This window comes from Kitasatospora sp. MAP12-44 (genome assembly GCF_029892095.1).
Taxonomy (GTDB): Bacteria; Actinomycetota; Actinomycetes; order Streptomycetales; family Streptomycetaceae; genus Kitasatospora.
The window spans coordinates 7,820,225-7,877,895 of sequence record NZ_JARZAE010000004.1 but is presented as its reverse complement, the minus strand read 5'-3'; the positions used below and the strand labels follow the sequence as shown (position 1 = coordinate 7,877,895).

General features: G+C 73.8%; 7 protein-coding genes and 1 pseudogene (2 of these 8 running past the window's edge). 1 reads left to right on the top strand and 7 read right to left on the bottom strand.

The window, feature by feature from the left end; genetic code table 11:
- From P3T34_RS35675 to P3T34_RS35655, 5 genes and pseudogenes are all read right to left on the bottom strand, one after another.
- Window positions 1–96: the start of a type I polyketide synthase gene (locus tag P3T34_RS35675; RefSeq protein WP_280670364.1), read on the bottom strand. 16,269 nt of this gene lie to the left of the window's left edge; only the first 96 of its 16,365 coding nucleotides appear in the window; it begins with the start codon at window positions 94–96; the stop codon falls past the left edge of the window.
- A 229-nt stretch (window positions 97–325) separates the two neighbouring features.
- Window positions 326–15,850 (bottom strand): type I polyketide synthase, encoded by a 15,525-nt coding sequence (locus tag P3T34_RS35670; RefSeq protein WP_280670362.1) that lies wholly within the window; start codon window positions 15,848–15,850, stop codon window positions 326–328.
- A 36-nt stretch (window positions 15,851–15,886) separates the two neighbouring features.
- A complete protein-coding gene (locus P3T34_RS35665) occupies window positions 15,887–25,672 on the bottom strand; it encodes a type I polyketide synthase (protein WP_280670360.1) in 9,786 nt (3,261 codons plus the stop codon).
- A gap of 124 nt (window positions 25,673–25,796) precedes the next feature.
- Window positions 25,797–26,168, bottom strand: a pseudogene (locus P3T34_RS35660) (beta-ketoacyl synthase N-terminal-like domain-containing protein); the annotation flags it as partial.
- 19 nt (window positions 26,169–26,187) lie between these two features.
- Window positions 26,188–54,555 (bottom strand): type I polyketide synthase, encoded by a 28,368-nt coding sequence (locus P3T34_RS35655; RefSeq protein WP_280670358.1) that lies wholly within the window; start codon window positions 54,553–54,555, stop codon window positions 26,188–26,190.
- A 279-nt stretch (window positions 54,556–54,834) separates the two neighbouring features.
- On the opposite strand from P3T34_RS35655, the gene P3T34_RS35650 reads away from it, so the two are divergent.
- On the top strand, window positions 54,835–55,185 hold the full coding sequence (locus tag P3T34_RS35650) for a hypothetical protein (protein WP_280670356.1): 351 nt from the start codon (window positions 54,835–54,837) through the stop codon (window positions 55,183–55,185).
- An 84-nt stretch (window positions 55,186–55,269) separates the two neighbouring features.
- Here P3T34_RS35650 and P3T34_RS35645 read toward each other — a convergent pair whose 3' ends face one another.
- A complete protein-coding gene (locus P3T34_RS35645; RefSeq protein ID WP_280670354.1) occupies window positions 55,270–56,307 on the bottom strand; it encodes a GDP-mannose 4,6-dehydratase in 1,038 nt (345 codons plus the stop codon).
- 196 nt (window positions 56,308–56,503) lie between these two features.
- Window positions 56,504–57,671, bottom strand: partial view of a HAMP domain-containing sensor histidine kinase gene (locus P3T34_RS35640; RefSeq protein ID WP_280672588.1) — the 3' portion only. The gene runs 302 nt beyond the window's last position; 1,168 of the gene's 1,470 nt are visible here — the last part of the coding sequence; its start codon lies beyond the right edge, outside the window — the gene reads right to left on this strand; the stop codon is at window positions 56,504–56,506.

Here is a 57,671-nt window from a genome sequence, read left to right as displayed (position 1 = left end):
GCTCTGGTCGCTCACCTCTCGAAGCTGTTCGCGAGTCTCGTGGAGATCGGAGATCGCCCGCTTCAGGTAGTCGCGGAGCTTCGCCTCGTTCGACATCAGGATGTCAACCTCTCGGGGTGAGATGCCGGGAAATGCCGGTCGCGAAAGGTCCTGCGGCGCGGTCCGACCCGTGTCCGGCCCAGTCTGGTCATCCTGGACTGCGGTTTTCCCTAGAGAGCGCATCGGCAGGGTCGGATTCGGCACCGCGGTGGGCGGGCCGCTCTGTGTACGCAGAGTACGAGCGGCGGCGGCCGACCCCCCGGGGTGGGGTCGGCCGCCGGGTGGGTCAGAGTTGCTGGAGCCAGTCCTCGATGAGCTGTGCCGTGAGTGCCGAGTCCTCGCGGATGAGGGAGAGGTGGTCCGCGTCGACGGTGCGGATGTAGGCGCCCGGGACCAGGGGGGCTGCTTGGGGGGTCGGGTCGGTGGTGGGGAGGAGGGGCTTGGCGCAGGTGATCAGCAGGACGGGGGCGGTGGTGTGTTCGACCTCCAGTTGGTTGAGCAGGACCATCCAGCGGCCCATGGCCGAGAGGCGGGAGTTGGTCAGGCGGACCGGGGAGGCGTCCGCGCTCTTGGTGAAGTTGAGCTGCATCATGCCGGTGTAGTCGACGCCCTCGTCCGCGTTGTGCTGGAAACTCAGGGTGTCGAGCAGGACCACGCCGGCCGGGCGGATCCCCCAGGTGCTCTCCAGCAGGCCGGCGGCCGCGTAGGCGAACGATCCGCCCGAGGAGTGGCCGACCAGGACGAACGGGTTGCCGTCGGCCGCGCGCAGGGCGCTCTCGGCGATCGTCCGGGTGGCGACCTCCGGGTTGGCGGGCAGGCGCTCGCCGGAGGCGAAGCCGACCAGCGGCAGTGCGCAGACGTCGCGCTCGCCGCGGAAGTGGGCGGCGAGGCGGGCGTACTGGTGGATGCCGGCGTTGGCGGTCGGTGCGCTGACGCAGACCAGGCGCGGCTCGCTCGCCCCCTCGGCCAGGGTGGCCGCCCAGGGCAGGTCCTCCAGTTCGGCCGTGGCCGCGAAGGTCGGGCGCAGGGCCGCGACCGTGGCGAGCATCCGCTGTGCCTCGGCGACCTTGCCCGTGCCGAGCGCGTCCATGAACAGCCGCTCCAGCGAGTCGATCTCCGTCTCCCCGCCGGGCACGGCGACGGCGACGGCGCCCGAGGCGTCCAGGCTCGGCTGGGCGGAGAGTTCGCTGCGGATCCAGCCGGCCAGGTCGCCGGGGGTCCGGCTGTCGAAGACCACCGTGGCCGGCAGCCGCAGTCCGGTGACGGCGGCCAGCCGGTTGCGCAGCTCGACGGCGGTCAGTGAGTCGAAGCCCAGCTCGTAGAAGTCCCGGTCCTCGGCGATGTCGCTCGGCGAGGCGTGGCCGAGCACCACGGCGATCTCGGCGCGCACGCTGTCCACCAGGAAGCGCATCCGGTCCTGCTCGCCGAGCTGGACCAGCTGCCGGGTGAAGGAGAGCGCGCTCTCCGCCCCGACACCCGCGCCCGCACCGGCGGCTGAGCGACGGGCGGTGCGGACCAGGCCGCGGAAGAGCGGCGGCACGTCGTCCTGCGGCCGCATCGGGCCGCCGGCCAGCGCCAGCGGGATGACCAATGGCTCGTCGAAGCCGATGGCGGCCTCGAAGAGCGCCAGGCCCTGCTCGACGGAGAGCGGCGGGATCCCGCCGGACTGCATGCGCCGCATATCGGTGTCGCTCAACTCGCTGGTCATGCCGTCGTCCTGGGCCCAGGGGCCCCAGGCGAGCGAGATGCCGGCCAGTCCCAGCGACCTGCGGTGGTCGGCCAGGGTGTCCTGGAAGGAGTTGGCCGCCGCGTAGTTGCCCTGACCGGGGCTGCCCATCACGCCCGCGATGGAGGAGAAGGTGACAAAGGCGGCGAGATCGAGGTCGCGGGTCAACTCGTGCAGGTTCCAGGCCGCGTCGACCTTCGGGCGCAGCACGTCCGAGAGCCGCTGCGGCGTCAGGGAGGTGACGATGCCGTCGTCGAGCACACCGGCGGTGTGCACGACGGCGGTCAGCGGGCGGGTGGCCGGGACGGCCGCGAGCAGGGCCGCGGTCGCCTCCCGGTCGGCGGTGTCGCAGGCCGCGATCGTCACCTCGGCGCCCAATGTGCGCAGTTCGTCCGCCAGTTCGGCCGCGCCGGGTGCCTCCGGACCGCGCCTGCTGGTCAGCAGCAGGTGGCGCATGCCGCTGGTGACCAGGCGCCGGGCCAAGTGGCGGCCGAGGGCACCGGTGCCACCGGTGAGCAGCACGGTGCCTTCGCGGTTCCACTCCGGCGCGGTCGCCCGGCCGGCCAGTCGGGCCAGCCGGCCCACCCGCAGGACGCCCTCGCGGACCACGAACTGCGCCTCGCCGGCGGCCAGCGGGGCCCGCAGGGCGGGCAGCGCCGCGCTGACGTCCTCGTCCTTCTCGATGTCCAACAAGGCGAAACGGTCGGGGTGTTCGGAGTTGGCCGAGCGCACCAGGCCCCAGGCTGCGCCGCCCGCGAGGTCGTGCAGGATGTCGCCGTCGGCGCCGCGGATCGCGCCGCGGATCGCGCCGCGGGTCACGAAGAGCAGCCGGGAGGCGGCGAACCGGTCCTCGGCCAGCCACTCCTGGACCAGAGCGAGGACCCGGGCGGTCTGCGCGTGCACGGTCGCCGGGATGTCGTCGACGACGGCAGGCAGCGCCACCACGACCAACTCGGGTACGTCCGAAGGAAGTTCTGCCAGCGAGCCGACCGAGGAGCCGAGGTCGAACCCGTCGGTGCCCAGCGCCACGCAGCGCACCGGCTGGGACGACTCGGCCACAGCGGCCGGCACCCACTCGACCCGGAACAGCGGGTCCCGAGCGCCGCCGCCCGCCGCGAGCGCGGTGGCCGGGGCCCGCAGTTCGAGCGACTGCACCGACAGTACGGCCATGCCCTCGACGTCGACCGCGGTGAGCGAGACGGTGTCGTCGCCGAGCCGGGACAGCCGCACCCGCAGCAGCGCAGCGCCGCCCGCGTGCAGCGACACGCCCTGCCAGGCGTGCGGCAGCAGAGTGAGCCCCTCGTCGCCGACGCCGACCAGCGCGGCGGCGTGCAGGGCAGCGCCGAGCAGGGCCGGGTGGATGCCGAAGTACCGGGCGTCCTCGGCGGGTTCGCCGGCGAGTTCGACCTCGGCCACGACGTCCTCGCCGTGCAGCCAGGCCGCCCGCAGGCCTTGGAAGGCGGCGCCGGGGCCGCCGGCGCGGTAGAAGCCGTCCAGGTCGACGGCGAGTGCGCCGGCCGGCGGCCAGGCGGCAGTCACGGTCTGCGGCGCCGGGGCGTCCGGGCTCAGCGTGCCGGTGGCGCAACGCGTCCACGGCTCGTTCGGGGCGGCCTCGCCGGAGCGGGCGTAGCAGCTGACCGTCCGGTCGCCGCCGGCCTCGGGGGCGCCCACCCAGACCTGGATGACCGGGTCCTCGCCCTCGGTGAGCAGCAGCGGCTCGGCGAGCGTGAAGTCCTTCACCCGGCCGCAGCCGACCTGGTCACCGGCGGCGATCACCAGCTCCAGAAAGCCGGTGGCCGGGAAGAGCAGCGTGCCGGCCACCCGGTGGTCGAGCAGCCACGGGTGCACCCGGGTGGAGAGCCGGCTGGTGAAGAGCAGCCCGTCGGAGCCGGCCAGCGGGACGGCGGCGCCGAGCAGCGGGTGCTCGGCCGGGACCAGGCCCACCGAGCCGACGTCGCCCGAGAGCGCCGCCGGGCGCGGCCAGTAGCGCTCGTGCTGGAAGGCGTAGGTGGGCAGGTCCACCCGGCGGGCGCCGGTGCCGGCGAACGCCTGGGTCCAGTCGACCGGGACACCCGCGACGTGCAGGTGGGCGAGGGCGGTGAGCAGCGCGCTCTCCTCCGGGCGGTCCTTGCGCAGCAGCGGGGCGACCACGCAGTCCTGGTCGTCCCCCAGGGTCTGGCGGACCAGCGCGCTGAGCACTCCGTCCGGGCCCAACTCCAGGAACGCCATTGCTCCCTGGGAGCACAGCGCGGCCACGCCGTCGGCGAAGCGGACGGCCTCACGGACGTGGCGGACCCAGTACTCCGGGGTCGAGACCTCCGAAGTCGCCGTCTCGCCAGTGAGGTTGGAGATGAGCGGGATGCTCGGTGCGGCGAAGGAGAGGCCGCTCACGACCTCACGGAACTCCGCGAGCATCGGGTCCATCAGCGGCGAGTGGAAGGCGTGCGAGACCCGCAGGCGGGTGCTCTTGCGGTCCGCGAAGTGCGCCAGGACCCGCTGCACCGCCTCCTCGGCGCCGGATATCACCACCGAGGACGGCCCGTTGAGGGCGGCGATCGAGACGGCGGCGTCGAGCAGCGGCAGGACCTCGTCCTCGGTCGCCTCGACGGCCACCATCGCACCACCGGCGGGCAGCGCCTGCATCAGCCGGCCGCGCGCGGCCACCAGGGCGCAGGCGTCGGCCAGCGAGAGGACGCCCGCCACGTGCGCGGCCGCGACCTCGCCGATCGAGTGACCGGCCACGAAGTCCGGTCGCACGCCCCAGGACTGAGCGAGCCGGAAGAGTGCGACCTCGACCGCGAAGAGCCCGGCCTGGGCGAAGTCCGTCCGATTCAGCAGCTCTTCGGCCTCGCCCCACACCACCTCACGCACGGGCGTGTCGAACTCCGCGCACACCGCGTCGAAGGTCTCGGCGAAGACCGCGAAGCGGGCATACAACTCCCGTCCCATGCCAAGCCGTTGCGAGCCCTGTCCGGAGAACAGCACGGCCAGCGGACGGGTCGAGGCCACCCCGCGGGCGACCTCCACGCCGTCCAGCAGCACCGCACGGTGAGCAAAGCTTGTGCGGCCTGCGGCCAGTGCGAGGCCCACGTCCAGGGCGGAGATGTCGGCGAGTGCGGCGAGGCGGCCCAGCTGGGCGTCCAGGGCCGCCTCGGACTTACCGGAGACGACCTGCGGCACGGCAGACGGCGCGAGCACCGGCTGTGGCGGCTCCAACTCCTCGAGCGCCGGGGCCTGCTCGATGATCGTGTGAGCGTTGGTCCCGCTGATCCCGAAGGACGACACGCCCGCGCGCCAGGGCCGGTCCACCTCGGGCCAGGGCCTGGCCTCGGTAAGCAGGTCCACCGAACCGGCCGTCCAGTCCACGTGGGTGGACGGCCGGTCGATGTGCAGCGACTTGGGCAGCACGCCGTGCCGCATCGAGAGCACCGTCTTGATGATGCCGGCAACCCCGGCGGCGGCTTGGGTGTGGCCGATGTTGGACTTCAACGAGCCGAGCAGCAGCGGACGTTCGCGGTTCTGACCGTAGGTGGCCAGCAGCGCCTGGGCCTCGATCGGGTCGCCCAACGAGGTGCCGGTGCCGTGACCCTCCACGACGTCCACCTCTGCGGCCGTCAGGCCCGCGCCGGCCAGCGCCTGGCGGATCACCCGCTGCTGGGAAGGGCCGTTGGGGGCGGTGATGCCATTGGAGGCGCCGTCCTGGTTGACCGCGGAGCCGCGCACCACGGCCAGCACCTCGTGCCCGTTGCGGCGCGCGTCGCTCAGGCGCTCCAGCACCAGGACGCCCACGCCCTCGGACCAGTTCGTGCCGTCGGCGGCGTCCGAGTAGGCCTTGCAACGGCCGTCCGAAGCAAGGCCGTTCTGCACGGTGAAGCCGGCGAAGCTGACCGGTGTGGTCATCACGGTGACGCCGCCGGCCAGCGCGAGCGAGCACTCGCCGTTGCGCAGCGACTGGGTGGCCCAGTGCAGAGCGACCAAGGAGGAGGAGCAGGCGGTGTCGACCGTGACAGCCGGGCCCTCCAGGCCGAACGTGTAAGAGATCCGGCCGGAGAGCACGCTGGTGGCCAGGCCCGTACCGGCGTGGCCGCCGATGTCCTCGCGGGAGTTCATCATCAGCGTCGCGTAGTCCAGGCCGTTGGTGCCGACGAAGACGCCGGTCCGGCTGCCCTCCAGCTGCTCGGGCGCGATGCCGGCCTGCTCGAAGGCCTCCCAGGAGGTCTCGAGCAGCAGGCGCTGCTGCGGGTCCATCGCCAGCGCCTCGCGCGGCGAGATCCCGAAGAATGCGGCATCGAAGTCGGCAACGCCGGGGACGAAGCCGCCCTCCAGGGTGGCGCTGCGCCCGCGTCCGTCCCGGTCACCGGCCTGCAGGGTGCGCAGGTCCCAGCCACGGTCCTCGGGGAAGCCCGCGATACCGTCGCGGCCCTGGGCGACCAGCTCCCACAGCTCCTGCGGGGAGCGCACGCCGCCCGGCAGGCGGCAGGCCATGCCGACGATGGCGATCGGGTCGTCGGCGACCGGGGACAGGACGGACGGCGTGTCCGACTCGCCCTGCTCGTCGAGCAGTTCGGCGAGCAGATGCTCGGCCAGCACGGTGGAGGTCGGGTAGTCGAAGACGGTGGTGGCCGAGAGGCGCAGGCCGGTGGCCAGCTTCAGACGGCCGGGCAGCTCGATCGCGGTCAGCGAGTCGAAGCCGAGGTCACGGAACTTGCGATCCGGCGCGATGGCCGAGCGATCGGCGTAGCCGAGGACGGCTGCGACGTGCGTGCGCACCAGGTCGGTGAGCAGCACCAGGCGCTCGGCCTCGGGCAGTGCGCGCAGGCGCTGCCCGAGTTCCGAGGCCGCCGAGGCGACCTCGCGGCGAGCCGCTTCGGCGTGCGCGATCGCCTCGCGGGCGGCGGGCAGCTCCCGGAGCAGCGGGTTGCCGCGCAGGCCGACCAGGGTGTCCAGGAGCTGCGGCTGAAGCAGGTCGAGCAGCACCAGCGCCGGTGCGGGCCGGGCGACGGCCTGCCGCAGGGCGGCGACGGCCAGCTCCGGGTGGATCACCGGGATCGCGGTCCGGCGCGGCGCTTCGGCCGAGCCGGCAGCGGCGGCGGAGGCGGAGGCGGAAGCAGAAGCGTCGTCGCCGAGCCAGGCGCCCCAGGCCACCGAGGTGGCCGGTCGGCCCTGGGCCCGGCGGCGCTGGGCGAGGGCGTCCAGGACGGCGTTGGCGGCGGCGATGTTCGCCCGCCCCGGGCTGCCGACCGCGCCGGCCACCGAGGAGAACAGCACAAAGGCGTCCAGGTCCTGATGCCGCGTCAGCTCGTCCAGGTGCAGGACGGCCGTCACCTTGGCACGGTGGACGGCCTCGAAGCGCTCGGGCGTGAGGTCGTCCAGCACCCCGTCGTCGACCAGGCCCACCGCGTGCACGACGGCCGACAGCGGCTGAGTCGCCGGGACGGCGGCCAGCACGGCGGCCAGCTGCTCGCGGTCGGCCGCGTCGCAGGCGACGACAGTGACCTCGGTGCCCGAGGCGCGCAGCTCGTCGGCCAGCTCCATGGCACCGGGCGCCTGCGGGCCGCGCCGGCTCAGCAGCAGCAGGTGCCCGGCACCCGCGCCCGCCAACCAGCGGGCGAGGTGGGCACCGCGGCCGCCGGTGCCGCCGGTGATCAACACCGTGCCGCGGGGCTCCCACCCCGCGTCGGGCGAGCCGATCGGGGCGGGCAGCAGGCGGCGTCCGTAGAGGCCGGCGGGCCGCACCGCGACCTGGTCCTCACCGTCCAGACCCGCCAGCACGGCGGCCAGCCGCTGCACGGCGCGCTGGTCGAGCATCGGCGGCAGGTCGACCAGGCCGCCCCACTGCTGCGGATACTCCAGCGCCGCGACCCGGCCCAAGCCCCAGACCCCGGCCTGCGCCAGGGCCGTCAGCGGCTCGGTGCGGTTGACCGCCACCGCGTCGCGGGTGACGCACCAGAGCGGTGCGGTGATCTCGGCGTCGCGCAGCGCCTGGAGCAGGGCCGCGGTCGCCGTGACGGGAGCGACGGCGTCCTCGACGTCCTCGACTGCGAGGAGGGACAGGACGCCGGTGAACGGGGTTCCGGTAGAGGGAAGTTGACGCAGCAGCTCGGCGAGCGCGGTGCGCTCGGGTGCCTCGATGTTCAGGCAGAGAGCGTCGGGGCCGACCGCCTTGAGCACGGCCGCCGTCCACTCCTCGTCGGCGCAGCGAGCGGGGGCGACGACCAGCCACGTGCCGGTCGGCCGGGCCGCGGAGGCGCCGGACAGCAGCTTCCAGGACTCGTGGAAACGCAGCGCGTCCAGCTGGGACTGGTCGCGGCGGTGCCGGCGCCAGGACGACAGTGCGGGCAGCACCGCGCCCAGCGCGTCGGTGTCCACGTCCAGGTCGGCGGCCAGGCTGTCCAGGTCCTCGCCGTCCACGGCCGCCCAGAACTGTGCGTCGAGCGGGTCCTCGGCCGTGGCGCCGGCCCAGTCGGGGGCGGGGTTGGTCTCGGGCCAGTAGCGCTCGTGCTGGAAGGCGTAGGTGGGCAGGTCCACCCGGCGGGCGCCGGTGCCGGCGAACGCCTGGGTCCAGTCCACCCGGACGCCCGCCACGTGCAGGTGGGCGAGGCCGGTGAGCAGCGCGCTCTCCTCGGGACGGTCGGTGCGCAGCGTGGCGGCGACCACGCAGTCCTGCTCCCCCAGCGCCTGGCGGGTCAGCGCGGCCAACACACCGCCGGGGCCCACCTCCAGGAAGGCCGAGACGCCCTGGGAGCGCAGGGTGGCGATGCCGTCGGCGTACTGGACGGTCTCGCGGACGTGGCGCACCCAGTAGTCGGGGGTGCAGAGCAGCTCGGCGGTCGCCGGCTCGCCCGTCAGGTTCGACACCAGCGCGATCTTCGGTGCGTGGAAGGAGAGTTCGGCGACCACGGCGCGGAACTCGTCCAACATCGGGTCCATCAGCGGCGAGTGGAAGGCGTGCGAGACGCGCAGTCGGGTGCTCTTGCGGTCCGCGAAGTGGGCCAGGACACCAGCCACCGCCTCCTCGGTCCCGGAGAGGACGACGGCGGACGGTCCGTTGACGGCGGCCAGCGAGACGAACTCGCCGAGCAGCGGGCGTACTTCGTCCTCGGTGGCCTGGAGGGCGAGCATGCTGCCGCCGGTGGGTAGGGCCTGCATCAGGCGGCCGCGCGCGGCCACCAGGGCGCAGGCGTCCGCCAGCGAGAACACGCCGGCCACGTGCGCGGCGGCGATCTCACCGATCGAGTGGCCGGCCACGAAGTCCGGTCGCACGCCCCAGGATTCGAGCAGTCGGTAGAGCGCGACCTCGACCGCGAAGAGCCCGGCCTGGGCGTAGGCGGTCTGGTTCAGCGCCTCCTCGTCGGTGCCGCGGAGCACGTCCGCGAGCGGACGGTCCAGGTGCTTGTCCAGCCGCGCGCAGACGGCGTCGAATGCCTTCGCGAAGGACGGGTAGCGGGCGTACAACTCCTGTCCCATGCCCAGGCGCTGGGAGCCCTGGCCGGAGAAGAGCAGCGCGAGCGAACGGTCGTCGGCCACCCCGCGGGCGGCCTCGACGCCGTCCAGCAGGACGGCGCGGTGAGCAAAGCTCGTGCGACTCGAGGCCAGGGCGTGGCCGATGTCCAGGGCGGACCTGTCGGTGAGTGCGGCGAGGCGTTCCAGCTGGGCGTCCAGGGCTGCCTCGGACTTGCCCGAGACCGTCCACGGCACCACGACGCCCGGCAGCACCGCCGGTTCGTCCACGACGAGCGGCGGCGCCTGCTCGACAATCACATGCGCGTTGGTCCCGCTGATCCCGAACGCCGACACCGCCGCGCGACGCGGCCGGTCGGTCTCGGGCCACTGGGCGGCCTGGGTGAGGAGTTCGACCTCGCCGGCCGACCAGTCGACGTGCGTGGACGGCGCGTCCACGTGCAGGGTGCGCGGCAGCACGCCGTGCCGCATCGCCAGCACCATCTTGATCACGCCGGCGACACCGGCCGCCGCCTGCGTGTGGCCCAGGTTCGACTTCAACGAGCCGAGCAGCAAAGGTCGTTGGCGGTCCTGACCATAGGTCGCGAGCAGCGCCTGCGCCTCGATCGGGTCACCCAGCGTCGTCCCGGTGCCGTGGCCCTCGACGGCGTCCACCTCGGCGGCCGACAGGCCCGCGTTGGCGAGCGCCTGGCGGATCACGCGCTGCTGGGACGGGCCGTTCGGGGCAGTCAGGCCGTTGGAGGCGCCGTCCTGGTTGATCGCCGACCCACAAAGGATGGCAAGGATCTCGTGGCCGTTGCGGCGGGCGTCGGAGAGTCGCTCCAGCACGAGGACGCCGACGCCCTCGGACCAGCCCGTCCCGTCCGCCGCATCCGCAAAGGCCTTGCAGCGCCCGTCCGTTGCCAGCCCGCCCTGGCGGGTGAAGCCGGGGAAACCGAGCGAGGACGACATCACGGTGACGCCGCCGGCCAGCGCGAGCGAGCACTCGCCGCTGCGCAGCGACTGAGCCGCCAGGTGCATGGCGACCAGAGAGGAGGAGCAGGCCGTGTCGATGGTGACGGCCGGGCCCTCAAGGCCGAAGGTGTAGGAGATCCGGCCGGAGACGACGCTCGCGGCGAGACCGGTGCTGGCGTGACCCTCGATGTCCTCGCGGGAGTTCATCACCAGCGTGAGGTAGTCCTGGCCGCCCGTGCCGACGAAGACGCCGGTGCTGCTGCCGCGCAGCGTGGTCGGGTCGATGGCCGAACGCTCGATCGCCTCCCAGGAGGTCTCGAGCAGCAGGCGCTGCTGCGGGTCCATCGCCAGCGCCTCGCGCGGCGAGATCCCGAAGAAGCCCGCGTCGAACTCGCCGATCCCGTGCAGGAATCCGCCCTTGGCGGTGGCGCTGCGCCCGCGGGCGTCCGGCTCGCCGCCGAGCAGCATGTCCAGGTCCCAGCCGCGGTCGGTGGGGAAGTCCGCGATGCCCTCGCGGCCCTCGGAGACGAGGTCCCACAGGTCTTCCGGAGAGGCGATGCCGCCCGGCAGGCGGCAGGCCATGCCGACGATGACAACGGGGTCGTCCGAGAGGCCGGCCGCCACGACGGGCGCGGCGGCGTCGCCGTGCTCGTCCAGGAGCGCGGCGAGCAGGTGCTCCGCGAGGACGGTGGGGGTCGGGTAGTCGAAGACGAGGGTGGCCGGGAGCCGCAGGCCGGTGACGGCCGTCAGGCGGTTGCGCAGCTCCAGCGCGGTCAGCGAGTCGAGGCCCAGGTCGTGGAAGTCGCGCTCCGCGCCGATGGTCTGCGCGGAGGCGTGGCCGAGCACGCCGGCGGCCTCGGTGCGGACCAGGTCGACGAGGTGGCGCACGCGCTCGGCGTCGCGCAGCTCGTACAGCCTGGTCGCCAGCGCCGTCGCCGTCCCCGCGCCGCCCTCGGCGGTCGCGGCCAGGCGGCGCCCACCGCGGACCAGCCCCCGGAACATGGTGGGGGTCTCGCCCCGCATCGGGGCCGCGCCCGAGGTCGCGAGCCGGCCGAGCGGGACGAGGAAGGGCGCGTCGACGGTCATCGCCGTGTCGAGCAGGGCCAGGCCCTGGGCGACGGTGAGCGGCGGGACGCCGGAGGAGTTGATGCGGTGCATGTCCGCCTCGGAGAGCCTCCCGGTCATGCCGGTGGTCTGCGCCCAGGCGCCCCAGGCCAGCGACTGGCCGGCCAGACCGCGCGAACGGCGGTACTGGGCGAGAGCGTCCAGGAAGACGTTGCCCGCAGCGTAGTTGCCCTGACCGGCGCTGCCCATCACACCGGAGATGGAGGAGAACAGGACGAACGCGGAGAGGCCGAGGTGCTCGGTCAGCTCGTGCAGGTACCAGGCAGCGTCCACCTTCGGGCGCAGCACGGTAGAGAGCCGCTCGGGGGTGAGGGAGGTGACGACGCCGTCATCCAGCACACCGGCGGTGTGCACCACCGCACTGAGCGGGACGCCGGCGAGGGCGGCTGCCAGGGCCTCGCGGTCGGCGACGTCGCAGGCCGTCACGGTCGCCTCGGCGCCCAGAGCGGCCAGCTCGGCCACCAACTCGACGGCACCGGGGGCCTGGAGGCCACGGCGGCTCAGGAGGAGCAGGCTGCGGACGCCATGCTTCGCCACCAGGTGACGGGCCACCTCGCGGCCCAGGCCACCCGTACCGCCGGTGACCAGGACCGTCCCGGACGGATCCCAGCTCGTGACACCTGCGGACCTGCCCAGGCGGGCGAGTCGGCCGACCAGCACCGCGCCGTCGCGCACCACCACCTGCGGCTCACCCGCCGCCAGCACCTCGGCCAGCGGCAGCACCGCGTCGGAGTCCACGTCCACCAGCAGGAACCGGCCCGGGTTCTCCGACTGCGCCGAGCGCACCAAACCCCACACCGCAGCCCCGGCCAGATCCTCACCACAGACCGCACCCCGCGTCACGAACACCAGGCGCGAGCCCGCGAACCGCTCCTCCGCCAACCACTCCCGCACCAGGCCCAGCACCCGCGACGTCAACGCGTGCACCGACTCCACCACAGCACCGGAACCGGCCACCGGAACCACCACCACCGCCTCATCACCGCCGACCTCCGCCAGCGAGACGACGTCGGCAGCCAGGGTCAGGCTGCGCGGCACCTCGGCGGAAGCGCGAGAACCGACCGCCGGCACCCACTCCAGGCGCAGCAGCCCGTCCAGGGAGCCACCCATCGCAGTCGCGAGCGAGGCGGGTAGAGCCGACAGGGTGACGGACTCGGCGGAGAGCACCGGTGCGCCTTCGACGTCGACCACCGCGAGGGAGACCGTGTCCTCGCCGGTCTTCACCAGGCGGGCCCGGACCAGCGCGGCGCCGGCCGCATGCAGGGACACCCCGCTCCACGAGGACGGCATCGGCTCCAGCCCGGCGAGTCCTGCCGTCCCCAGCACCGAGGCCAGCAGCGCCGGGTGCAACCCGAACCGCCCGGCATCCCGCGCGGGGTCACCCGTCAACCCGGCCTCGACGAATACCTCGTCGGACCGACGCCACACCGACCGGACGCCCGGCAGACCCTCCGCGTCCACCACCACCGCACCACGCGGCGGCCACACCGAGGCGTCGAACTCCGCCACCCGCTCACCCGCCACCAACACACCCGACGCATGCTCGAGCCACGGACCGTCCACCACACCGGCAGCACGCGAGAAGAAGCCCACCGCACGCGCACCCGACGCGTCAGGAGCGCTCACCCAGATCTGGATCGCCACCGCGCCGTCCTCCGACAGCACCAGCGGCTCGGTGAGCGTGAACTCCTCCACGCGGTCGCAGCCGACCTGGTCACCGGCGCGGACGGCCAGCTCCAGGAAGCCGGTGGCCGGGAAGACCACCACGCCGTCCACGCTGTAATCCGCCAGCCACTGGTGCGCGTTGAGGGAGAGCCTGCCCGTGAGCAGCATGCCCTCGGACGTCGCCAGGGAGACCGTCGCACCGAGCAGCGGGTGGTCCGCTGGGGTCAGACCGGCGCCCGTCACGTCACCGACGTGGACGGCGGCGCGTGGCCAGTAGCGCTCGTGCTGGAAGGCGTAGGTGGGCAGGTCCACCCGGCGAGCGCCGGTGCCGGCGAACGGCTGCGACCAGTCGATCGCGACGCCGGCCACGTGCAGCCGGGCGAGGCCGGTGAACAGCGCGGCCTCCTCCGGTCGGCCCTTGCGCAGAGCGGGGGCGGCGACGGCGTCCTCGTCCCGGACCAAGGCGGTCAGGATGCCGTCGGGTCCCAACTCCAAGAACGCCGAGGCGCCTTCTGAGGTCAGCGCGGCGAGACCGTCGGCGAAGCGAACAGCCTCGCGGACGTGCCGCACCCAGTACTCGGGGGTGCACACCAGCTCCGGCACGGCCAACGCGCCCGTCACATTCGATACCAACGGGATCTTCGGCGCGTGGAAGGAGAGTTCGGCGAGCACGGCACGGAAGTCGTCCAACATCGCGTCCATCAACGGCGAGTGGAACGCGTGCGAGACCCGCAGGCGCGTCCACTTCCGACCCTCGAACCGCGCGCGGACCGCCTCCACCGCGTCCTCGGTTCCCGAGATCACCACGGACGACGGGCCGTTGACGGCCGCAAGGGAGACGAACTCGCCCAACAGCGGAAGGACTTCGTCCTCCGTCGCCTGGAGAGCGACCATCGCGCCACCGGCGGGCAACGCCTGCATCAGGCGACCACGCGCCGCCACCAGGGCACAAGCGTCCACCAGCGACAACACACCCGCCACATGCGCCGCCGCGACCTCACCGATCGAGTGACCCGCCACGAAGTCCGGCACCACGCCCCACGACTCGACGAGCCGGTAGAGCGCAACCTCCACCGCGAACAACCCCGCCTGCGCGAAGTCCGTCCGATTCAACAGCTCCTCGTCCGCACCCCACACCACCTCGCGCACGGGCACGGACACGTCCAACTCCGCACACACCGCGTCGAAGGCCTCCGCGAACACCGGGAAGCGCGCATACAACTCCCCTCCCATGCCCAGCCGTTGCGACCCCTGACCGGAGAACAGCACCGCGAGCGACCGCTCGACCGCCACCCCACGCGCCACCTCCACGCCGTCCAGCACCACCGCACGGTGCGCAAAGCCCGTCCGCGCCGCCAGCGAGAAACCCACATCCAGCGACGAGGCAGCAACAGCGGTCAGCCCGGCCAACTGCGCATCCAACGCCTCCCCGGACTTCCCCGACACCACCCACGGCACCACACCCGCCGTGCGCGACGGGGACTCGGCATCCTCGGCCTCCTCGGCCGGGGGTGCCTGCTCGATGATGGTGTGCGCGTTGGTCCCGCTGATGCCGAACGCCGAGACCGCCGCGCGGCGCGGGCGGCCCGTCTCCGGCCAGTCGACCATCTCGGTGACGAGCTTGACCTCACCGGCCGACCAGTCGACGTGCGTGGACGGCGCGTCCACGTGCAGCGTGCGCGGCAGCACACCATGCCGCATCGCCATCACCGTCTTTATGACGCCCGCAACACCCGCCGCAGCCTGCGTGTGACCGATGTTGGACTTCACCGACCCCAGCAGCAGCGGCCGGTCGTCCGTGCGCTCCTGCCCGTAGGTCGCGAGCAGCGCCTGGGCCTCGATCGGGTCGCCCAGCGGCGTCCCCGTCCCGTGCCCCTCGACCGCGTCCACCTCGGCAGCCGACAGACCCGCGCTCGCCAGCGCCTGGCGGATCACCCGCTGCTGGGACGGACCGTTCGGGGCCGTCAGACCGTTGGAGGCACCGTCCTGGTTGACCGCCGACCCCCGGACGACGGCCAGGATCTCGTGCCCGTTACGACGCGCGTCGCTCAGGCGCTCCAGAACCAGGACGCCCACGCCCTCCGACCAGCCCGTCCCGTCCGCCGCGTCCGCGAACGCCTTGCAGCGCCCGTCCGAGGCGAGTCCGCCCTGTCGGCTGAATCCGGAGAAAGCCATCGGCGTGGACAGCACGGTCACACCACCCGCCAGCGCCATCGAGCACTCGCCGGCGCGCAGCGAGTGAGCCGCTACGTGCAGAGCGACCAACGACGAGGAGCACGCGGTGTCCAGGGTGACCGCCGGGCCCTCCAGGCCCAGCGCGTACGAGACGCGCCCGGAGAGCACGCTCGCGGTGAGGCCGGTGGTCGCGTGACCCTCCATGTCCTCGTCCGAGCCCATCACCACGCCGACGTAGTCGACACCGGCCGTGCCGACGAAGACGCCGGTCCGGCTGCCGCGCAGCGCCACCGGGTCGATCCCGGCCCGCTCGAACGCCTCCCACGAGGTCTCCAGCAGCAGCCGCTGCTGCGGGTCCATCGCCAGTGCCTCGCGCGGCGAGATGCCGAAGAAGTCCGCGTCGAACGCGCTCGCGTCGACGAAGCCGCCCTCGATCGTCGCGCTGGAGCCGTCACCCTCTCCTGCCAGGGCATCGAGGTTCCACCCCCGGTCGGTCGGGAAGCCGGAGACTCCGTCCCGTCCTTCGGCGAGCAGCTGCCAGAACTCCTCCGGCGAGCGTACGCCGCCCGGCAGCCGGCAGGCCATGCCGACGATCGCGATCGGCTCCTGCTGGCCCGACTCGACTTCCAGCAGCCGTTGGCGAGTCTGGTGCAGGTCGGCCGTGACCCACTTGAGGTAGTCAACGAGCTTGCTGTCGTTCGACATGAGGTGGAGAACCTTCCTTTGGTGACGAGAGTCGGATCAGCGGTCGCTCAGACGGCCGAGCTCGTTGTCAATGAATGCGAAGACTTCGTCCGCGCTGGCGGATTCGATCCGCTCAGCCACACTGCTCGCCGCGCTGTCCGCGTCGGCGTCCCGCCACTTCTCCAGCAGGTGACGCAGCCGGACGGAGACGGCGGCCCGGGTCAGGTCGTCCGGCTCGCCGGCCGTCAACGCGGCGTCCAGACGGTCGAGTTCAGCCAGCAATGACCGCTCCCTGGTCGCGCCGGGCTCCTCCAGCAGCTCGGCGAGCAGGTGCTCGGCAAGCACGGTGGGGGTCGGGTAGTCGAAGACGAGCGTTGCCGGCAGCCGAAGCCCGGTGACAGCCGTCAGGCGGTTGCGCAGCTCCACCGCCGTCAGCGAGTCGACGCCCAGGTCGCGGAACTCCCGTGTCGCGTCCAGGGACTTGGCCGACGCGTGTCCCAACACGCCTGCGCCCTCGGTCCGTACGAGGTCCACGACGCAGCGCAGCCGCTCGCCCTCGCGCAGTCCGCGCACCCGGGCCGCGAGCGCCGCAGTCGTCCCCGCGCCGCCGCCCCCGGTCGCCGCCGCCCGTCGGGTGCCACGGACCAGGCCGCGCAGCAGCGCGGGCACCTCGCCCTGCATCCGCATGGCGCCGGAGGCCTTGCCGATCGGGACCAGGTAGGCCCGGTCGACGGTCATCGCGGCGTCGAGCAGGGCCAGGCCCTGTTCGACGGAGAGCGGCGGGACGCCGGAGGACCTGATGCGGTGCATGTCCGCCTCGGAGAGCTTCCCGGTCATGCCGCTGGTCTGCGCCCAGGCGCCCCAGGCCAGCGACTGGCCGGCCAGACCGCGCGAACGGCGGTACTGGGCAAGGCCGTCCAGGAAGACGTTGCCCGCAGCGTAGTTGCCCTGACCGGCGCTGCCCATCACACCGGAGATGGAGGAGAACAGGACGAACGCGGAGAGGCCGAGGTGCTCGGTCAGCTCGTGCAGGTACCAGGCAGCGTCCACCTTCGGGCGCAGCACGGTAGAGAGCCGCTCGGGGGTGAGGGAGGTGACGACGCCGTCATCCAGCACACCGGCGGTGTGCACCACCGCGCTCAACGGGACACCGGCGAGGGCAGCTGCCAGGGCCTCGCGGTCGGCGACGTCGCAGGCCGTCACGGTCGCCTCGGCACCCAGAGCGGCCAACTCGGCCACCAACTCGACGGCGCCGGGGGCCTGGAGGCCACGGCGACTGAGGAGAAGCAAGCTTCGGACGCCGTGCTCGGCCACCAGGTGACGGGCCACCTCGCGGCCCAGGCCACCCGTACCGCCGGTGACCAGGACCGTCCCGGACGGATCCCAGCTCGTGACACCTGCGGACCTGCCCAGGCGGGCCAGCCGGCCGACCCGGAGAACACCGTCGCGAACAGCGAACTGGGCCTCACCGGACAGAGCCGGAAGTGCGGCGGCGACGTCCTCGTCCTTCTCGATGTCGAGGAGGACGAACCGGCCCGGGTGCTCCGAGTTCGCCGAACGCACCAGACCCCAGGCAGCGGCCCCGGCCAGATCCTCGCCCGACACCGCGCCCCGCGTCACGAAGACCAGGCGCGAGCCCGCGAACCGCTCCTCCGCCAGCCACTCCCGCACCAGACCCAGGACCCGCGACGTGGTCGCGTGCACCGACTCCACCACAGCACCGGACCCGGTCAGCGGAACCAGCACCAGTGCCTGGTCGCCGCCGACCTCCGCCAGCGAAGCGATGTCGGCAGCGAGGGTCAGGCCGGCCGGCGCCTCGGCCGACGACCGGCTCCCGGTGACCGGGACCCACTCCAGCGTCAGCAACCCGTCCAGGCCGGCATCCACGGCAGGCGCGAGCGAGGCCGGCGGCGCCGACAGGGCAACGGACTCCGCCGACAGGACAAGCGCACCCTCGGTGTCGGCCACCGCCAGGGAGACCGTGCCCTCGCTGGTCCGCACGATGCGCAGCCGGACCGCCGTCGCCCCCGTCGCGTACAGCGACACCCCGGCCCAGCGCGACGGCAGCAGCAGCTCGTCGTCGTCCAACCCGGCGAACCCGACGGCCTGCACCGCAGCGTCCAGCAGGGCCGGATGCAACCCGAACGCCCCGGCATCGCCGATCTGCCCCGGGAGGGCGGCCTCGACGAACACCTCCTCGCCCCGCTGCCACACCGACCGCACCGTACGGAACGTGGGGCCGAACGCGCTCGGGTCGTAGAAGCCCTCGACGTCCACGGCGACGGCGTCCCGTGGCGGCCACACCGACGCGTCGAAGTCCGCCCCCTTCGCGTGTACCACCAGCGTGCCGGTGGCGTGCCGCGTCCATGGCTCCTCCGGGGCGACATCGGCGGCGCGTGCGTAGCAACTCACCGTACGAACACCGGAGTTGTCGGGTGCGCCGGTCCAGATCTGGACGGCCACGGCAGCGTCCTCGGACAGCACCAGCGGCTCGGTGAGCATGAGGTCCTCGACGCGGTCGCAGCCGACCTGGTCACCGGCGCGGACGGCCAGCTCCAGGAAGCCGGTGGCCGGGAAGACCACCACGCCGTTCACCGTGTAATCCGCCAGCCAGGGATGCGACTTGAGCGACAGCCGGCCGGTCAGCAGCGCGCTCGCGGAGTCGGCCAGCGGCACCGCCGCTCCCAGCAGCGGGTGCTCAGCCGAGGTCAGACCGGCGCCCGTCACGTCACCGTGGCGGGTGGCCGGCTCGGGCCAGTAGCGCTCGCGCTGGAAGGCGTAGGTGGGCAGGTCCACCCGGCGGGCGCCGGTGCCGGCGAAGACCTTCGCCCACTCCAGCCGGACGCCGGCCACGTGCAGCCGGGCGAGGCCGGTGAGCAGCGCGGCCTCCTCCGGTCGGCCCTTGCGCAGAGCGGGAGCGGCGACGGCGTCCTCGTCCTCGTCCTGGAGCAGCGCGGTCAGGATGCCGTCGGGTCCCAACTCCAGGAACGCCGAGGCGCCTTCAGCCGCGAGCGCATCGAGACCGTCGGCGAAGCGAACGGCCTCGCGGACGTGCCGCACCCAGTACTCGGGAGTGCACACCAGCTCCGGCGCGGCCAGCGCGCCCGTCACATTCGACACCAACGGGATCTTCGGTGCGTGGAAGGAGAGTTCAGCAAGCACGGCACGGAAATCGTCCAACATCGGTTCCATCAGCGGGGAATGGAAGGCATGCGAGACGCGCAGGCGCGTCCACTTCCGACCCTCGAACCGCGCGCGGACCGCCTCCACCGCGTCCTCACTGCCGGAGATCACCACGGACGACGGGCCGTTGACCGCCGCGATCGAGACCAACCCGCCCAACAACGGCAGGACTTCGCCCTCCGTCGCCTGCAACGCGACCATCGCGCCACCGGCGGGCAACGCCTGCATCAGGCGACCACGCGCCGCCACCAGCGCGCACGCGTCCGCCAGCGACAACACACCCACCACATGCGCCGCAGCGACCTCACCGATCGAGTGACCCGCCACGAAGTCCGGCACCACACCCCAGGATTCGACGAGCCGGTAGAGCGCCACCTCCACCGCGAACAACCCCGCCTGCGCGAAGTCCGTCCGATTCAGCAGCTCCTCATCCGCACCCCACACCACCTCGCGCACGGGCACGGACACGTCCAACTCCGCACACACCGCGTCGAAGGCCTCCGCAAACACCGGGAAGCGCGCATACAACTCCCCTCCCATACCCAGCCGCTGCGACCCCTGACCAGAAAACAGCACCGCGAGCGACCGCTCAACCGCCACCCCACGCGCCACCTCCACGCCGTCCAACACCACCGCCCGGTGCGCAAAGCCCGTCCGCGCCGCCAGCGAGAAACCCACATCCAGCGACGCCGGCCCGGCGAGCGCGGTGATGCGAGCCAGCTGGGCGTCCAACGCCTCCCCGGACTTCCCCGACACCACCCACGGCACCACCACACCCGGCTGCGGAACCACCGGCGCGTCCACGGCGACCGCCGGCGCCTGCTCCAGCACCACATGCGCGTTCGTCCCGCTCAGGCCGAAGGAAGAGACGCCAGCCCGCCAAGGCCGGTCCACGCCGGGCCAGGGGGTCGGTTCGGTCAGCAGGCCGATCGTGCCCTCGGACCAGTCGACGTGCGTGGACGGCGCGTCCACGTGCAGGGTGCGCGGCAGCACGCCGTGGCGCATCGCCAGCACCATCTTCATCACACCGGCGACACCCGCCGCAGCCTGCGTGTGGCCGATGTTGGACTTGATCGAGCCCAGCCAGAGCGGTCGGTCCGCCGAGCGGTCCTCGCCGTACGTCGCGAGCAGCGCCTGCGCCTCGATCGGGTCACCCAGCGGCGTCCCGGTGCCGTGGCCCTCGACCGCGTCCACCTCGGCGGCCGACAGGCCCGCGTTGGCGAGCGCCTGGCGGATCACCCGCTGCTGGGACGGACCGTTCGGAGCAGTCAGGCCATTGGAGGCGCCGTCCTGGTTGATCGCCGACCCACAAAGGACGGCCAGGATCTCGTGGCCGTTGCGGCGCGCGTCCGAGAGCCGCTCCAGCACGAGGACGCCGACGCCCTCGGACCAGCCCGTCCCGTCCGCCGCGTCCGCAAAAGCCTTGCAGCGCCCGTCCGTTGCCAGCCCACCCTGGCGCGTGAATCCGAGGAAAGCCATCGGCGTGGACAGCACCGTCACGCCGCCGGCCAGCGCGAGCGAACACTCGCCGCTGCGCAGCGACTGAGCCGCCAGGTGCATGGCAACCAGGGAGGAGGAGCAGGCCGTGTCGATGGTGACAGCCGGGCCCTCCAGGCCGAAGGCGTAGGAGACCCGACCCGAGATGACGCTGTTCGCCAGACCGGTGCTCGCGTGCCCCTCCACGTCCTCGCGGGAGTTCATCACCAGCGTGGCGTAGTCCTGGCCCGTCGTGCCGACGAAAACGCCGGTTCGACTCCCCCGCAGACTCCCGGCATCGACACCGGCCCGCTCGAACGCCTCCCACGAGGTCTCGAGCAGCAGGCGCTGCTGCGGGTCCATCGCCAGCGCCTCGCGCGGCGAGATCCCGAAGAAGCCCGCGTCGAACTCGCCCAGCCCGTGCAGGAATCCGCCCTGTCGGGCCGCGCTGGCGCTGCGGCCCTCCGGCCCACCGCCGAAGAGGGCCTCCAGGTCCCACCCCCGGTCGGTCGGGAAGTCGGACATGCCCTCGCGGCCCTCGGAGACGAGGTCCCACAGCCCCTCGGGCGTGTCGACCCCGCCGGGCATCCGGCAGGCCATGCCCACGATGACGATCGGGTCGTCGCTGTCCACGGTGGCAGCCGCGACGGGGGCGGCGGATTCGCCGTGCTCGTCCAGGAGTGCGGCGAGCAGGTGCTCGGCCAGGACGGTGGGGGTCGGGTAGTCGAAGACGAGGGTGGCCGGGAGTCGCAGGCCGGTGACGGCCGTCAGGCGGTTGCGCAGCTCCAGCGCGGTCAGCGAGTCGACGCCCAGGTCGCGGAACTCCCGTGTCGCGTCGACGGACTTGGCCGAGGCGTGGCCAAGCACGCCGGCGGCCTCGGTGCGGACCAGGTCGACGAGGTGGCGCACGCGCTCGGCGTCGCGCAGCTCGTACAGCCTGGTCGCCAGCGCCGCCGCCGTCCCCGCACCGCCGTCAGCGGTCGCCGCCAGTCGGCGGGAGGCCTTGAAGAGGGAACGGAACAGCGGGGGCACCTCGCCCGGCGCACCCTTGCTTCCCGTGGTCAGCCCCAGCGGGACGAGGAAGGACGCGTCGACGGTCATCGCCGTGTCGAGCAGGGCCAGGCCCTGGGCGACGGTCAGCGGCGGGACGCCAGAGGAGTTGATGCGGTGCATGTCCGCGTCCGACAGCGTGCCCGTCATGCCGGTGGTCTGCGCCCAGGCGCCCCAGGCCAGCGACTGGCCGGCCAGACCGCGCGAACGGCGGTACTGGGCAAGGCCGTCCAGGAAGACGTTGCCCGCAGCGTAGTTGCCCTGACCGGCGCTGCCCATCACACCGGAGATGGAGGAGAACAGGACGAACGCGGAGAGGTCAAGGTGCTCGGTCAGCTCGTGCAGGTACCAGGCAGCGTCCACCTTCGGGCGCAGCACGGTAGAGAGCCGCTCGGGGGTGAGGGAGGTGACGACGCCGTCATCCAGCACACCGGCGGTGTGCACCACCGCACTGAGCGGGACGCCGGCGAGGGCGGCTGCGAGCGCATCGCGGTCGGCGACGTCGCAGGCCGTCACGGTCGCCTCGGCGCCCAGGGCGGCCAGCTCGGCCACCAACTCGGCGGCGCCGGGGGCCTGGAGGCCACGGCGGCTCAGGAGGAGCAGGCTGCGGACGCCATGCTTCGCCACCAGGTGACGGGCCACCTCGCGGCCCAGGCCACCCGTACCGCCGGTGACCAGGACCGTCCCGGACGGATCCCAGCTCGTGACACCTGCGGACCTGCCCAGGCGGGCGAGTCGGCCGACCAGCACCGCGCCGTCGCGCACCAGCACCTGCGGCTCACCCGCCGCCAGCACCTCTGCCAACGGCAGCACCGCGTCGGAGTCCACGTCCACCAGCAGGAACCGGCCCGGGTTCTCCGACTGCGCCGAGCGCACCAAACCCCACACCGCAGCCCCGGCCAGATCCTCACCACAGACCGCACCCCGCGTCACGAACACCAGGCGCGAGCCCGCGAACCGCTCCTCCGCCAACCACTCCCGCACCAGGCCCAGCACCCGCGACGTCAACGCGTGCACCGACTCCACCACAGCACCGGAACCGGCCACCGGAACCACCACCACCGCCTCATCACCGCCGACCTCCGCCAGCGAGACGACGTCGGCAGCCAGGGTCAGGCTGCGCGGCGCCTCGGCCGAAGCGCGAGAACCGACCGCCGGCACCCACTCCAGGCGCAGCAGCGACCCCTGCTCGGTGACCGTCCGGGAGGCCGCAGGCGCCCCGAGGACGATCGACTCCACCGACAGCACCGGCGCGCTCTCGATGTCGACCACCGCGAGGGAGACCGTGTCCTCGCCGGTCTTCACCAGGCGGGCCCGGACCAGCGCGGCGCCGGCCGCGTGCAGGGACACCCCGCTCCACGACAGCGGCACCAACTCCGTTGCCAGTCCGGCGAGTCCGGCCGTCGCCAGCACCGAGGCCAGCAGCGCCGGGTGCAACCCGAACCGCCCGGCATCCCGCGCAGGGTCACCCGTCAACTCGGCTTCTACGAACACCTCGTCGGACCGACGCCACACCGAGCGGACGCCCGGCAGACCCTCCGCATCCACCACCACCGCACCACGCGGCGGCCACACCGAAGCATCGAACTCCGCCACCCGCTCACCCGCCACCAACACACCCGACGCATGCTCAAGCCACGGACCGTCCACCACACCGGCAGCACGCGAGAAGAAGCCCACCGCACGCGCACCCGACGCGTCAGGGCCGTCGATGCGCAGCTGGACCACCGCATCCCGGCCCTCGGCGAGCAGCAGTGGTGCGCACAGCCTCAGCGACTCCACCCGGTCGCAACCGACCTGGTCGGCGGCCCGGATCGCCTGCTCCAGGAAAGCCGTTGCCGGGAGGGCGACCTCGCCGTCCACCAGCTGCTCGGCCAACCACGGGTGGTCCCGCAGGGAGAGCCGGCCGGTGAACAGCACGCCCTCCGAGCCCGCGAGCGGGAGCACCGCGCCGAGCAGCGGGTGCGCGGAGGCGGTCAGTCCGAGCGCCGTCGCGTCACCGGCGTCGGGCGACAGCGCGGGCCAGTAGCGCTCGCGCTGGAAGGCGTAGGTGGGCAGGTCCACCCGACGGGCGCCGGTGCCGGCGAACACCTTCGCCCACTCCAGCCGGACGCCCGCCACGTGCAGCCGGGCCAGGCCGGTGAACAGCGCGGCCTCCTCCGGTCGGCCCTTGCGCAGAGCGGGAGCGGCGACGGCGTCCTCGTCCCGGACCAAGGCGGTCAGGATGCCGTCGGGTCCCAACTCCAAGAACGCCGAGGCGCCTTCTGAGGTCAGCGCGGCGAGACCGTCGGCGAAGCGAACAGCCTCGCGGACGTGCCGCACCCAGTACTCGGGGGTGCACACCAGCTCCGGCACGGCCAACGCGCCCGTCACGTTCGACACCAGCGGGATCTTCGGTGCGTGGAAGGAGAGTTCGGCGAGCACGGCACGGAAATCGTCCAACATCGCGTCCATCAGCGGGGAATGGAACGCGTGTGAAACCCGCAGGCGGGTGCTCTTGCGGTCCTCGAACCGCGCGCGGACCGCCTCCACCGCGTCCTCACTGCCGGAGATCACCACGGACGACGGGCCGTTGACCGCCGCAAGGGAGACGAACCCGCCCAACAACGGCAGGACTTCATCCTCCGTCGCCTGCAACGCGACCATCGCGCCACCGGCGGGCAACGCCTGCATCAGGCGACCACGCGCCGCCACCAGCGCGCACGCGTCCGCCAGCGACAACACACCCACCACATGCGCCGCAGCGACCTCACCGATCGAATGACCCGCCACGAAGTCCGGCACCACACCCCACGACTCGACGAGCCGGTAGAGCGCAACCTCCACCGCGAACAACCCCGCCTGCGCGAAGTCCGTCCGATTCAACAGCTCCTCGTCCGCACCCCACACCACCTCCCGCACGGGCACGTCCAACTCCGCACACACCGCGTCGAAGGCCTCCGCGAACACCGGGAAGCGCGCATACAACTCCCCTCCCATGCCCAGCCGCTGCGACCCCTGACCAGAAAACAGCACCGCGAGCGACCGCTCAACCGCCACCCCACGCGCCACCTCCACGCCGTCCAACACCACCGCCCGGTGCGCAAAGCCGGTCCGCGCCGCCAGCGAGAAACCCACATCCAGCGACGAGGCAGCAACAGTGGTCAGCCCGGCCAGCTGCGCGTCCAACGCCTCCCCGGACTTCCCCGACACCACCCACGGCACCACACCCGCCGACCCCACCACGGGCTCGTCCACGTCAACCGGCGCCGCTTGCTCGACGATCACGTGCGCGTTGGTCCCGCTGATCCCGAAGGACGACACGCCCGCGCGCCAAGGCCGGTCCACCACAGGCCAGTCGCCCGGTTCGGTGAGCAGTGCAACGCCACCGGTCGACCAGTCGACGTGCGTGGACGGCGTGTCCACGTGCAGCGTGCGCGGCAGCACACCGCGCTGCATCGCCATCACCATCTTGATGATGCCCGCAACACCCGCTGCCGCCTGCGTATGACCGATATTGGACTTCACCGACCCCAGCAGCAGCGGCCGGTCGTCCGTGCGCTCCTGCCCGTAGGTCGCGAGCAGCGCCTGGGCCTCGATCGGGTCGCCCAGCGGCGTCCCCGTCCCGTGCCCCTCGACCGCGTCCACGTCCGCCGCCGACAGACCCGCGCTCGCCAACGCCTGGCGGATCACCCGCTGTTGCGCCGGTCCGTTCGGCGCGGTGAAGCCGTTGCTCGCGCCGTCCTGGTTGACCGCGCTGCCGCGCACCACTGCCAGCACCCGGTGCCCGTTGCGCCGGGCGTCGGAGAGGCGCTCCAGCACCAGGAGGCCGACGCCCTCCGCCCAGCCGGTGCCGTCCGCCGCGTCCGCGAACGCCTTGCAGCGCCCGTCCGAGGCGAGCCCGCCCTGCCGGCTGAACTCCATCAGCGAGCCGGGCGTCGACATCACGTTCACTCCGCCGGCCAGCGCCAGCGAGCACTCGCCGTTGCGCAGGGCCTGGATCGCCCAGTGCAGGGCGACCAGCGAGGACGAGCACGCCGTGTCGACGGTCACCGCCGGGCCCTCCAGACCCAGTGTGTAGGAGAGCCGTCCGGAGGTGGCGCTGGCGGCGATACCGGTGCCGATGTCGCCGGTGGCGTCCGCCAGCGAGCGCACCAGCAGGTAGGCGTAGTCCTGGCCGTTGGTGCCGACGAAGACGCCGGTCCGGCTGGCTGCCGCGCAGCGCCACCGGATCGATCCCGGCCCGCTCGAAGGCCTCCCAGGAGGTCTCCAGCAGCAGCCGCTGCTGCGGGTCCATCGAGACGGCCTCGCGCGGCGAGATGCCGAAGAAGTCGGCGTCGAAGTCCGCGACGGTGTCCAGGAATCCGCCGCCCCGGCTGACGCTGGTGCCGCGCTCGTCGGTCCCGGCACCCCGGAGGGTGTAGAGGTCCCAGCCCCGGTCCGTCGGGTAGTCGGACATCGCGTCGGTGCCGGAGTCCACCAGGTCCCAGAGGTCCTCCGGAGAGCCGACGCCGCCCGGGTAGCGGCAGCTCATCGCGACGATGGCGATCGGTTCGGTGGCCGCGGCGACGAGTTTCCGGTTCTGCCGCCGCAGCCGCTCGGCCTCCTTCAGCGAGGACCGGAGCGCTTCGGCAACCTTGTCGTGGGGCATGGTCATGATCCGCTCTCCGTCAGTCCTGCGCGTCATCGTCGTTGCCCTGCTCGGAACCGCCCTGCTCGGAACCGCCTTGCAGAGCCGCCTGCACCAGGTCGTCGAGGTCCATCGCGTCGATCGACTCGTCGTACGTCTCGCTGCCGCTGTCAGCCGCCTCCGCACCTTCGGTGGCCGCCTGCGCGGCCAGCTTCAGCAGCGGTTCCAGCACGCCGATCCGGCGCAGCTCGGCGACGGAGACGGACGCGAGCAGGCTCTGCACCCGCGCCCGGTCCAGCTCCTCGTTCACCTCGCCGGCCGTGTCCGCCCCGCCGCCCGTGTCCGCCCCGCCGCCGGCTGCCGGCGCGAGCTGCCGCAGGATGTGCTCAGCCAGTTCGGCGGGCGTCGGGTGGTCGAAGACGAGCGTCGCGGACAGGCCCAACCCCGTGGCGGAGCAGAGCTGGTTGCGCAGCTCGACCGCGCCGAGCGAGTCGAACCCGAGGTCCCGGAACGCCTTGTCGGCGCCGACCACGTCCACACCGGCGTGGCCGAGCACCTCCGCCGCGCGGCTGCGGACCAGGGTGAGGACCGCCGCCCGGCGCCGGGTCTCGGAGAGCCCGGCCAGCTCGGCACGGAGCATGGATGCGGTCGCCGAGGCGCCCGCCGCCTGCGTCCCGCCGGTCAACCCCTCCGCCGCGCCGACGAGTTCGGCCAGCAGCCGGCTCGGACGCACGGAGGTGAAGGCGCGGACGAACTGGCCCGGCTCGACGTCGGCCACCACCGTGGTGGGGGCCGGGTCCATGACCGTGCGGCGCAGCGCCTGGACGGCCAGCTCGGGGTCCAGCGGTCGGACGCCGCTGCGCTGGGCGGCGCCTACGGCCCGGTCGTCGGCGGCCATTCCGCCGCCGTCCCAGGCACCCCAGGCGATCGAGGAGCCCACAAGGCCCTCTGCCCGGCGCCGCTCAGCGAGGGCGTCCAGCATGGCGTTGGCCGCCGCGTAGTTGCCCTGGCCGGGGTTGCCGACCGAGGCGGAGGCGGAGGAGAACAGTGCGAAGACCGCGAGGTCCAGGTCCCGGGTCAGTTCGTCGAGCAGCAGCGCGGATCCGACCTTCGAGCGGAACACCCGCTCGAAGCGCTCGGGGGTGAGGCTGTCGACGACACCGTCGTCCAGCACGCCGGCCGCGTGGACGACGGCCGTCAGCGGCGCCTCCTCGGGGACCGCGGCCAGCACGGCGGCCAGCGCGTCGCGGTCGGCGGCGTCGCAGGCCGCGACCGTGACGGTGGCGCCCAACTCCGTGAGTTCAGCGACCAGTTCGTCCGCTCCGGGGGTGTCAGCGCCGCGTCGGCCGAGCAGCACCAGGTGCCGGGCTCCGGCGCCGGCCAGGCCCCGGGCGACGTGGGCGCCGAGCGCGCCGACGCCTCCGGTGATCAGGACGGTGCCCTCCGGGTCCCAGGAGCGGGCCGGTGTCGCAGCGGCCGGCACCGGGCCGAGCCTGCGGCCGAAGAGGGCCGAGGGCCTGATCGCGACCTGGTCCTCGCCGTCCGGGTCCGCGAGGAAGCCGGTGAGGCGGGCGCCGGTACGCTCGTCCAGAACCTCGGGAAGGTCAATCAACCCACCCCAGCGCTGCGGGTACTCCAGCGCGGCGACCCGGCCAAGACCCCAGACGCCCGCCTGCAGCAGGCCGGTGACGGGCTCGGTGGGCGAGACCGCGACCGCACCGCGCGTCGCGCACCACAGGGGTGCCGCGATGCCGGCGTCGCCGAGCGCCTGGACGAGCGCGGCCGTGAGCGAGAGCCCGGCGGGCACGCTGCCGGTCAGCGACTCGTCGAGTGCGAGCAGCGACAGGATGCCCGCGAACTGGTCCTCGCTGCAGCCGAGTTCGCCCAGCCGCTTGGCGATGACCGCGCGGTCCGCCTGGTCCGTCGTCAGCTCCAGGCGGACGGTGTCCGGCCCCAGCAGCTCGACCAGGTCCGCGACCCACGCGGTCTGCCGACCGGCCGGGACCACGGCCAGCCACCGGCCGGAGAGCCGGGTGGCCCGTCCGGCACCGTTCAGCGGCCTCCAGCTGATCCGCTGACGCCAACCGTCCACCGTGGACTGCTCGTTGCGCCTGAGGCGCCAGTCGCGCAGGGCCGGGAGCACCTGGGACAGCGCGTCGCTGTCCACGTCCAGGGTGCCGGCCAGCGAGTCGAAGGACTCGTTCTGGACGGCCGCCCAGAAGGCGCTGTCCTCGGCGGACGCGGCGCCCTCGGTGGCCCCCTTGGCCGCCCCCGCCGCCCAGAACCGCTGGTGCTGGAAGGCATAGGTGGGCAGGTCCACCCGGCGGGCGCCGGTGCCGTCCAGGACGGCGGACCAGCGCGGGCTCAGGCCGTTGGCGTGCAGCCGGGCGAGTGCTGTCAGCAACGTCAGCTCCTCGCTGCGCCCGGCACGGACGGCCGGGACGGCGACCACGGTCCGGGACGGCTCGCCCTCGTGAGCGAGAGTCTCGTGGGCCGGCGTGTCGTGGGCCGGCGTGTCGTGGACCATCGCGGAGAGCACTCCGTCCGGTCCGAGCTCCAGGAAGCGGCTCACGCCGCGCGCGGCCAGGGTCCGCACACCGTCGCCGAAGCGGACGGTCTCGCGGACGTGCCGCACCCAGTACTCGGGCGTCGCCACCAGCTCCGGCGCGGCCACCGAGCCCGTCACGTTCGACACCAAGGGGACGCTCGGGGCGGCGTAGCCGATCCCCCGGGCGACCTGGGCGAAGTCATCGAGCATCGCGTTCATATGCACGGAGTGAAACGCATGGCTCACCCGCAAACGCCTAGTCTTGCGACCGTCCGCCTCGAAAGCCCTGGCCAGCCGCAGGACCGCCCGCTCGTCCCCGGCGATCACCACGGCCTGCGGGCCGTTGACCGCGGCGACCGAGACGCCGTCCTCCAGCCGGGCCAGCACCTCGTCCTCGGTCGCCTGCACGGCCACCATCGCCCCGCCGGCGGGCAGCGCGCCCATCAGCCGGGCCCGGGCCGCCACCAGGGTGCAGGCGTCCTCCAGCGTGAACACGCCGGCCGCGTGGGCCGCCGCGATCTCGCCGATCGAGTGGCCGGTCACGAAGTCCGGCCGCACGCCCCAGGACTCCACCAACCGGAACAACGCCACCTCGACCGCGAAGAGCGCGGGCTGGGTGTAGGCCGTGTCGTCCAGCAGGGCCGCCTCGGCGGAGCCGGGCCCTGCGAAGAGCAGCTCCCGCAGCGGGCGCGGCAGCAGCGCGTCGAAGCGCGCGAGCACCGCGTCCAGCGCCTCCGCGAAGGCGGGGAACCGGCCGTACAGCTCCCGGCCCATGCCCGCGCGCTGCGAGCCCTGGCCGGAGAACAGGAAGGCGGTCCGACCGCCGGAGCCCGCCCAGCCCTGGACGACCTGCGGCTCGAGGCGCCCGTCGGCCAGCGCCGTCAGGCCGTGCAGCAGCTCGGTCCGGTCGTTCGCCAGGACCGTCGCCCGGTGCTCGAAGACCGAACGGGTGGTGGCCAGCGAGTACCCGAGGTCGGCGACCGTCGGCTCCGGGTGGGCGGCCAGGTGGGCGAGCAGTCGCCCGGCCTGGGCGCGCAGGGCAGCCTCGGTGCGTCCGGACAACACGACCGGGACCAGCTCGGGCACCTGCGGAACCTGCACGTCCTCGGCGGCCGGGGCCTGTTCGAGGATCACGTGCGCGTTGGTCCCGCTCGCCCCGAAGGACGAGACGCCGGCCCGGCGCGGGTGGCCGGTCTGCGGCCAGGCGGTCTCCTCGGCGAGCAGCTCGACCGCGCCCGCCGACCAGTCGACGTGCGAGGACGGCTCGTCCAGGTGCAGCGTCCTCGGCAGCACGCCGTGCCGCATCGCCATGATCATCTTGACCACACCGGCGACGCCCGAGGCGGCCTGGGTGTGGCCGATGTTCGACTTGACCGCGCCGAGCAGCAGCGGCCGCTCGGTGCCCCGGTCGCGTCCGTAGGTGGTCAGCAGCGCCTGGGCCTCGATCGGGTCGCCGAGCGTGGTGCCGGTGCCGTGCGCCTCGACGGCGTCCACCTCGGCGGCCGACAGGCCCGCGTTGGCCAGCGCGCGCCGGATGACGCGCTGCTGGGACGGGCCGTTCGGCGCGGTGATGCCGTTGGAGGCGCCGTCCTGGTTGATCGCCGAGCCGCGCAGTACGGCGAGCACCTCGTGCCCGTTGCGGCGGGCGTCGGACAGGCGCTCGACGACGAGGACGCCGACACCCTCCGACCAGCCGGTGCCGTTCGCCGTGTCGGCAAAGCTTCGGCAGCGGCCATCGGCCGACAGGGCGCCCATCTCGCCGAATTCGATGAACCCGACCGGGGTGGACATCACCGTCACCCCACCGGCGAGCGCCATCGAGCACTCCCCGGCACGCAGCGCCTGGGCGGCCAGGTGCAGGGCCACCAGCGAGGAGGAGCAGGCCGTGTCGACGGTCACCGACGGGCCTTCGAGGCCGAGGGTGTAGGAGAGCCGGCCGGAGAGCAGGCTCGCCGACTGGGCGGTCTCCACATGGCCGATCTGGCCGATCTGGGGACGGTAGTCGCCGCTGCCACCGCCGACGAAGACGCCGGTGTCGCCGCCGCGCAGAGCGGCCGGGTCGACGCCGGCGCGCTCCAGCGCCTCCCAGGCGGTCTCCAGCAGGACACGCTGCTGCGGGTCGATGACCAGCGCCTCGCGCGGGGAGACCCCGAAGAAGTCGGCGTCGAAGTCGGCGGCGTCGAACAGGAATCCGCCGTTCTGGGTGAAGCTGCGGCCCCGGCCGTCCTGGTCGCCCCGGGCGAGCCGGTCCAGGTCCCAGCCGCGGTCGGTGGGGAATGTGCCGATGGCGTCCACCTCACCACGCAGCAGGTCCCACAGGTCCTCGGGCGAGCGCACGCCACCGGGGTAGCGGCAGCTCATGCCGACGATCACGATCGGATCGTCGGACACCCCCGCGCCGGGGCCCGCGGTCCTCAGCACGCTGTCGGAGGTGTCGCCGAACAGCTCGCTGCCCAGGTGGGCGGCGAGCGCCGCCGGTGTCGGGTAGTCGAAGACCAGCGTGGCGGGCAGCCTCAACCCCGTGGCGGCGCTGAGCTGGTTGCGCAGGTCGACCGCGGTCAGCGAGTCGAAGCCGAGGTCCTTGAAGGCGTGGCCGGAGGGGACGGACTCGGTGTCGCCGTACCCGAGCACGGCCGCCACCTCGGTGCGCACCACGGTCAGCAGAGCCTCCCCGCGCTCCGCCTCGGGACGGGCCAGCAGCCCGTCGCGCAGCGCGGAGGCGGTCGACAGTCCCCCGCCCTGCTCGCCGGCCGGCCCGGTGGCCGTGGCCGCCAAGGCCGCTCGGGCCTCGGGGAGTTCGGCGAAGAACGAGTTCGGGCGGGCCTGCGTGAAAGCCGGTGCGAACCGGTCCCACGCCACGTCGACCACGGTGACCGCGGCCGTGTCGTCGGCCGCCGGGTGGCGCAGCGCCGACAGAGCGCGCCCTGGGTCCATCGTCGGCAGTCCGTTGAGCCGCAGGTGCTGGGCCAGCGAATCCGGGGTGGTGTCGCTCCAGGCGCCCCAGGCCACCGCCAGCGCCTGGGCGCCGGTGGCCCGGCGTCGCTGGGCGACGGCCTCCAGGTAGGCGCTCGCCGCCGCTCCGGCCTCCTGGCCGCGCACGCCCCAGGTGCCGGAGATCGACGCGAACAGCACGAACGCGTCCAACTCCCGCTCGCCGAGCGCGGCTTCCAGGTTCTCCAGGCCCGCCCGGAGCAGCGCGAGGTACGCGTCCGCTCCCTGATCCTCGGCGGGCCGCACCGGGTGGCCGGTGTGCACCACGGCGCTGACCTGGAACATGTCGAGGAGCGCCGCAAGAGTCGGACGATCCGTCAGATCATGGACGGAAACCGTGAGTTCGACGCCGAGCTCGGCAAGCTCGGCGTGCAGCGCGAGCGCCTCGGAGCTGTCCGGCGCACCCGCGCCCATCAGCAGCACGTGTCCGACGCCCTGCCGGGCCAGCCAGCGGGCGACGGGGGCGCCGAAGCCGGTCGCCTCGCCGACCACCAGCACGGTTCCGGTCGGGTTCCAGCCGGAGCCGGACGGGTCGGTCGTGGCCCGCACCAACCGCCGGGCGAAGACGCCCGAGGGCCGCAGCGCGACCTGGTCCTCGCCGTCGACGGCCGTCAGCACGCCGCGCAGTCGAGCCGCCGAGCGCTCGTCGAGCACCTCGGCCACGTCCAGCAGCCCGCCCCAGCGCTGGGGTTGCTCCAGCGCGGTCACTCGGCCCAGCCCCCAGACGGCGGCCTGGGCCGTGCCCGCCGGTGCCTCGGAGCGGCCGACCGATACCGCGCCTCGCGTGACGCACCACAGCGGCGCGTCCACGCCGGCCTCGGCGAGCGCGGCCACCACAGCGTCCGGCCAGGCCAGGCCGGTGGGCGGCAGCTGCTCGTCGCACGCGGCGGCGAGCAGCGAGACGACTCCGGTGAAGGAGCCGCTGTGCTCCCGCAGGCGCTCGACGAGTGCGTCGTGCTCAGCGGCGCCGACCTCCACGCGGACGGCGTCGGCGCCGAGCGCGTCCAGCAGCGCGGCCGTCCACGCGTCCTCGGCCGCTCCGGCCACTCCGGCCGGGAGGAGGACGAGCCAACTGCCGCGCAGGGCAGCGGCGGTGGCTGCCGCCAGCGGCTTCCAGCTCACCCGGTAGCGCCAACTGTCGACGGCCGAGCGCTCGTTGCGCTCGCGGCGCCAGGCCGACAGGGCCGGGAGCAGCGTCGACAGCGAACTGTCGTCCAGGTGCAGGGAGGAGGAGAGGGCAGCGAAGTCCTCGCGCTCCACGGCGGACCAGAACGCGGCGTCCGCCGGGTCGACCGCGCCGCGCGCCGCACTCGCGGGTGCGCTCTCCGGCCAGAACAGCTCGCGCTGGAACGGATAGGTGGGCAGGTCCACCCGGCGGGCACCGGTGCCCTCGAAGACCCGCGCCCACTCCAGCCGGACGCCCGCCACGTGCAGCCGGGCCAGCCCGGTCAGCAGCGCGGCCTCCTCCGGCCGACCCTTGCGCAGGGCGGGCGCCGCGACGGCGGACTCGTCCTGGACCAGTGCGGTCAGAGTGCCGTCGGGGCCCAACTCCAGGAAGGCCGAGGCGCCTTCAGCCGCGAGCGCATCGAGACCGTCCGCGAAACGGACCGCCTCCCGCACATGACGCACCCAGTACTCCGGCGTGCACACCGACTCCGCCGACGCCACCGCACCCGTCACGTTCGACACCAACGGGATCCGCGGCACCTCGAACGACAGACCCGCCACCACCGCACGGAACTCGTCCACCATCGGATCCATCAACGGCGAGTGGAACGCGTGCGACACCCGCAGCCGCGTCGTCTTGCGGTCCGCAAAGTGCGCGCGCACCGCCTCCACCGCGTCCTCGGCACCCGAGATCACCACCGACGACGGCCCGTTCACCGCCGCGATCGACACGAACTCGCCCAGCAACGGCAGGACTTCCCCCTCCGTCGCCTGCAACGCCACCATCGCACCACCAGCGGGCAGCGCCTGCATCAACCGGCCACGCGCCGCCACCAACGCACACGCATCCACCAACGAGAGAACTCCGGCCACATGCGCCGCCGCGACCTCGCCGATCGAGTGGCCGGCCACGAAGTCCGGTACCACGCCCCAGGATTCAACCAACCGGAAGAGTGCCACCTCCACCGCGAACAACCCCGCCTGCGCGAAGTCCGTCCGGTTCAGCAGCTCCTCGTCCACGCCCCACACCACGTCACGGACCGGCCGATCGAGCTGTCCGTCGAGCCTCGCGCACACCGCGTCGAAGGCCTCCGCAAACACCGCGAACCGCCCGTACAACTCCCGTCCCATGCCCAGGCGCTGCGATCCCTGCCCGGAGAAGAGCAGCGCGAGCGAGCGCTCGATCGCCACTGCGCGAGCGACCTCGGCGCCGTCCAGCAGCACCGCCCGGTGCGCGAAGCCCGCCCGGCCGGCGGCCAGCGAGTAACCGATGTCCAGCGGCGAAGCAGCAACCGGGGCGATACGGCCCAGCTGCGCGTCCAGCGCCGCCTCGGACTTGCCCGACAGCACCCACGGCACCACCACGCCCGGCCGAACAACAGGCTCGTCGGCGACGTCCACGGGCGCCTGCTCAACGATCACGTGCGCGTTGGTCCCGCTGACGCCGAAGGCGGAGACGCCCGCCCGGCGCGGCTGCCCGGTCTCGGGCCAGCTCTGCTGCTCGCGCACCAGCGCGACGGCGTCGTCCGACCAGTCGACGTGCGAGGACGGCTCGTCCACGTGCAGCGTGCGCGGCAGCACGCCGTGGCGCATCGCCAGCACCATCTTGATCACGCCTGCCACACCCGCCGCGGCCTGGGTGTGCCCCAGGTTCGACTTGACCGCGCCGAGCAGCAGTGGCCGCTCGCGCTCGCCGCCGTAGGCCGCGATCAACGCGCGGGCCTCGATCGGGTCGCCGAGCGAGGTGCCCGTGCCGTGCGCCTCGACGGCGTCGACCTGCGCGGGGGTGAGCCCGGCGTCGGCCAGCGCCTGCCGGATCACCCGCTGCTGGGCTCGCCCGTTGGGGGCGGTCAGGCCGTTGGAGGCGCCATCCTGGTTGACGGCCGCGCCGCGCACCACCGCCAGCACCTGGTGGCCGTTGCGCCGGGCGTCCGACAGCCGCTCCAGCACGAGGACGCCCGCGCCCTCGGACCACGCGGTGCCGTCGGCCGAGTCGGCGAACGCCTTGCACCGGCCGTCGGGGGCCAGTCCGCCCTGGGCCGTGAACTCGACGAACGCGTCGGGGCTCGACATCACCGACACGCCGCCGGCCAGCACCAGCGAGCACTCGCCGCTGCGCAGTGCACGGGCGGCCAGCTGGAGGGCCACCAGCGAGGACGAGCAGGCGGTGTCGACGGTGACCGCCGGGCCCTCCAGGCCCAACGTGTAGGAGAGCCGCCCGGACATCACGCTGGCCGTGTTGCCGGTGGCCACATGGCCCTGCACCTCGGAGATCCCGCGGCGCAGCACTGTCGTGTAGTCCTGCCCGTTGGTGCCGATGAACACCCCGGTTGCCGTGCCACGCAACGAGTCCGGCGCGATGCCCGCTCGCTCCAACGCCTCCCAGGAGGTCTCGAGCAGCAGGCGCTGCTGCGGGTCCATCGCCAGCGCCTCACGCGGTGAGATCCCGAAGAAGTGGGCGTCGAACTGGCCGACGCCGTCCAGGAATCCGCCGGACAGCGTGGCCGAGCCGCCCCGGCCCAGGCTCTCCAGGTCCCAGCCACGGTCGGCCGGGAACGGGACGACGGCGTCCTCGCCACGCGCCAGCAGCTGCCAGAGGTCCTCCGGGGACTCGATCCCGCCGGGGAACCGGCAGCCCATCCCGACGATCGCCACCGGGTCGTCGTCCACCGCGCGTACATCCGCCGCCGGGGTGTCCAACTCGGGGAGCGCGCCAAGCAGTTCGGCGAGCAGGAACTCGGCCAGGAGCACCGGGTTCGGGTAGTCGTAGACCAGCGTGGAGGGCAGCCGCAGGCCGGTGGTGGCCGCCAGCGCGTTGCGCAGCTCGACGATGGTGAGTGAGTCGAAGCCGAGGTCGCTGAAGGCCTGGTCAGGCCCGATGCTCTCGGCGTCCTCGTGGCCCAGGACGGCGGCCACCAGGGTGCGCAGCACGTCCAGCACGAACCGGCCGCGCGCGGACTGCGGCAGAGCGGCCAACTTGGCCCGCAGCTCGGAGTCCTGGCCGCCGCCCAGCTCAGCGGCGGCCGCCGGGGCGGCCCGACGGACCTCCGGCAGGTCGCCGACCAGGGGGTTGGGTCGCAGCGCGGTGAAGACCGCGGCGAACCGCTCCCAGTCGATGTCCGCCACGACCAGCGCGGTGTCCTCGTGCTCGAGGGCGTACTGCAGGGCGGCGAGGGCGAGTTGCGGGGCCATCGGGGCGAACCCGCCCCGGCGGACGCGCTGTTCCACGCCCGCGCCGTCGACGGCCATACCAGCCTCCGCCCACGGGCCCCAGGCGATCGAGGTCGCGGGCAGCCCGTCCGCCCGGCGCTGCTCCGCGAAGGCGTCCAGGAAGGCGTTGGCAGCAGCGTAGTTGGCCTGTCCGGCGGCGCCCAGAGCGCCGGCGGTGGAGGCGAAGAGCACGAACGCGGTGAGCGGGAGGTCGCGGGTCAGCTCGTGCAGGTGGCGGGTGGCGGTGACCTTGGGCCGCAGGACGGCTGCGAGGCGCTCCAGGGTCAGGCTGTCGAGCACGCCGTCCTCGACGATGCCGGCGGTGTGGAAGACGGCGGTCAGCGGCAGCTGCGCCGGGACGGCCGCCAGCACCTCGGCGAGGGCGTCGCGGTCAGCGGTGTCGCAGGCGGCCAGGGTCACCCGGACGCCGAGCGCCTCCAGTTCGCCGCGCAGCTCGTCCGCCCCGGGGGCGTCGGCGCCGCGACGGCTGACCAGCAGCAGGTGCTCGGCACCGCGCCCGGCCAGCCAGCGGGCAACCCGCCCACCCACGCCGCCGGTGCCACCGGTGACCAGCACGGTCCCGGTGGGGGCGAACTCGCGCGCTGCGGTGCGCTCGCCGACCGGGTGGTGGACGAGTCGGCGGCCGAAGGTCCCGGAGGGCCGAACCGCCACCTGGTCCTCGCCGTCCGTCCCGGCGAGCACGCCCGCCAGGCGCCGGACGGCGGTGGCGTCCAGGACGGTCGGCAGGTCGACCAACCCGCCCCAGCGCTCGGGCTGTTCGAGGGCGAAGGCCCGTCCCAGACCCCAAACAGCGCTCTGGGCAGGGTCGGTGAGCTGATCGGAGCGGCCGACCGAGACGGCGCCGCGGGTCAGGCACCAGAGCGGTGCGGTGACGCCGGCGTCACCGAGGGCCTGCACCGCAGTGAGGGTGTCGACCAGGTCGGCTCCAGGCAGCGCCAGCACACCGGTGAACCCGGCGGCGTCCAAGGTCAGTTCGCGCAACCGCGCGGCCAGCGCCGCTCGGTCCGCGCCGGCGGTGTCCAGGCGGACGGTCTCGACGGCCAGGCCCTCCAACAGCGCGGTGGTCCACTGCTCCTCGGGGCCCTCGGCCGGGACGAGCGCCAGCCAACTGCCCGACAGCGCGGCAGGGCTGGCGGTGAGCGGCTTCCACTCGGCGCGGTAGCGCCAGCCGTCCACCGCGGACTGCTCGCGGCGCTTACGGCGCCAGGTGGAGAGCGCGGGCACCATCGCCGTCAGGGTCTCGGCGTCCAGCTCCAGGCTCGAGCCGAGCGAGGAGAGGTCGGCGCGCTCGACGGCCGACCAGAACGCGGCGTCCGCCGGGTCCTCGGCGCCGGCTGCGTGCCCAGTCGTGGCGTATCCGGCCGTGGCGCCGGCCTCCGGCCAGAAGCGGCGGCGCTGGAACGGGTAGGTCGGCAGCTCGACGAGCCGGGCGCCGGCGCCGGCGAACACCGCCTCCCAGTCCACCGGCACGCCGTGCGCGTGCAGCCAGCCGAGCGCGCTGTGCAGCACGGGGACCTCGGCCCGTCCGCGCCGCAGCGCCGGGACGCCGGTCAGGCTCGCGTCGTCGCCCAGGGTCTCGCGCGCCGCGCCGGACAGCACGCCGTCCGGGCCCAGTTCCAGGAAGCTGGTGGTGCCCTGGTCGGCGAGCAGGCGCACGGCGTCGGCGAACCGCACCGTGCCGCGCACCTGGTCGACCCAGTACTCGGCCGAGCCGAGCTGCTCGGTGGTGGCGAGCGTGCCGGTCACCGTGGAGATCAGCGGGATGACCGGGGCCCGGTAGCTCAGGCCCCGCGCGACCTGCGCGAAGGCGTCCAGCATGGCGTCCATCCGCGGCGAGTGGAAGGCGTGCGAGACCCGCAGCAGCTTGGCCTTGCGGCCCTGCTCCTCGAAGCGGGCGGCCAGCTCGAGCACGGCCTCCTCGTCGCCCGAAACGACCAGTGAGGTCGGCGAGTTGATCGCGGCGACGGAGAGCGTGTCGCCGAGCAGCGGCAGCACCTCCTGCTCGGTCGCGCGCAGCGAGACCATCGCTCCCCCGGCGGGCAGCGCGGCCATCAGCCGGCCGCGGGCCGCGACCAGGGTGCAGGCGTCGGCCAGCGAGAGCACGCCCGCCACATGGGCGGCGGCCAGTTCGCCGATCGAATGGCCGGCCACCGCGTCCGGTCGCACGCCCCAGGACTCGACGAGGCGGAAGAGCGCGACCTCAAGGGCGAACAGGGCGGGCTGGGTGTAGGCGGTGTCGTCCAGCAGGGCGGCCTGCGCCGTGCCCTCCTCGGCGAACATCACCTCCCGCACACTGTGGTCGAGTTCGAGGTCGAAGCGGGCCAGCACGGCATCCAGCGCCTCGGCGAACACCGGGTGCTGCTCGTAGAGTTCGCGACCCATCGCCGGGCGCTGGCTGCCCTGGCCGGTGAAGAGGAAGGCAGTTCGCCCACGCATCGGACGGCCGGTGACCAGCACACCGCTCGGCAACCCGTCGCGCAGCGCGGTGAGCGCTCGCAGCAGCTCGTCGCGCTCGGCGGTCACCACGGCCGCGCGGTGCTCCAGGCCCGAGCGGGTGGTGGCGAGCGAGCGGGCGAGGTCGGCGATCGGCAGCTCGGGACGGTCGGCGAGGAAGGTCAGCAGGCTCTCGGCCTGGGCGCGCAGCGCGCCCTCGGTGCGGCCGGAGAGCACAACGGGCAGCGCGACGGGGACGATGCCGGGCTCGGCCGGAGCCGGCTCCGACTGGGCCGCGGCCGGGGCCTGTTCGAGGATGGTGTGGGCGTTGGTGCCGCTCAGGCCGAAGGAGGAGACGCCCGCGCGGCGCGGTCGCCCGGTCTGCGGCCAGTCGATCCGCTCGGTCAGCAGGTCGATCGCGCCGGCCGTCCAGTCCACGTGCGAGGACGGCTCGTCCACGTGCAGGGTCTGCGGCAGCACGCCGTGCCGCATCGCCATCACCATCTTGATGACGCTGGCGACGCCGGAGGCCATCTGGGTGTGGCCGATGTTGGACTTGACCGAGCCCAGCAGCAGCGGACGGCCCTGCGAGCGGTCCTGCCCATAGGTCGCCAGCAGCGCCTGGGCCTCGATCGGGTCGCCCAGCCTGGTTCCGGTGCCGTGGCCCTCCACCGCGTCGACCTCGGCGGCGGCCAGACCCGCGTTGGCGAGCGCCTGGCGGATCACCCGCTGCTGCGAGGGGCCGTTGGGCGCGGTCAGCCCGTTGGAGGCGCCGTCCTGGTTGACCGCGCTGCCGCGCACCACGGCCAGCACCGGGTGCCCGTTGCGCAACGCGTCGGAGAGCCGCTCCACCAGCACCAGGCCGACGCCCTCGGCCAGGCTCATGCCGTCGGCCGCCTCGGCGTACGCCTTGCAGCGCCCGTCGACGGCCATCGCGCGCTGCCGGCTGAAGCCGACGAAGGCGTTGGGTGTGGCCATCACGCTGACTCCGCCGGCCAGGGCCAGCGAACTCTCGCCGTTGCGCAGCGACTGGCAGGCCAGGTGCAGCGCGACCAGCGAGGAGGAGCAGGCGGTGTCCAGCGTGACGGCCGGGCCCTCGAAACCGAAGGTGTAGGAGAGTCGACCGGAGAGCACGCTGGAGATGGTGCCGGTGATCAGGTGGCCCTCGGCGCCGTCCTGGCCGGCTCCGCCCGAGGTGTAGTCCTGGTAGCTGGCGCCGATGAAGGCGCCGGTCCGGCTGCCGCGCAGGGTGGCGGGGTCGATCCCGGCGCGCTCCATCGCCTCCCAGGAGGTCTCGAGCAGCATCCGCTGCTGCGGGTCCATCGAGAGCGCCTCGCGCGGCGATATGCCGAAGAAGGCGGCGTCGAAGTCGGCGGCGCCGTGCAGGAATCCGCCGCGGGTGGAGTAGGTGCGGCCCGGGCGGTCCGGGTCCGGGTCGTAGAGGCCCTCGGCGTCCCAGCCGCGGTCGAGTGGGAAGTCGGAGATGGCATCGCCGCCGGCCGCGACCAGCCGCCAGAGGGCGTCGGGCGAGTCCACTCCGCCCGGGTAGCGGCAGCTCATCGCGATGATGGCGATCGGGTCGTCGTCCACGGCGGAGCCGGCCGGGGAGCTGACGGACGGGCCGCTCTCCTGCGGCGCGCCGCCGACCTGGCCGCGCAGGAAGCGGACCAGCGCGAGCGGGTTGGGGTAGTCGAAGACCATCGTGCTGGGCAGGCTCAGCCCGGTCACGGTGGAGAGCCGGTTGCGCAGGTCCACGGCGGTCAGCGAGTCGAAACCGACGTCACGGAAGGCCCGTTGCTCGGAGAGCGTCTCGGGCGAGGCGTGGCCCAGCACGATGGCCGCCTCCGCGCGGACCAGGTCCAGCAGCACCCGGTCCTGCTCGACGATCGGGAGTTTGGCCAGCCGGGTGACGAACTCACCGTCGGAGGAGGGCCGTTCGGCCGCCGCTTCGAGCTGCCGCACCTCGGGGACCTGCTCGAAGAGCGCGGTGGGCCGTCCGGAGGTGAAGACCGGGTGGTAGCGGTCCCACTCGATGTCGGCGATCGACAGCACCTGCTCGTCGCTGTCCAGCGCCTGGCGCAACCCAGCCAGCGCCAGCTGCGGTTGCATGAAGAGCAGGCCGCTGCGGCGGATCGCCGACGGGTCGACCCGGCCGAGCTTCAGGTCGTCCGACCAGATGCCCCAGGAGACCGAGAGCGCGTGCGCACCGCGCGAACGGCGGTGCTCGGCCAGCGCGTTGAGGTAGGCGTTGGCGGCCACGTAGGCGGCGTGCCGGCCGCTGCCCCAGAGCCCGGCGGTGGAGGAGTACAGGACGAAGGCGTCCACCTCCTCGTCGTCGAGCAGTTCGTCCAGAATCTGTGCACCGGCGACCTTCGCGTGCACGACCTTGGCGAAGCCCTCGGGGCTGCTCTCCTCGATCGGGGCGAGTTCGATGACGGCGGCGGTGTGCGCGACGCCGCGCACCGGGTGCCCCTCGGCCCGCAGGCGGTCCAACAGGGCCGCGACGGCCTCGCGGTCGGTGATGTCGCAGGCCACGGCAGTTGCCCGGCAGCCGAGTTCGGCGAGCTCGGCGATCAGCTCGCCGATCCCGGGGGCGTCCGCGCCCCGACGGCTGGTGAGCACGATGTGCTCAGCGCCCTGCTCGGCCAGCCAGCGGGCCAGGTGCGGCGCGAGGGTGCCGGTGCCGCCGGTCACCAGGGTACTGCCGCGCGGCATCCAACTACCCCTGGTGGCCGGGGCCTTGGGGGCGCGAACGACGCGGCGGGCGAGCACGCCGGAGGGGCGGATCGCGAGCTGGTCCTCGCCGCTGGTGCCCGCCAGCACGGCGGCCAGGCGCTCGGCGCCGCGCCGGTCCAGGATCTCGGGCAGGTCCACCAGACCGCCCCAGCGCTGCGGGTGTTCCAGCGCCGCCGTCCAGCCCAGGCCGTGGATCTGCGCCTGCACGGGACGGGTGAGCCGGTCGGCGCGGCCGGTGGAGACCGCGCCGCGGGTCAGGCACCACAGCGGCGCCTCGACACCCGCGCCACCGAGCGCCTGGATCAGCGCGAGGGTCAGCGCCAGGCCGCCGGAGAGCGCCGGGTGCAGCGCACTGGGCGCCTCGTCGGCGGCCAACAGCGAGAGGACGCCGGCGAGTTCACCGATGCCGTCCAACTCGGCGAGGCGGACTGACAGCGTCGTGCGGTCGGCGCAGGCATCGTCCAGCACCAGCTCGCGGACGTCGGCGCCGTGCGCGGTCAGGGTGTGGGTGATGTCAGCGTGCTCGCCCGCGTGCCGCTCGTCCGTGACGAGCAGCCAGCTGCCGGTCAGGGCGGCCGGGGCCTGGGCACCGAGCGGCGTCCAGGTGGCCCGGTAGCGCCAGGAGTCGACGGTGGAGCGGTCGCGCCGTCGACGTCGCCAGTCGGAGAGGGCCGGCAGCACGGGGGCCAGCGAGGAGCCGTCGAGCCGCAGGTCGGCGGCCAGGGTGGCAAGGTCCTCGCGCTCGACGGCGGTCCAGAACTCCTGGTCCGCGGGGTCGGTGCCGCCGTCCTTGGGCCGCTCGGGGATCGCCCAGAGGTGCTCGCGCTGGAAGGCGTAGCCGGGCAGGTCCACCCGGCGCGCGCCGGTGCCGGCGAAGACCGGCGTCCAGTCGGTCCGCACGCCCTGCACGAAGGCCTCGGCGAGCGAGGCCAGAAAACGCTCGGTGCCGCCGATGTCACGCCGCAGCGTGCCGACCACCGCGGCCCGATGGCCGCTCTCCTCGACCGTCGCGCGCACCGTCATGGTCAGCACCGGGTGCGGGCTGACCTCGACGAACACCCGGTGCTCCTGGGCGAGCAGTTCGCGCATGGTGGGGTCGAACTGCACGGTCTGGCGCAGGTTCCGGTACCAGTACGCGGCGTCCAGCCCTGTGGTGTCCAGCAGTTGGCCGGTCACCGTCGAGTAGAACGGCACCTCGGCGGCGCGCGGACGAACCGGGGCGAGCACCGTGAGCAACTCGTCCTCCAGCAGCTCCACCTGCGCGGAGTGCGAGGCGTAGTCCACCGGAATCCGCCGGGCGCGGACGTCCTGGGCGGCGAGGTCCTCGATGAAGGCGTCCAGCAGCTTGGGCGCACCCGCGACCACCACGGTCTGCGGGCCGTTGACGGCTGCGATCGAGATCTCCCCGCCCAGCGTCGCGAGGCGCTCCTCGGTCTCGGCGGCCGACAGCGGCACCGAGACCATGCCGCCGGAGCCGGCCAGCACCCGGCCGATCGCCTGGCTGCGCAGCGCCACCACCCGGGCGGCGTCCTGGAGCGTGAGGGCGCCGGCCACCGCGGCCGCGGCGATCTCGCCCTGCGAGTGGCCGAGCACGGCGTCCGGGCGGATGCCGTGCGACTGCCACAGCCGCGCCAGCGAGACCATCACCGCGAAGGTGGCGGGCTGGACGACGTCGACGCGCTCCAGCGTGGGCGCGCCCTCGACCTGGCGCAGCACGTCGGTCAGCGACCAGTCGACGTGCGGCGACAGAGCGGCGGCACACTCCTCGATGGACGAGGCGAAGACCGCCGACTCGTCCAGCAGGCGGGCTCCCATGCCGGCCCACTGCGAGCCCTGGCCGGGGAAGACGAAGACGGTCCGGCCGTCGATCTCGGCCACGCCCTGGACCAGGCCGCCCGATGAGCGGCCGGCAGCGAGCGCGGCGAGTTCGGCGCGCGGCGCCTGGCCGTCGGCGCCCAGCAGCACGGCCCGATGTTCGAGCAGCGCGCGGGAGGTGACCAGCGAGTGGCCGATGTCGACCGGGCGCTGATCGGGCTCGGCGTCCAGCTGGGCGGCCAGGCGCTCGGCCTGGGCGCGCAGCGCGCCGGGCGTCCGAGCCGAGAGCACCCACGGGACGGTCGCGATCGGCTCGGCGACAGCGACGGCAGCGACGTCGAGCGCAGGCGCCTCTTCGAGCACGACATGCGCGTTGGTGCCGCTGATGCCGAAGGCGGAGACGGCAGCTCGGCGGGTGCGCTCGCCCGGCGACCACGCCCGTGGCTCGCTCAGCAGCGAGACCGTGCCGGGCGTCCAGTCGATGTGCGCGGACGGCTGCGCGCAGTGCAGCGTGCGCGGCAGGGTGGCGTGTTGCAGGGCCAGCACCATCTTGATCACGCCGGCCACACCGGCGGCCGACTGGGTGTGGCCGATGTTCGACTTCACCGAGCCCAGCAGCAGCGGGCGCTGCGGGTCCCGGTCGCGGCCGTAGACGGCCTGCAGGGCCTGCGCCTCGATCGGGTCGCCCAGCGCCGTTCCGGTGCCGTGCGCCTCGACGGCGTCGATGTCGCCGGTGGCGAGCCCGGCGTTGCTCAGCGCCTGGCGGATGACGCGCTGCTGGGAGGGGCCGTTGGGGGCGGTGAGCCCGTTGGAGGCGCCGTCCTGGTTGATCGCCGAGCCGCGCACCACGGCCAGGATGCGGTGGCCGTTGCGGTGCGCGTCGGAGAGCCGCTCCAGGACCAGCACGCCGGTGCCCTCGGCGAGCGTCATGCCGTCGGCTGCGTCCGAGAACGGCTTGCAGCGGCCGTCGGCGGCCAGCGCCCGCTGGCGGCTGAAGGCGATGAAGGAGGCCGGGTTGGTCATCACCGTCGCGCCACCGGCCAGCGCCAGCGAGGTCTCGCCGTTGCGCAGCGACTGGCAGGCCAGGTGCAGGGCCACCAGCGAGGAGGAGCAGGCGGTGTCGACCGTGACGGCCGGGCCCTCGAGGCCGAAGAGGTAGGCCAGGCGCCCGGAGAGCACGCTCGGGCTGGTGCCGGTCACGGCATGCCCGGCCGAGCCGTCCTCCATGCCGAGCCCGTACTCCTGGTAGGTGGAGCCGATGAAGGTGCCGGTAGCGCTGCCGTGCACGGTGGTCGGGTCCAGGCCCGCCGACTCGAAGGCCTCCCAGGTGGTCTCGAGCAGCAGGCGCTGCTGCGGGTCCATCGAGAGCGCCTCGCGCGGCGAGATGCCGAAGAAGCCGGGGTCGAACTCGCCCGCGTCGTGCAGGAATCCGCCCTGGGTGGAGTACGTGCGCCCGGGGGCGTCGGGGTCGGCGTCGTAGAGGCCGGTGTCCCAGCCGCGGTTGACCGGGAAGTCGGAGATCGCGTCGACGCCCTGCTCGATCAACTCCCAGTACTGCTGGGGCGATCGGACGCCGCCGGGGAAGCGGCAGCTCATGCCGACGATGGCGATCGGCTCGTCGAAGCGGCCCGCGGCGGCGGCCGGGGTGGGCGCCGACTCGTCGGCGGCGCCCAGGATCTGGCCGAGCAGGTAGCCGGCCAGCGCGACCGGCGTCGGGTAGTCGAAGGCCATCGTGGTCGGCAGCGCCAGGCCGGTCAGGGTGACCAGGCGCTTGCGCAGCTCGACGGCGGTCAGCGAGTCGAAGCCGGCGTCGCGGAAGGCGCGGGTCGGCGGCACGCCGTCGGCGGAGGTGTGCCCCAGCACGACGGCCGCCTCGCGGCGGACCAGGTCGACCAGTACGCGCTCGCGCTCGCCCTCGGCCAGGCCCAGCAGGCGCCGGACGAACTCCGAGACGGCTGCCTCGCCCGCCTCGCCGGCCCGCGCGAGTTCGCGTACCTCGGGGAGTTCGGCGAAGAGCACGCTCGGGCGCGAGGAGGTGAAGACCGGGACGTAGCGCGCCCAGTCGACGTCGGCGACCGTGACGGTCACCTCGCGCTGCACGAGGGCGCGGCGCAGCTCGGCGAGCGCGGTCTCGGGCGCCAGGAAGCGCAGGCCCTGGCGCAACAGGGCCTCGGAGACCGCCTCGTGGGTGGCCATGCCTGCCTCGGCCCACGGGCCCCAGGCCAGCGAGGTGGCGGCCAGGCCGCGTGCGTGGCGGTGCTCGGCGAGGGCGTCGAGGTAGGCGTTGGCGGCGCCGTAGGCGCTCTGCCCCGCGCTGCCCCAGACGCCCGCGACGGAGGAGAACAGGACGAAGAAGTCCAGCTCCCGCTCGGCCAGAGCTGCGTCCAGGTGGGCCGCGCCCGCCATCTTCGCCGCCGTCAGCTCGGCGAACTCCTCCAGCGAGGTGGCGGCAAGCGGTGCGGCCTGGCCGACGCCGGCGGCGTGCACCACACCGGTCAGCGGGTAGTCGTCCTCGACGGTGGCGAGCAGCGCGGCCAGTGCGTCGCGGTCGCCGAGGTCGCAGGCCACGATCGTCGTACGGGTACCCAACTCGGCCAGCTCGTCCGCGAGTTCACGGGCGCCGGGGGCGTCCGGGCCGCGCCGGCTGGTGAGCACCAGGTGCTGGGCGCCGGCCCGGGCCAACCAGCGGGCCACCTCGGCGCCCAGCGCGCCGGTGCCGCCGGTGACCAGGACGGTGCCGGTGGCGGTGAACTCGGCGGCCGCGGGCAGCTCGGCACCCGGGTCGCGCACCAACCGCCGGCCGAGCACGGCCGAGCCGCGCAGCGCGAGCTGGTCCTCGGTGCCCTCGCCGGCCGGCGCCGCCAGGGCGCTGACCAGCCGTTGGACGGCCGGGGCGTCGAGCACCGACGGCAGGTCGAGCAGGCCGCTCCAGGCCTGCGGACGCTCCAGCGCCGTGACCCGTCCCAGGCCCCAGGCGGCGGCCTGGACGGGGTTGACGAGCGGGTCGGCCGCGCCGGTGGAGACGGCGCCGCGGGTGAGCGTCCAGAGCGGTGCGGCGAGCGCGAGGTCGCTCAGGGCCTGGGCGAGCAGGACGCTGAGCGCAAGGCCCGTCGGCAGCGCTTCGGCGCCCAGCACCGGCCCATCGCCCAGCGCCAACAGCGAGAGCACACCGGCGAGTTCACCAGCGGCGGCAATCTGCTCGGCGACCTCGGCGCGGTCCCGGCACCCCGGGTCCAGCACCAGGCGCTCGAGGCGGGCGCCGTGGCCGCGCAGCGCGTCCAGGAGTTCGGCGTCCTCGGTGCCCTGCGCGCTGACCACCAGCCAGGTCCCGTCCAGCACCGGCGCCGCGCTCGCGCGCACCGGCTGCCACTGCACCCGCAGGCGGGCCGCGTCCAGCACGCTCTTCTCGTGCCGCTGGCGGCGCCAGTCGGCGAGCGCGGGGAGCAGTGCGTAGAGGTTGGCGTGCTGTTCGTCGCGCAGGCCGAGCAGGGCGGCCAGTTCGGCCGCGTCCCCGCGCTCGACGGCGCCCCACAGCTCGGCGTCGGCCGGATCGGCCGCCGCACTGCCGAGAGCGGCCGAGGTCTGCGGCCAGTAACGCTCGCGCTGGAAGGCGTAGGTGGGCAGGTCGACGCCGCGTGCGGGCGTCCCGGCGTAGTACGCCGTCCAGTCCACCGCGATCCCGCGCACATGCAGGCGGGCCAGCGCGGTGGCGGCGGTGCGCTCCTCGGCGCGGTCGGCGCGCAGCAGCGGGACGAGGTCGGCGCCGTCGTCGTCGCCCAGGGTGTCCTGGGCGAGCGCGGACAGTACGCCGTCCGGCCCGATCTCCAGGAAGGTGGCCGCGCCGAGGGCGCGCGCGGTGCGCACGGCGTCGGCGAAGCGGACGGTGCGGCGCACGTGCTCGACCCAGTAGTCGGGGGTGCACAGCTCGGCGTCAGTGGCCAGGTCGCCGGTGAGCGCGGAGACCAGCGGGATCCGGGGCTGCTGGAAGCGCAGGCCGGTGACGACCCGGCGGAACTCCTCCAGCATCGGGTCCATCAGCGGCGAGTGGAAGGCGTGGCTCACCCGCAGCCGCTTGGTCTTGCGCCCCTCGGCAGCGAACTCCTGGGCGATGCGCAGGACTTCGTCCTCGTCCCCGGCGATCACCACAGCGTGTGGGCCGTTCACGGCGGCCACCGAGACCCGCTCGGTCAGCCGAGACAGCACCTCCGCCTCGGCGGCCTGCAGCGAGACCATGGCGCCGCCGGCCGGCAGCGCCTGCATCAGGCGGGCCCGGGCGAGCACCAGGGTGCAGGCGTCCGGCAGGCTCAGCACACCGGCAGCGTGCGCGGCGGCGATCTCGCCGACCGAGTGGCCGAGCAGCTGGTCGGGCCGCACGCCCCAGGACTCGACGAGCCTGAAGAGCGCGACCTCGATCGCGAAGAGCGCGGGCTGCGCCCAGCCGGTCTGGTCGAGCAGCTCGGCTTCGGGCGTGCCCTCGGCGGCGAACAGCACCTCGCGCAGCGACCGGTCCAGACCGTCGTCCAGCCGGCGCAGCGTCTCGTCCAGCGCCTGGGCGAACACCGGGAAGCGGGCGGCGAGTTCGCGGCCCATCCCGACGCGCTGGGAGCCCTGTCCGGCGAAGAGCAGGGCAAGGCGGCCCGCTCCGCCGCTCTCGCCCTCGGTGAGCGCGGCATCGCCCTCGCCGGTGGCCAGTGCGGTCAGCGCCCGCAGCAGGTCGGCCCGGTCGCCGACCAGCACGGCGCGCTGCTCGAAGCCCGAGCGGGTGGTGGCCAGCGCCCGGCCGACCTCGGCCGCGTCCAGCTCGGGACGGGCCTCGACGAAGGAGCGCAGCCGGGCCGCCTGGTCGCGCAGCGCCGCCCGGGTACGGCCGGAGACCGGCCAGGCGACCACGACGGGCGCCGCCTGCTCGGCGGCGGCCCGCTCGGCCGGGGCCTCGGGGGCCTGTTCGAGGATCACATGCGCGTTGGTGCCGCTGAAGCCGAACGAGGAGACACCGGCCCGGCGCGGGCGGCCCGTCTCGGGCCAGTGCGCCTGTTCGGCGAGCAGCTCGACCGCGCCCGCCTCCCAGTCCACGTACGAGGAGGGCTGGTCGGCGTGCAGGGTGCGCGGGACGACGCCGTGCCGCATCGCCAGCACCATCTTGATCACCCCGGCGACGCCGGCGGCGGCCTGGGTGTGGCCGATGTTGGACTTGACCGAGCCGAGCAGCAGCGGACGCTCCGGGTCGCGTTCCTGACCGTACGTCGCCAGCAGCGCCTGGGCCTCGATCGGGTCGCCGAGCGTGGTGCCGGTGCCGTGGCCCTCGACCACGTCGATGTCGGTGGTGGAGAGCCCGGCGCCGGACAGCGCCTGCTGGATCACCCGCTGCTGCGAGGGGCCGTTGGGAGCGGTGAGGCCGTTGGAGGCGCCGTCCTGGTTGACCGCCGAGCCGCGCACCACGGCGAGCACGCGGTGGCCGCCTCGGCGCGCGTCGGAGAGCCGCTCCAGGACCAGGACGCCGACGCCCTCCGACCAGCCGACGCCGTCCGCGCCGTCGCCGTAGGCCTTGCAGCGGCCGTCCGGGGACAGGCCGCGCTGGCGGGAGAACTCGATCAGCGAGGTCGGGGTGGACATCACGGTGACGCCGCCGGCCAGCGCCAGCGAGCACTCGCCCGCGCGCAGCGCCTGCATCGCCCAGTGCATCGCGACCAGCGAGGAGGAGCACGCGGTGTCGACGGTGACCGCCGGGCCCTCCAGGCCGAGCGTGTAGGAGACCCGGCCGGAGGCGATGCTCGGCGAGGTGCCGCTGCCCTGGTGGCCCTCGAACTCCCCGCCGGTCAGCAGCGCCGAGTAGTCGTTGTACATCACACCGGCGAAGACGCCGGTCCGGCTGCCGCGCAGCGAGCGGGGGTCGATCCCGGCCCGCTCGATCGCCTCCCAGGAGGCCTCAAGCAGCAGGCGCTGCTGCGCGTCGGTGGCCAGCGCCTCGCGCGGGCTCATGCCGAAGAACGCCGGGTCGAACTCGGCTGCCTCGTGCAGGAATCCGCCATAGCGGGTGTAGGCGGTGCCGAGGTGGTCCGGGTCCGGGTCGTAGAGGTGCTCCAGGTCCCAGCCGCGGTCGGTGGGCAGGCCGGAGATCGCGTCGGTGCCCTCGCTCACCAGCCGCCACAGGTCCTCGGGCGAGGCCACGCCGCCGGGGTAGCGGCAGCTCATGCCGACGATCACGATCGGGTCGTCGGCGGTGCGGGCCGTCGCAGCCACGACGGCGCCCTGGAGGCTTTCGGCGCCCAGGAGTTCGTCCAGCACGTGGGCGGCCAGCTCGGTGACCGTCGGGTAGTCGAAGATCACGGTGGCCGAGGTCCGCAGGCCGGTGACCGTCCGAAGGCGGTTGCGCAGCTCGACGGCGGTGAGCGAGTCGAAGCCGAGGTCCTGGAACCGGCGCAGCGGGTCGACGTCCGCCGGGCCCGCGTGCCGCAGAACCGCGGCCACCTGGATCCGGATCAGCTCGACGACCGCGTCCGTGCGGGCTGCTCCCTCCAGCCGGGAGAGCCGCTGGGCCAGGCCGGCCGCGGCCTCGGAGCCGGCCACCACCGAGCGGCGGACGGGGGTGCGGATCAGGCCGCGCAGCAGCGGTGGCACCTCGCCCCGGGCGCGCAGCACCGGCAGATCGAGGCGGACCGGCAGCAGGGCGGGGGTGCCCAGCGCGAGCGCGGCGTCGAAGAGCGCGAGGCCGTCCTGCTCTTCGAGCGCCGGGGTGCCCAGCGCGGCCAGCCGTTCGAGTTCGCCGTCGGAGAGGCCGGCGGTCATCCCGCCCTCCGTGCCGGAGAGGGCCCACGGGCCCCAGCCGAGCGACTGGCCGGGCAGGCCGGCGGCGCGGCGCAGCCGCACCAGCGCGTCCACGAAGGCGTTGGCGGCCGCGTAGTTGCCCTGGCCGGGCGCACCGACCGTGCCCACGAGCGAGGAGAAGACCACGAAGGCGGCCAACTCCAGCCCCTCGGTGGCCCGGTGCAGGTTCTGCACGGCGTCGGCCTTGGGCCGCAGCACCGCGTCGATCCGCTCCGGCGTCAGCGACTCGATCACGCCGTCGTCGAGAACGCCGGCCGTGTGCACCACCGCCGTCAGCGGGTGCTCGGCCGGCAGTGCGGCGAGCAGGCGGTCGACGGCGGCGCGGTCGGCGGCGTCGCACGCCTCGATCGCGACATTGGCGCCCAACGCCCTCAGCTCCTCGGCCAGTTGCTCGGCCCCCTCGGCCGCCGGGCCGCGCCGGCCGGCCAGCAGCAGGTGGCGCACGCCGCGCTCGGTGACCAGGTGACGGGCCAGCACCCGGCCGAGCCCGCCGGTGCCGCCGGTGATCAGGACGGTGCCCTCGGGGTTCCAGGGCGCCGTGGTGACGGTGTCGGCCTCGGCGCGGATCCGGGCGAGCCGGGCGACCAGCACCTCGCCGCCGCGGACGGCCGTCTGCGGCTCGTCGGCGCGCAGGGCCTTCAGCGGAACCTCAGTGGAGTTCGGGTCCAGGTCGAGCAGGCCGAAGCGGCCCGGGTGCTCCGCCTGCGCCGAGCGCACCAGGCCCCAGACGGCGGCGGCCGCCGGGTCGGTGACCTCCGCTCCCCCGGCTGCGACGGCGCCGCGCGTGACGAAGACCAGCCGCGCCTCGGCGGACTCGTCCGCCAGGTGGGCGTGCAGCTGCCCGAGGACGCGGGCGGTCAGCAGGTGCGCGGCGGCGGCCGGGTCCAGGTCGGGGGCGCCGGTGACGGGGACGAGCAGGGCCGTCTGCTGCGCGTCGGCCGCCGGTTCGGGCAGCGCGAGGGCGAACGGGTCCTCGCCGAGGACGGCGACCGCCTGCGGCTCGCTCTCGGCGCCGCCGCGCAGCCGGCTCCAGGCAAGTTCGAACATCGCGTCCCGGGCGAGCCCGGCGGCGGACGGCTGCTGGTCCGCCGCCGCGCGCAGCACGAGCGAGCCGACCGAGGCGACCGCGCCACCCGCGGTGTCGGCGACGGTCACGGCGACGGCGTCGTCGCCGACCGGCGCCAGCCGGACCCGGACGGACGTCGCGCCGCTCGCGTGCAGGCTGACGTCCTGCCAGGCGAACGGGAGGCCGCCGCGCACATGGTCGCCGAGATCCAGGAAGGCCGAGGCGTGCAGGGTGGCGTCCAGCAGCGCGGGGTGGAGGCCGAAGGCGCCCGCCTCGGAGGCGGCGGTCTGCGCCAGCGCCACCTCGGCGAAGACCTCCTCGCCCCGGCGCCAGGCGGCGCGCAGGCCCTGGAACACCGGCCCGTAGCCGAAGCCGGTACCGGCCAGCCGCTCGTACAGGCCCTCCAGGTCCAGCACCCGGGAGCCCTCCGGCGGCCACACGCCGGCGGTGAACTCCTCGAAGGCCGCGCGGTGTTCGCCGCTCGCCAGGATGCCGCCGGCGTGCTGCGTCCAGGGCTGTTCCTCGGCCGCGTCGGGGCGCGAGTGGATGCTCAGGGTGCGCCGGCCGGCCTCGTCGGCGCTGCCGAGCCACACCTGCACCTGGACGCCGCCCTGCTCGGGCAGCACCAGCGGCGCGGCGAGCGTCAGCTCCTCGACCCGGTCGCAGCCGACCTCGTCGCCCGCGTGCACGGCCAGTTCCAGGAACGCGGTGCCCGGGAGCAGCACGGCGCCGCGCACCGCGTGCTCGGCGAGCCAGGGGTGCGTCTGCACGGAGAGCCGACCGGTCAGCAGCAGGCCGTCGGAGTTGGCCAGCGAGACGGCCGCCGCCAGCAACGGGTGGTGCGCGGCCCCGAGACCGGCCGCGCGGACGTCACCGGCCCGGCCGGGCAGGTTCTTCGGCCAGAAGCGGCGGTGCTGGAACGCGTACGTCGGCAGGTCCACCCGGCGCGCGCCGAGGCCCGCGAAGTACTGCTTCCACTGCACGGGGACACCGCGCACGTGCAGACCGGCCACGGCCTGCGTGAGGGTCGCACTCTCGCCCCGGCCCGGACGCAGCACGGGCAGCGCGGCCGCGTCCTCCACGCAGCCCTGCACCAGGGCGGAGAGGACGCCGTCCGGGCCCAGCTCCAGGAAGGCCCCGGTGCCGTGCCCGCTCAGCCAGTCGACGGCGTCGGCGAACCGGACGGTCTCCCGGGCGTGGTCCACCCAGTAGGCAGCGGAGGTCAGTTGCTCGACGGTGGCGGGCACGCCGGTGAGCGTCGACACCACCGGGATCACCGGTGCCTGCGGCGACAGCGCCGCCACGACGGCACGGAACTCGTCGAGCATCGGCTCCATCAGCGGCGAGTGGAAGGCATGGCTCACCCGCAGCTGCTTGGTCTCGCGCCCCAGCTCGGTGAAGTGCCGGGCGACCTCGGCCGTCTCGCCCGCCGCGCCCGCGATCACCACGGCACCGGGGCCGTTCACGGCGGCGATCGAGACCCGGTGGCGCCGGCCCTCGACCAGCGGCATGACCTCGGCCTCGCTCGCCCGCAGCGCGACCATCTCGCCGCCGGCGGGCAGCGCCTGCATCAGCCGCCCACGCGCCAGCACCAGCGTCGCGGCATCGGCGAGCGAGAAGACCCCGGCGACGTGCGCGGCGGCGATCTCGCCGATCGAGTGCCCGGCCAGGAAGTCCGGCCGCACGCCCCAGGACTCGACGAGGCGGAAGAGCGCGACCTCGATCGCGAAGAGCGCGGGCTGCGCGTATCCGGTCTGGTGGAGCAGCTCGGCTTCGGGCGTGCCCTCGGCGGCGAACAGCACCTCGCGCAGCGGCAGGTCGAGCCCGGCGTCGAGGTGCCCGAGCACCTCCTCCAGCACCCGCGCGAACACCGGGAAGCGGTCGGCCAGTTCACGGCCCATGCCGATCCGCTGGGAGCCCTGTCCGGCGAACAGGAAGGCGAGCTTGGCCCGCCCCTGGACGGTGCCGCGCACCAGGCCGTCGGCGGGCCCCTCCTCCATGACGGCGGTGAGGGCCGCGACGACCCGCTCCCGGCTCTCGGCGGTGACCACCGCGCGGTGCTCCAGGCTGGAGCGGCTGGTGGCAAGCGAGAAGGCCAGGTCGGCCGGGTCGGCCGCCGGGTCGGCGTCCAGCAGCGCGAGCAGGCGGGCGGCCTGGGCGCGCAGGGCGCCAGGGGTGCGGCCGGAGACCAGCCAGGGCAGCACGTCCGCGTCGACGGCCGCAGACGTCGGCTCCTGCGGCTCGGCGGGGGCCTGCTCGATGATCGCGTGCGCGTTGGTGCCGCTCAGGCCGAACGAGGAGACGCCAGCCCGGCGCGGCTCGCCGCGCTCGGGCCAGTCCGTCTGCTCGGTGAGCAGACGGACCGCACCGGCCGTCCAGTCCACGTGCGTGGACGGCGCGTCCACGTGCAGCGTCTTCGGCAGGACGCCGTGCCGCATCGCCATGACCATCTTGATGATGCCCGCCACACCGGCCGCCGCCTGGGTGTGGCTGATGTTGGACTTGACCGACCCCAGCAGCAGCGGACGCTGCGGGTCCCGGCCGCGCCCATAGGTTGCCAGCAGCGCCTGGGCCTCGACGGGGTCGCCGAGCGTGGTGCCGGTGCCGTGCGCCTCGACCACGTCGACCTGGTCGGCCGAGAGCCGCGCGTTGACCAGCGCCTGCTCGATCACCCGCTGCTGCGAGGGGCCGTTGGGCGCGGTCAGCCCGTTGGAGGCGCCGTCCTGGTTGACGGCGGTGCCCCGGACCACGGCCAGCACCCGGTGCCCGTTGCGCCGGGCCTCCGAGAGCCGCTCCAGCACGAGCACGCCGACGCCCTCGGCCCAGCCGGTGCCGTTGGCCGCGTCGGCGAAGGACCGGCAGCGCCCGTCCGAGGCGAGACCGCCCTGCCGGGCGAACTCGACGAAGGTGGTCGGGCTGGACATCACCGTCACCCCGCCGGCCAGCGCCAGCGAGCACTCGCCGGCGCGCAGCGACTGGGCGGCCAGGTGCAGCGCCACCAGGGAGGAGGAGCAGGCGGTGTCCACCGTCACGGCGGGCCCGACGGTCCCGAAGAAGTAGGAGAGGCGGCCCGAGATGATGCTGGTGGCGTTGCCGGTCAGCACGAAGCCCTGGACGTCGTCCTCGGGACCCGTCCGGTAGTCCTGCGGCATCGCGCCGACGAAGACACCGGTCCTGGTGCCGCGCACTGTCGCGGGGTCGATGCCCGCACCCTCGAAGGCCTCCCAGGCAGACTCCAGCAGCACGCGCTGCTGCGGGTCCATGGAGAGGGCCTCGCGCGGCGAGATGCCGAAGAAGTCCGGGTCGAACTGCGAGGCGTCGTGCAGGAATCCGCCGGAGATCCCGGTCGGGCCGTCCTCGGCGGCGAGGTCCCAGCCGCGGTCCGCCGGGAAGCCGGTGATCCCGTCCTCGCCGTTGACAAGCATGGTCCAGAGGTCGTCCGGCCCGCTCACCCCGCCCGGGTAGCGGCAGCTCATGCCCACGATGGCGATCGGCTCGCTCGCGGCCGCCTCCAACTCGTTGACCCGCTGCCGGGAGCGCTGAAGGTCGGCGCCGGCCCGCTTGAGGTAGTCCCGGAGCTTCTGTTCCTTGTCCATCATCAACTCAACCCATCTGGAGGACCGGCGGACTGCAGGGGACTCGATTCGGACACCCGGCGTGGACCCCACGCGCAGCGCTCGCATTCCCGCACACCAACGGCCAGTCTCTGGCGGCCGCGCCAGGAAAACCCCTAGTGATCGGCGGGGCAGCGGGCGGCCTGCGAGACTAGGGATTTGCCGGGCGCAGTCGGCGGACGATCGCAGGGTGCAAGACACGGGGTGCCGGACAGGTGTGCCGGGAGCACCTCGACCACCGACATCGACGAGGATCTCCTCATGCCCGAAACCGTGCTGAACGGCGACGCGTCGAGGTCCCCGGTGTTCCCCACCGGAGACGCCGTGCCCGACGACCTCGAAGAACTCGACGAGCCGGGCGGCGAACTCGACGAGCTGGACGCCCTGGACCACCAGCTCATCGCCCAGCTGCGGTTGCGGGTGCGCTGCGCCCGGGCCCAGCAGCTGGGCCGACGGGCCGTCGGCCTGCCGGCCACCGCGCTGGCCCAGGAGAACGCCATGCTGCGGCAGTACGTCTCCCGACTCGGACCGGGTGGCGCCGGCATCGCCCTGGCGATCCTTGCCCTCTCCGCCCCCGCCGCCCATTCGCTGCCGGCCGACCCGGCCCGCTAGCTTTCTCCTTTTTACTGCCAAAGCCCGTCGGGCGCCCGGTCGTTGGACCGGGCGCCTGACGGGCTTCGGCTGTTGTCGTTCCCGCTACCAGCGCGCGCCGGAGAGCATCGCGCCGTAGTCCCGGACCAGTTGAGCCTGGTTCAGGTCCGACTCCACCATCATGCGCATCAGTTCGGCGAATCCCACCTCCGGCTCCCAGCCCAGCTCCCGGCGGGCGTTGGAGGAGTTCGCACAGAGTGTCTCCACCTCGGCCGGCCTCACCAGACCGGGATCGACCACGACATGCTCCTCCCAGTCCAGCCCCACGCACTCGAAGGCGATCCGCGCCGCGTCCCGCACCGAGTGCATCCGCCCGGTGCCCACCACGTAGTCACCCGGGCTGTCCTGCTGGAGCATCAGGTGCATCGCGCGGACGTAGTCGCCGGCGAAGCCCCAGTCGCGTACGGCGTCCAGGTTGCCCAGGCTCAGCTTGTCCTGGAGCCCGAGCTTGATCTGCGCGACCGCCAGCGAGATCTTCCGGGTCACGAACTCCGCACCACGGCGCGGCGACTCGTGGTTGAAGAGGATCCCCGATACGCCGTACATCCCGTAGGACTCACGGTAGTTGAGCGTGATGTAGTGCCCGTAGGCCTTGGCCACCCCGTACGGGCTGCGCGGGTGGAAGGACGTCGACTCGCTCTGCGGGGCCTCCGCCACCTTGCCGAACATCTCGGAGGAGGACGCCTGGTAGAAGCGTATCTGCCCCGAGGTGTCACCTCCGGCGGACGGCTTGTTCAGCCCGCTCACCAGCCGAATCGCCTCCAACACCCGCAGCACACCGGTCCCGTTGACCTCGGTGACGAGTTCCGCCTGCTGCCAGGACATCGGGACGAACGAGATGGCCCCCAGGTTGTAGACCTCGTCCGGCTGGACAGCGTCCACCGCCGAGACCAGGCTGCCCTGGTCCATCAGGTCACCGTCCACAAACCGCAGATCGGGGATCAGTTGGGCTATCCGGTCCTTGCGCGGATTGGCCTGCCCCCTGCTGAGTCCCCAGACCTCGTAGCCGAGTCCGATCAGGTGCTCGGCCAGATACGAGCCGTCCTGTCCGGTCACCCCGGTGATCAACGCACGCTTGGACATCCGTTCCCCTTTCGCGCCACGGAATTACTCCTACCGCGGGGTCGAAGTCCGCGATCCCGGACGCGTGCCTCGCAGGCCGTTCCCGGCAGAGCCAGCGAAACACGGAACAAGCTAAGGAATTTTCGAGACTTCGGCCGCAACGCCGCAACGCCGCAACGCCGCAACGCCGCAACCAGGATCCACCCGAGGCGGCTGCTCAGGGCAGCAGCATGGTGAACGCCGTGCGCCCCGGGCGGCTTGACACCGTGAGGGTGCCGCCGTGCGACTCGACCACGGTGCGCGCGATCGCCAGGCCCAGGCCGGTGGTGCCGGAGCTGCGGGAGCGGGCCTCGTCGCCGCGCACGAAGCGCTCGAAGACCCGTTCCGGCGGCTGGACACCGATGCCGGGCCCGGTGTCGGTGACCGTCAGCCGCACGCTGCGGCCCGTGGGCTTCCCGGCCCGCGAGGCCGCCAGGTGCAGCGTCACCTCGGTGCCCCGCGGCGTGTGGGTGCGGGCGTTGGTCAGCAGGTTGCCCACCACCTGACGCAGCCGGTCGGCGTCGCCGCTGACCACGATCGGCTCCTCGGGCAGCGCCAGGCGCCACTGGTGGTCGGGGCCTGCCGCGCTGGCGTCGGTGGTGCAGTCCAGCGCGATCCGGGTCAGGTCGACCTCGGTGAAGGTGAGCGGCCGGCCGGCGTCAAGGCGCGCCAGCAGGAGCAGGTCCTCCACCAGCAGTCCCATCCGCCGGGACTCGGCGTCGATGCGGGTCAGCGAGTGGCGGACGGCCGCGGGGGCCGGGTCGCAGTGGCGCAGGGCGAGTTCGGCGTGTCCGCGGACGTTGGCCAGCGGGGTGCGCAGTTCGTGGCCCGCGTCGGCGGTGAACGCGCGCAGCCGTTCCTCCACCGCCTGCCGCTGGGCCAGCGCGTCCTCCAAGTGGCCGAGCATGCGGTTGAGGGCGCTGCCGACCCGGCCGACCTCGGTGCGCGGGTCGTCGTCCGGGGCGCGGACCGAGAGCGCCACCGCGCCGTTGGACAGCGGGAGGGCGCTGACCAGTTCGGCGGTGGTGACCACACGGCCCAGCGGGCGCAGCGACCAGCGGATCCAGAGCGCTCCGGCGACGCCGGTCGCGGCCAGCGCCACGCCGAACACCAGCAGCTCCACGGTGATCAGCCGGTGCACGGTGTCCTCCACCGGGTGCAACGGCAGCCCGGTGACCAGCACTTCGCCGTCCTGGCCGGCGATCGCGTGCATCCGGTAGTGGTGCAGGGAGGAGAGATGGACGTCGGCAGGTGGTCCGCCGACCGTCAGGGCGGCCAGCGCCCGCTGGTCACCGGCTGTCAGATGGACCAGGTCGTCGGTGTCGGCGGCCAGGTTGCCGGCCTCC

What these genes read in the sequence shown, in the direction of transcription:
- P3T34_RS35670 (WP_280670362.1), bottom strand. Translation starts at nt 15,850, where the DNA reads ATGTCGAACGACAGCAAGCTCGTTGACTACCTCAAGTGGGTCACGGCC.
- P3T34_RS35655 (WP_280670358.1), bottom strand. Translation starts at nt 54,555, where the DNA reads ATGGACAAGGAACAGAAGCTCCGGGACTACCTCAAGCGGGCCGGCGCC.
- P3T34_RS35650 (WP_280670356.1), top strand. Translation starts at nt 54,835, where the DNA reads ATGCCCGAAACCGTGCTGAACGGCGACGCGTCGAGGTCCCCGGTGTTC.
- P3T34_RS35645 (WP_280670354.1), bottom strand. Translation starts at nt 56,307, where the DNA reads ATGTCCAAGCGTGCGTTGATCACCGGGGTGACCGGACAGGACGGCTCG.